Origin of the sequence: Cellulomonas uda (assembly GCF_006538705.1) — a bacterium.
Lineage (GTDB): Bacteria > Actinomycetota > Actinomycetes > Actinomycetales > Cellulomonadaceae > Cellulomonas > Cellulomonas uda.
In genome coordinates this window covers 1-56198 of sequence record NZ_BJLP01000024.1, presented here as the reverse complement: position 1 = coordinate 56198, position 56198 = coordinate 1, and the positions used below count along the sequence as shown (strand labels likewise).

Genomic DNA, 56198 nt, shown 5'->3' with positions numbered 1-56198 from the left:
CCCGCGACCGCTTCCCGTGACGCGGGGTCGATGTCGTTGTGGTCGTTCGCATCCCCACGCGTGACATACCCCGCCACCGCACCGTCCGGGGCCCGCACGAGCTCCACGACCCGGTGGATGAACCCCTCGTCGTCGTCCGTGCGGTCTGCGTCAACACGGATAACGTCCCCGACTGCGACCTCACCGGTCCCGCGCTGGGTCAGCACCACCGAGCCCGGGTCGTATGTGCCCGCCATCGAGCCGGTTTCGACGCGGTGCACCCCGAACCCGGCCGGTCCCGCCAGGAGCGGGGCGGCCAGGCACACACCCAGCAACCCCGCCCCCGCGTACCGCAGCGTCCGCATCATCAGCTGCCGTACCCGATGAGCGCGGCCTCATCGTCGGGGTTGCCCTTGACCTGCGTGGCGACCGCATCGAGGTCCATCGATGCTCCCTGCTGTGCGGCGGCAGCCCACGCGTCCGCATCGGGGCTCTCGTCGAACGTGACGGTCACGGTGTAGGTCCTCCGCTGGCCACCGGTGTACTGACCAACCTTGTAAGCCCGCCCGTCCCACAGGGGTGCTTCGGCGGCCGGCTCGAGCGGGCGTTCGTTCTCCTTGATGGTCAGGGTGCCGAACTCAAGCAGCTCGGGGTTGACGATGTCCCTGCCGATAAGCGCGATGTACGCGTCCGACGTGCCGGCGTTTTCGACCGTCAGGGTCGCGGTGTACGTGTCACCGGGCATGACGGCCTCGTAGGGGCTGAACCACGTGCCGGCGTCTTCGGTCCACGCGACAACGTCGACCGTGCCAGCGTTGGCGATGTGGATGAAGTCGTCGATAGTGAACGTCTTCGTGAGGAGCGCGCCGATGCCCGCAGTGCCCCCCAAGGACACCTGCGAGGACGCCCGCGATGACGGCTCATCACAGATGAGGGTGTAGGAGTGTCGACGATGTCGTGAGACGTCGGGCGTGGTGGCGGGCGTGTCGAGGTGGGGGAAGGCGTCGAGGTCTTCCGAAGATGGGGGTTCTCACACCAACCCATCCGAAAGACCTCGACGTTGGACGACGCTATCTTCTGGCCGCCTGACCTGACCACGTTCGCCCGTCTGGACGATCTCGGCTTGGTCGTCGTCGGCCAGCACGTCACCGACCGCCGCACGGTGCTCGAGTGCCGGGTCGTCCCGGTGCCGGGCGACGAGTTCTGCCGCCAGTGCGGTGCGGAGGGCCTCGTGCGGGACACGGTCACGCGCCGACTGGCGCACGAGCCGTTCGGGTGGCGGCCCACCACGCTGCACGTGCGGGTGCGCCGTTACCGGTGTCCCACCTGTGAGCGGGTGTGGCGGCAGGACACCACCCGGGCGGCGGAGACGCGTGCGAAGCTCTCCCGTGCCGCGCTGGCGTGGGCGCTGAACGGGCTGGTGGTCCAGCACCTGACCGTCGCCCGGCTGCGCGACGCGCTCGCCGTGGCCTGGAACACGGTCAACGACGCCGTCCTCGCCGAAGGCCACCGCGTGCTGATCGCCGATTCGGCCCGGTTCGACGGGGTCACCGTCATCGGCGTGGACGAGCACGTGTGGCGGCACACCCGCCGTGGCGACAAGTACGTCACCGTCATCATCGACCTGACCCCCGTGAAGGACGGCACGGGGCCGTCCCGACTGCTCGACATGATCGAGGGCCGCTCCAAGGCGGTGTTCAAGGACTGGCTCGCCGGGCGGCCCAAGGCGTGGCAGCAGGGCGTCCAGGTCGTCGCGATGGACGGGTTCACCGGGTTCAAGACCGCCGCCGCCGAAGAGCTCCCCGACGCGGTCGCGGTCATGGACCCGTTCCACGTCGTGCGCCTCGCCGGTGACGCCCTCGACAAGTGCCGGCGCCGGGTCCAGCAGGAGCTCCACGGGCACCGCGGCCTCGCGACCGATCCGCTCTACCGGGCCCGGCGGACCCTGCACACCGGTGCTGACCTGCTCACCGACCGGCAAGCCGCCCGCCTCGAGGCCCTGTTCGCCGACGAGGAGCACGTGCCCGTCGAGGCGACCTGGGGCATCTACCAGCGGATGATCGGCGCCTACCGGCACCCGGACCGGACCACCGGCAAGAAGATCATGACCGCGCTGATCGACTGCGTCGCTACCGGAGTACCGACGTCGCTGGTCGAGATCATCACCCTCGGCCGGACCCTGAAGAAGCGTGCCGCGGACGTCCTCGCGTTCTTCGACCGCCCCGGCACCAGCAACGGCCCCACCGAGGCCATCAACGGGCGGCTCGAACACCTGCGCGGCTCCGCCCTCGGCTTCCGGAACCTGACGAACTACATCACCCGCAGCCTCCTCGAGACCGGCGGCTTCGGACCCCGACTACACCCTGCATTGTGAAGAGCCCGATTACCTCGATCTGCACCGGGATCACGGTCTGGCTGGTTGTGACTATAGGAACTGAGACGGGCAGAGGTTCTACCTCGACGGGCTCATTGGCAAGTCCGTCGCGCCAGGTGAAGTCACACTCCTGTCGTTTTCCTCCCTCTGTTGGCGGATCGCAGATTGGAGCGAGGTATGTGAAGTCTTGACTGGCGGTGAAGCGCCAGTTCATCGTTTCGGTGGGTGCGTTCTGCAGCAGGATCGTGCGCTTGATGCGCAGGACTGCCTTCGGGCGTTTGCCGAGAAAGTTCCTAATCCCCAGCCTGTCGCTCTCGATGGTTGCGTAGGTCGGACTCGCTATGCCCCTGTGTATTCGGCCTGGCTGACTGGTTCGAAGGAGATTGTAGTTGCATCGTGTCGCACGGGTTGAAGATTCTCGGTGCTGAGTCGAGCTGCGATCACCCATACGAGTCCGATGACAAAGAGGGCCATCGCGACGCGTCGAAAAAACGGACCCACGGCGCGGCGGCTTGGTGCCGAGCGCGCACGTGCGCGCCTTGCATCACGCGCAGCGGTTCCCATCCTGCCTCGCAGTTCCAGTGCGATGTCGTCGAGTCCGATGACGGCCGCAGCCGGCCCGCCTAATGCGGTACGCATTACTCGCATTCCGCACTGGGGGATGCCACCATCGTCGTGGACTCGTGATGAGATCGATGCCAACATGGCGTTGACCGCCGGAAGATGTGGCGCTCGCGGAAGGCGTCTGCGGGCGGACTCGGCGGGCTCACGACGAAAATCGGGCCCAACGTATGGTCGGCACAACCGACGCTAGGCGTCGGCGTCCGTCGGCTGCCCGTTCTTCGCGTCAGCGCCGGCGTCGGTGGCCTTGGCCTGCTCCTGGTCGAAGAGCACGCGCGCGGCCATCATGCTCGCGAGGTCGATGTTCGTCACGGCCTGCCACACGCCGATGAGCAGCGTGACGAGGCCGATGAGCCCGATGATCGCGCCGAGCACCATCGTCGGCACCCCCGCGCTGGTGTCGTAGCCGTCGAGCACGATCGACCGCAGGTTCTGCTGCTGGCCGGCCAGGTAGATGACGACCCCGAAGATCAGGATGACGACGCCCCACAGGACGGTCCCCGCGGACGGCTTCCACTGGCTCGACCTCATCATGACCTCCGTGACCGCCGGCGGCACGTCCGCCTGCGCCGACCGTAGTGCGCGGCGGAACCTCGTGGGCCCGTAACCCGGGCTCGACCGGGTGAGATGACGAAGGCCGCCCCGGGGAGGAACCGGGGCGGCCTTCGTCCGCGTGGTCAGACCCGCCGACGCCGCGAGGCGAGCGCCACGACGAGGCCGCCCACCAGGAGCAGGCCCGCGCCGAGCGTCAGGACCCGTCCGGCCGAGGTGCCCGTGACGGCGAGCGCCGGGGTCGGGGTGGTGGTCGGGACCGGCGAGGGGGCGGCGGCTGCGTCCTCGAGCGCCACGAGCACGCCCGCCGCGACGCTCACGTGGCTGTCTCATTTCGAGGAGTGGACGCGCGGGACATGACGGAGGGCCGGGACGACGCCCGTCCCGGCCCTCCTGCCTGCCCCTCGAGCGGGACTACCGCACGTCGTCGTCGACCCAGTCGAAGGTCCGCGTCACGGCCTTCTTCCACAGCCGGTACTGCCGGTCGCGCTCGGCGGTGTCCATCTGCGGGGTCCAGCGCTTGTCCTCGGCCCAGTTGTCGATGACGTCCTGCTCGCCGCTCCAGTAGCCGACCGCGATGCCCGCCGCGTACGCGGCGCCCAGCGCGGTCGTCTCGGCGATCTTCGGCCGCACCACGTCCACGCCGAGGATGTCGGCCTGGAACTGCATGAGCGCCTCGTTGGCGATCATGCCGCCGTCGACCTTGAGCTCGGTGAGGTCCACGCCCGAGTCGGCGTTCATGGCGTCCAGGACCTCGCGCGTCTGGAACGCCGTGGCCTCGAGGGCCGCGCGCGCGATGTGCCCCTTGTTGACGAACCGCGTGAGCCCGACGAGCGCACCGCGAGCGTCGGACCGCCAGTACGGCGCGAACAGCCCTGAGAACGCGGGCACGAAGTACGCGCCGCCGTTGTCCTCGACGCTCGCCGCGAGCTGCTCGATCTCGGGCGCCGACGAGATGATCCCGAGGTTGTCGCGCAGCCACTGGACCAGGGACCCGGTGACGGCGATCGAGCCCTCGAGCGCGTACACCGCGTCCGCGCCGCCGATCTTGTAGCAGACCGTGGTGAGCAGGCCGTTCTTGCTCGGCACGATCTCGGTCCCGGTGTTGATGAGTATGAAGTTGCCGGTGCCGTACGTGTTCTTCGCGTGCCCGACCTCGAAGCACGCCTGCCCGAACGTCGCGGCCTGCTGGTCACCGAGGATGCCGGCGATCGGCACGCCCGCGAGCAGGCCCTTCGCGCGGCCCTCGCCGTAGACCTCGGACGACGAGCGGATCTCGGGCAGCATGGACATCGGGATGCCCATCTCGCCCGCGATCTCCTCGTTCCAGGTGAGCGAGTCGAGGTTCATGAGCATGGTCCGCGACGCGTTCGTCACGTCGGTGACGTGCACGCCGCCGTCCGGCCCGCCCGTCATGTTCCACAGCACCCACGAGTCGGTGTTGCCGAACGCCAGGTGGCCCGCCTCGGCCTTCTCGCGCGCACCCTCGACGTTGTCGAGGATCCAGCGGATCTTCGGGCCCGAGAAGTAGGTCGCCAGCGGCAGCCCCACCCGGTCCTTGTACCGCTCCGCGCCGCCCCCCAGAGCGCCGAGCTCGTCGCAGATCTTCTGCGTGCGCGTGTCCTGCCAGACGATCGCGTGGTGGACCGGCTCACCCGTGCGCTTGTCCCAGACGACCGCGGTCTCGCGCTGGTTGGTGATGCCGACGGCCTCGATGTCGGAGTTCTGCAGGCTCGCCCGGCCGAGCGCCTGCCCGACGACCTCGCGGGTGTTGACCCAGATCTCGGTCGCGTCGTGCTCGACCCAGCCCGCCCTCGGGAAGATCTGCTCGTGCTCCTTCTGCCCGGTCGCGATGATCCGCGCCTTGTGGTCGAAGATGATCGCGCGCGTGCTCGTCGTGCCCTGGTCGATCGCCATGACGTACTTCGTGTCAGACATCAGCTTCCTTCACCTCGTCGTGAGTGGGGGATGGGTGACGTGCGCGGTCAGCCCAGGTAGTCGAGCGTCCACTGCGCGAGCAGGCCGGCGATCGCACCGCCGACGATCGGGCCGAGGACCGGGACCCACGCGTACCCCCAGTCGCTCGAGCCCTTGCCCTTGATGGGCAGCAGCGCGTGCGCGATGCGCGGGCCGAGGTCACGGTTCGGGTTGATCGCGTAGCCCGTGGGGCCACCGAGGCTCGCACCGATCCCGACGACGAGCAGCGCGACCGGGAGCGGGCCGAGGTTCGCCGGGTTCTTGGCGAACATGAGGATGACGTAGACGAGCACGAACGTGCCGATCGCCTCGGTCACGAAGTTCCAGCCGTAGCTGCGCACGGCCGGGCCCGTGGAGAACACCGCGAGCTTGGTGCCCGGGTCCGCCTCCTCGTCGAAGTGCTTCTTGTACGCGAGGAACGCGAGCACGGCACCGAGGAACGCGCCGAGCATCTCCGCCGCGAGGTACACGAACGTGGACGCCGCCGTGACGGCGACCCCGGGCGCGTACTCGTCGGCGCCGTTGGCCAGCAGACCGATCGTCACCGCGAAGTTCAGGTGCGCGCCGGACAGGTACGCCGCGTACACACCGGCGAAGACGGCGAGGCCCCATCCGAAGTTGATGAGCAGCCAGCCGCCCCCGAAGCCTTTGGTGCCCGGGAGGATCACGTTGGCGACGACCCCCGCACCGAGCAGGAGCAGCAGGGTCGTGCCGGCGACCTCGGAGACGAACACTTGCATGAGCGAGACGTCCATGGGTCCTCACTTCTCGGAGACGGGACTTCGTTGTCACGTGCTCCCGCGCCGGGGGGCGCGGGCGTTCGGGGGGTGGGGCTCAGGACTCCAGCGGTCGCATCGGGGCCAGGTCCAGCGCGCGCAGGCGCACCTTCTCCGCCGACGCGTCGTCGGGCTCCTGCGCCGCGGCGTCCTCGGCCTCGGCGCGCGCGCGGTACGCCTCGACCTCGCGGCGCGTCGTCGCGTCGTCCCAGCCGAGCACCGGCGCGACGAGCGCGGCGATCTCCTCGAGCGCGCTCACCCCCTTGTCCGCCTGCTCGTAGTTGAGGCGCGTGCGGTGCATGAGTACGTCGTCGAGGTGCAGCGCGCCCTCGTGGCTCGCGGCGTACACGACCTCCGCGCCGATGTACGCGGGTGCGTGCGTGAGCGGCTGGGCGAGCTCGGGGCGCTCGTCGCACAGGTCCGTCAGCTCGCCCAGCAGCGAGCCGTACCGGTGCAGCAGGTGGTCCATGCGCGGGCGGTCCCAGCCGTACCGCCGGGCGATCGCACGCGACTGGCGCTGGACGACCGGCAGGCCCTCCGCGCCCACGAGCGGCAGGTCGTGCGTGAGCGACGGCAAGGTCGTCGCGCGCGAGCCGATCGCGAAGTCCACGGCGTCCTTCGCCATGACGCGGTACGTCGTGAGCTTGCCGCCCGCGATGACCGTCAGGCCCGGCGTGGGGGAGGCCACGGTGTGCTCGCGCGACACCTTGGCCGACGACGTGCCCTCCTTGGTGCCGGGCTGCAGCAGCGGCCGCAGGCCGGCCCACGTGCCGATCACGTCGTCGCGCGTGAGCGGCCGGGCGAGCACGGCGTTCGCGTGCTCGATGACGTAGTCGATGTCGGCGCTCGTCGCGACCGGGTGCGTGAGCTCCTGCTCCCACGGGGTGTCGGTCGTGCCGATCACCCAGTACCGCGACCACGGGATGATGAACAGGACCGACTTCTCGGTCTGCAGGATCAGGCCCGTGTCGCCCGCGATCCGCGAGCGCGGCACGACGATGTGGATGCCCTTCGACGCCAGCACGCGCAGGCCGCCCTCGGAGCCGGCGAGCGACTCCGTCTGCTCGGTCCACACGCCCGTCGCGTTGATGACGTGGCGGGCGCGCACGTCGATGCGCTCGCCCGTCTCGAGGTCCTCGACGACCGCGCCCGTGACCGCGCCGCCCGTCGTCGTCTGCAGGTCGAGGATCTGCGTGCGGCTCGCGGCGTGCGCGCCGTAGCTCACGGCCGTGCGGACCAGCGTCGAGACCAGGCGGGCGTCGTCCACGCTCGCGTCCCAGTACCGGACCGCGCCGATCGCCGCGTCGTGGCGCAGGTCGGGGAACAGGCGCTCCATGCCCTTGCGCGTCAGGTGCCGGTGGATCGGCATCGCGCGGCGCGATCCCGAGACGGTGGCGAGCGTGTCGTACAGCGCGACGCCCGCACCGACGTACGCGCGCTCCCACACCCGGTTCTCCAGCGGGTACAGGAACGAGACCGGCTTGACCAGGTGCGGCGCGATCCGCTGGATCAGCAGGTCGCGCTCGGTGAGCGCCTCGCGCACCAGGTGGAAGTCGAGCATCTGCAGGTAGCGCAGGCCGCCGTGCACCAGCTTGCTCGAGCGGCTCGACGTGCCGCTCGCCCAGTCCTGCGCCTCGACGAGCGCGGTGGACAGCCCGCGGGTCACCGCGTCGAGCGCGATGCCCGCGCCCGTGACGCCGCCGCCGACGACGAGGACGTCGAGCTCGTCGCCCTGCCGCGCGGACTCGCGCAACCTCGTCAGCGCGTCCTGCCGTGCCTGGGCCGTCAGTGCAGCGGTCCTCATCGCACGTCCTCCTGGTGGTGCTCGTCCGTCGTCGTCCCTGTCGCCCGATCCGGCGGCGCTCGCTATGGTCATCACGACCGGAACGAATGCGCAACCGGAGTGCACATACGTGCACCCCGGGCCGCGCCCGCCGTCGTGAGGGGGAGCGATGGAGCTGGACCGCGAGCAGGACGTGCTGCGCGCCGCGTCGATGTACTACCTCCAGGACCTGAAGATGGAGGTCATCGCGCGGCACCTGGGCACCTCCCGGTCCACGGTGTCCCGGCTCATCAAGCGCGCGCGGGAGACCGGCCTCGTCGAGATCACCCTGCGCCCGGCGAGCACACGCGCCCCCGGCCTCGGCCGGTCGCTGTCCGCCGCGTTCGGCATCGACGCCTACGTCGTCCCCGTCCCCGACTCGTCGTCCCACATCGAGCGGCTCGACCAGGTGTCCATGACCGCCGCCAAGCTCCTGACCTCGTGGTTCGACTCCGACATGGTCCTCGGCGTCGCCTGGGGGACCACCCTCGCGTCCGTGTCCCGCTACCTCGTGCCCAAACCCACCCGCGGGTCCGCCGTGGTGCAGCTCAACGGCGCCGCGAACATGCGCACGTCCGGCGTCGACTACGCCAGCGACCTCATCTCGTCGTTCGGCACCGCGTTCGCGGCCGCCGTGCACCATTTCTCGGTCCCCGCGTTCTTCGACTTCTCCGACACCAAGGCCGCCATGTGGCGCGAACGCTCCGTGCGGCGCGTGCTCGACATGCAACGACGTGCGGACATCGCGGTGTTCTCCGTCGGGGCCGTCGCCGGCGCCGTGCCCTCCCACGTGTACTCCGCCGGGTACCTCGACGACGCGGACGTGCGCGTCCTGCACGACGAAGGCGTCGTCGGCGACGTGTGCACCGTCTTCCTGCGCGCCGACGGGTCCTGGGAGGACGTCCCGCTCAACGCCCGCGCCACCGGACCCACCCCCACCGAGCTCCAGCGCCTCCCGCGGCGCGTGTGCATCGTCGCCGGCGACAACAAGGTCGCGCCGCTGCTCGCAGCCCTGCGCGCGGGCGTCGTGACCGACCTCGTCGTCGACGAGACGACCGCCGTCGGCCTGCTCGACGCCGCCGAGCCCGCCCCCGTGCGCCGCACCCGCACGCGCGGCTGACGACGCGCGGAACCGGACACCCGCACCGCACCGGCACGGGCGGCACCTAGGTTGGACCCGTGACCGCAGCGCCCGTGCACGTCCGTCCAGCACTGCCCGCCGACGTGCGCGCGATCCGGGGGCTCGTCCAGCCCTACGCGCAGGAGCGCATCCTGCTGGCCAAGGAGTGGGTCGGCTACTACGAGTCCGTGCAGGAGTTCCTCGTCGCGGAGTCCGACGAGGACGCGACCGCCGGGCAGGTCGTCGGGTGCGGCGCGCTGCACGTCATGTGGGAGCACCTCGCCGAGGTCCGCACGCTCGCGGTCGACCGGTCCTTCCGCGGCCGACGCGTCGGGCACGCGCTGCTCACCGCGCTCATGGACCGCGCCCGCGCGCTCGGGCTGCGGCACCTGTTCTGCCTCACGTTCGAGGTCGAGTTCTTCACCCAGCACGGGTTCCACGCCATCGAGGGCCAGGCGGTCGACGCGGAGGTCTACGCCGAGCTGCTTCGCTCGCACGACGACGGCGTCGCCGAGTTCCTCGACCTCGCGCGGGTCAAGCCCAACACCCTGGGGAACACGCGCATGCTCGTCGAGCTCTGACCCCCACGCGTCAGCCCGGCAGCGCGTACGCCGGCGCCTCGTCCGCGCCCGCCGCCACCTCCACGACGAGGCCGTCCGCCAGCAGCCCCGCGAGCGCACGGGCCCGCTGCGGCGTCGCCGGCCACGCCTCGTCGAGCACGTGCCGCGGCACCGGCACGGGGGACCCGCGCAGCAGCGCCATCACCCGGCCGCGGACCTGACGGTCCGTGCCGTGCCACGCCTGCGTGCGCCGCCGGTGCGCGTGCACGTCGCCCGGCCGCCCCGCCGCCACCCACGCGCACGACGAGACGAGCGGGCACTGCCCGCAGCGCGGCGAGCGCGCCGTGCACACCAGCGCCCCGAGCTCCATGCTCGCCGCCGCCCACCGCGCCGCGGTCGCGTCCTGCGCCGGGACCAGCGCCCGCGCCCGCTCCACCTCCGCGCGCGTCTGCGTCGGCGCCGGCAGCGCCTCACCGTCCACCGCCCGCGCCAGGACCCGTCGCACGTTCGTGTCGAGCACCACCGCGCGCCGCCCGAACGCGAACGCGCGCACCGCCGCCGCCGTGTACGCACCGACCCCCGGCAGCGCCAGCAGCGCGTCCTCGTCGTCCGGGACCCGCCCGCCGTGCCGCTCCACGAGCACCCGCGCGCACTCCTGCAGGCGCAGCGCCCGGCGCGGGTACCCGAGCCGGTCCCACGCACGCAGCACGTCCGCCGTCGGCGCCGCCGCCAGGTCCGCGGGCGTCGGCCACCGCCCCAGCCACGCGCGCCACGCCGGCTCCACCCGCACCACGGGCGTCTGCTGCAGCATGACCTCGCTGACCAGCACACCCCACGGCGTGCGGTCCGGCGCGCGCCACGGCAGGTCCCGCGCGTGCTCGTCGAACCAGTCCACGACCGGCCCGACGAGGTCGACCGGTGCCGGCGCCGGTGCGGGTGCCGGTGCGGGCCCGGAGGCGGGCGGGACGAGGCTCACCCCCGCATCCTGCCAACGATCGGCGGCGCGCCGGACCGCGCAGCGCGCGTGCACCCCGGCGCGGCTCGTACCGTGGGCGCCGACGTCGTCGGACACCGACGACGGGGATGTCGACGGACAGGTCGACGGACAGGTCGACGGGCAGTCCGACGGGCAGTCCGACGGGCAGTGCGACGGGCAGGACGACGGGAAGGGGCGCACGTGGCGGAGCCGAGAGCGGGACGCCCACGGGCCGGAGGGCCGCGGCCCGTGCTGCCCCGCCGGGTGTACGTCGTGCGGCGGCTGGTCGCGCTCGCGGTCGTCGCCGTGCTCGTCGTCGCCGCCGTGCTCGTCGTGCGGGCCGTGACGCGCCCCGACGACGGCACGCCCGCCGCGCCGACCACGCGCACCCCGAAGGCCGCCGCGACCACCCCCGACGCCGCGCCCACGCTCTCGCCCGTCGAGGCCGCCGCGCGCGCCGCCGGCGTCCCGGTCTGCCGCGTCGCCGACCTCGACGTCGGGTTCGACGCCACCAAGACCGCCTACGAGGGCACGGAGCGGCCGTCGTTCCGCATCACCTACACCAACACCGGCGACGAGCCGTGCCTCGTCGACGCGGGTGACGGCATGCGTCGCGTGAGCGTCGTCTCGGGCGACGACACGGTGTGGGCGTCCTGGCACTGCGGGCGCGACGCCGAGAGCCGTCCGCTGCTGCTCGGGCCCGACGAGCCGAGCAAGGAGACCTACCGCTGGCCGCGCGTGCGGTCCGTCAAGGGCTGCACCGCCGGCCAGCCCGCCCCGCGCCCCGGCACGTACACCGCACGCCTGCTGATCGACGACGAGGTCGTCGCCAAGGCGGTCTTCGACCTGCGGTGATGCCGTCGGGTCCGAGCCCCGCGTCGGGTGCCCGGGGTCCGGTACGGTACGGCTCGCCCGGATCGCCCAGGGGGTCCGAAGCGTCCGACGGACCGGATCGTGACAGGGAGTGCGCATGACGTGGCGTCAGTGGGGCTGGACCCTCGTGGTCCTCGGCGTGCTCGGGTTCCTGCTGCTCACGCCGCCCGGCTTCCGCACGGAGGGCGGCGAGCGGGTGGACTGCCGGTCGATCGGGTTCGAGCTCGCCGACACCGTGCACGTCGACGGCAGCCCGGTGTCCGACCGGGACGCCGCGTGCCAGGACGCCCGCCAGGACCGCCAGACGTTCGTCGTGATCGTGCTGTCCGTCGTCCTCGGCGTGCTCGTCGTCCGGCGTGGGCGGCTCGGCTACGACGAGCCGACGGCACCCGCCGTGCGCCGCGACGACGAGGCCGCCGCGCAGGAGCGTCCTGCGACGTAGTGCTCCCGCAGACGTCTGCGCTGAAGGATGTCGCTCGCCGTCGCTCGCAGGGGCGGTGGGACGGAGCTCGAGCGTCAGACGTAGCGTTCGAGGATGCTCGACTCGGCGAGCCGGGACAGGCCCTCGCGCACCGCGCGAGCCCGCTGCTCGCCCACGCCGTCGACGGCCATGAGGTCGTCGATGCCCGCCGCGAGCAGCTTCTGCAGGCCGCCGAAGTGCGACACCAGCCGGTCGACGATCGTGTTCGGCAGCCGCGGGACGCGCGACAGCAGGCGGTACCCGCGCGGGCCGACCGCCGCGTCGAGCGCGTCGCCGCCGCCGGGCAGGCCCAGCACGCGGGCGATCCGCGCGATGTCGAGCAGCTCCGTCGAGTCGAGCACCGCGAGCGACTGCAGCACGGTGTCCAGGTCGTTGCGCGACGCGTCGAGGTAGTCGCGGATCACGAGCTCGCGGTCCGAGCCGATCGTCCCGACGAGCTCGTCGTGCTGCAGCGCGAGCAGCCGGCCGTCGGTGCCGAGCTCGACCACGTAGCTCTCGATCTCGTCGGAGATGCGGCGCACCATCTCCAGGCGCTGCACCACCGCCGAGACGTCGCGGACCGTCACCAGGTCCTCGATCTCGAGCGCCGAGAGCGTGCCCGACACCTCGTCGAGGCGGGTCTTGTACCGCTCGAGCGTGGCGAGCGCCTGGTTCGCGCGGGACAGGATCGTGGTCGAGTCCTCGAGCACGTACCGCTGGTTGCCCACGTAGAGCGCGATGATCCGCATCGACGCGGACACCGAGATCACGGGCAGGCCGGTCTGCTTCGCGACGCGCTCCGCGGTGCGGTGACGGGTGCCCGACTCGGACGTCTCGATCGTCACGTCCGGCAGCAGCTGGACCGCGGCGCGCAGGATCTTGCTGATGTCCCGGTCGACCACCACCGCGCCGTCCATCTTGCACAGCTCGCGCAGCCGGGTCGCCGAGAACTCCACGTCCAGCACGAACCCGCCCGAGCAGATGCTCTCGACCGTGCGGTCGAAGCCGCAGACGATCAGCGCGCCCGTGCGGCCCCGCAGGATCCGCTCGAGACCGTCGCGCAGGGCGCTGCCCGGCGCGACCGCTGCGAGGGTCGAGCGCAGCAGGTCGTCGGGGGAGTGCGTGGCAGCCACGCGACTGATGGTAACGATGCCTCCCGGGACGCTCAGGCAACCGGCGCCGGCTGGGCGGGTGAAGCGGCCGTCATGACGAGCTGGACGGCGTGCGCCAGGTCCGTCGCGCCGAGCACGTGCACCCCCTCGGGCGGCACCAGGTCGTCCACCGACGACGCGGGCACGAGCGCGCGCCGGAAGCCCAGCCGGGCCGCCTCGGCGAGGCGTCGGCCGATCCCCGGGACGGCCCGGATCTCGCCCGCGAGCCCCACCTCGCCGAGCGCGACGAGCCCGCGCGGCAGCGCCACGTCCTCCCGCGAGCCGATCGCGGCGAGCGCGAGCGCGAGGTCGCCCGCGGGCTCGACCACCCGCGCGCCGCCGACCGTCGAGACGTAGACGTCCTGGTCCGCGAGGCGCGCACCGAGCCGGCGCTGCAGCACCGCGAGCACCATCGCGAGCCGCGCCGAGTCGACCCCGCTGGTCGTGCGCCGCGGGTTCGGGGCGGCAGAGGGAGCGACGAGCGCCTGCACCTCGACCGCGAGCGGGCGGCGGCCCTCGAGCGTCACCGTCAGGCACGTGCCCGGCACCGCGTGCAGCGCCTGCGACACGAACAGCCCCGACGGGTCCGGCAGCCCGACGATGCCCGACTCCGACAGGTCGAAGCAGCCGACCTCGTCCGTCGGCCCGTACCGGTTCTTCGTGGCGCGCAGCAGGCGCAGCCGCGAGTGCCGGTCACCCTCGAACTGGCACACCACGTCGACGAGGTGCTCGAGCGTGCGCGGCCCCGCCACCGACCCGTCCTTGGTCACGTGCCCGACGAGCACCACCGGCATGTCCCGCGACTTCGCGGCCTGGATCAGCGCCGAGCTCACCTCACGCACCTGTGCGACCCCGCCGGCCGAGCCCTCGACCTGCGCCGACGCGATGGTCTGCACCGAGTCCAGGACCAGCAGGTCCGGGTCGGACTGCTCGACGTGACCGAGCACGCTCGCCAGGTCCGTCTCGTCGGCCAGCAACAGGGCCGGGTCGAGCGCGCGGATCCGGCCCGCGCGCAGCCGCACCTGCGCGGTGGACTCCTCGCCCGTCACGTACAGCACGCGCCGGCCGCCCCGCGCGGCGCGCGCCGCGACGTCCAGCAGCAGCGTCGACTTGCCCACCCCCGGCTCGCCCGCCAGCAGCACCACCGCACCGGGCACGAGCCCGCCGCCGAGCACGCGGTCCAGCTCGTCGACGCCCGTCGGGCGCGCCTGCGCGGTCTCGGCCGGGATCTCGTCGATCGGCCGCGCGGGACCGCGCGACGGGGGAGCGGCCGCGGTGCGCGGCGCACCGCCGCCCGGGCCCGCCTCCTCGACCACCGAGCCCCACGACTGGCACTCGCCGCACCGGCCGACCCACTTCGTCGTCGTCCACCCGCACTCGGTGCACCGGAACCCCGGGGTCCGGGAAGCCGAGGACCGTCCGCTCTTCGTCGCCACGGCGCGCACGCTAGCCGCCGCCTCCGACATCCCCCGCACCCCGTGCGGCAGCGGTGCGACACGAGCGTGTCCGCGCCGCGCGGGCTCGCGGACCCCCACCCGCGACGCTGGGTAGGCTGCGCAGGTCCGCACGGAGCCAACGAGGGGGACCCATGAGCGACAGCGGCGCACCGCAGGACCCGACGACCCCCGCGGGCCCGACGACGCCCGGCGGCACGCCGTACCAGCCGCGCGTGCTGCCCACCCGCGGCACCACGCCCCCACCCGCCGAGCCGACGGTCACGCCGCGGGTCGGCGGCGGCGCGCACGCCGCGTTCGCCACCGGTCAGAGCGGTGCCGCGACCCCCGGGGCCGGGTCAGGCGCGTCGCACCCCCCGCAGCACGCCGCGCCCCGCACCCCGGCGCACGCGTCGCAGCCGGCACCCGCCGGCACCGCGGCCGGTGAGCCGCCCACGGGCGACGCCACGGCCGCGGGTGGTCGGCGTCCGCGGTGGCTGCTGCCCGTCGCGATCGGTGCGGGCGTGCTCGTCGTCGGCGGTGTCGTCACGGGCATCGTCCTGGCGAACCGGTCGGGCGACTCCGCCACCCCCGTGGCGGCCACGACGATCCGCCTGCCCTCCCCGACGCCCGCGGTCGACCCCGTCGCGCGGGAGGCGGACACGCCGTTCGCCCAGGTGCTCCCCGCGTCCGTGCTGCAGTACGCGCTCGCGTCGTCGGGCGTCGACGACACGTGGACCGACGCCGGTGCGCTCGAGGCATGGTCGGAGCAGTTCACCGACGGCGCGAGCGGCACGTTCACCGTGCAGTCCGGCCAGTGGGCGAGCAACGCGGAGGCCAAGGCGTTCGCCGAGTCGCTCACCGCCGAGCTGCCGACCGACACCGCGCAGGGCGACCAGGCGGGCACCGTGCCGAACGGCACCGAGCAGAGCGGCACCGAGCAGAGCGACGGCGCGCAGTCCGGTGACGACGCGTCGCTGCCCGCCAAGCCCGCCCCCGCGCAGTCGTCCGACGACACGCTTCCGCAGTCGGACGCGGTCCGGGTGGGGGACGACGCGATCGTCGGCACCTACACCGCGGTCGACCTCGGCGACGGCACGGGGGTCGTGGTCTGGTACAACCGCACGGCGGTGTTCCGTGCGGAGGGTCCCGTCGCCGACGTCCTCGACTTCTACCGGGCGTTCCCGGTCTGACGCGCGGCGGGGGTCGACCTCGCCGCGGCGACGGTCACCCGCGCCAGGTCACAGGGGCGGGCGCAGCACGTAGCCGATGCCGCGCTGCGTGTGCAGCATCGGCGCGCGCCCGCGGTCGATCTTGCGCCGCAGGTAGCTGACGTACAGCTCGACGACCCCGTCGGCACCGCCGCGGTCGTCGCGCCACACGCGGTCCAGGATCATCCGCTTGGACAGCACGCGGCGCGGGTTGCGCATGAAGTAGGTGAGCAGGGCGCGCTCGGTGGGCGTGAGGTGGATGGGGTCGCCGGCGCGCGTGACCTCGCCGCTGACCTCGTCGAGCTCGAGGTCGCCGACGACGAGGGTGCGCTGGTCCGTCGTGGTCGCTGTCATGCGCCCACGGTGCCCACCGGCCCTGGACCACGCCTGAGCCCTCCCTGTGAGATCCCTGAGAACGGGCCTCCTCCGTCCCGCGAGGTCGTGCGTTCCTCGGTGAGTCGTGCGGAAGAACGCACGACCTGACGAGGGATGCACGACCCGGCGAGCGATGCTCGACCTCGCGGCGCGGGTCGGCCGTCGTCAGCCCAGGTGGGGGATGTCCGCCGACGGGCAGGCAGCCCGCAGGACCGCCTCGATGCCGACGCGCGTGGCCTCCGCGAGGTCGACCGCGTCCTCGTCGAGCAGCCATTGCACCTGCAGGCCGTCCATCAGCGCGATGACCGTGCTCGCGGCGCGCCGCGCGTCGTCGTCGGACACGTCCGGCCCGCCGACCTCGCGCACCGCGGCCGCGACGTCGCCGCGCAGCGTGGTGAACCGCTCGGTCACCCAGGCGCGCGCGGGGTGGTCCTCGGTCACGGACTCGCCGGTCAGCACGGTGTAGCCCTGCACGATGCCGCGGCGCTCGGCGTTGGCGCGCGCGGTGCGCACCAGGTGGTGGAACAGCTCGATCCCGCCGGGGATGTGCTGCCCCTCGAGGTCGGCGACACCCTGCTCGTCGCGCATCTGCAGCACCTCGACGAGCAGCTGCTCCTTGGTGCCGAAGTGGTGCAGCACGCCGGCGTGCGTGATGCCGACCTGCTCGGCGACGTCCGCGAGCGAGCCGGTGCGGTACCCCTTGGTGCCGAACGTCCGGGCGGCCGCGCGGACGATCTGCGCACGCCGCGCCTCGGTCGCCGCGCGCCGCAGGCGCCTGGCACCCGGCGTCGGGGCCGCCGCCTCGTCGTCCATGGCGGCCACCCTAGGCGGTCGCGTGCGCGGTCCGTGCGCACGCGGTGGTCACGTCGTGGAGGGCTCGTCGCCCGCACGGCGCGGTGGCCTAGCGTGGACGTCGTGACGACCACGGCCACCCCGACGACGCCTGCGCGCACCCGCCGCAGCGCGGTCGTCGCGGCGTGCCTCGCGGTGAGCGTCGCGAGCCTCGCGGGCGTCCTGGGGCTGTGGGCGGTGTTCGTCGACACCGAGCAGGGGCAGCTGGTCGACGCCGCCGCGGTCGAGGGCGCGGTGTACGGGCAGACGGAGCTGTGGCGGATGGCCGAGCGGGTGCTCGACGTCGTGTCCGTCTCGGCGATCGCGGTCGTGCTGGTCGTGGCGGTGGGGATCGCGGTGGTGCGGCGGCGCTGGGAGCTCGCGGTGCAGGTCGCGCTCGTCATGGGCGGTGCGAACCTCACGACGCAGGTGCTCAAGTACCTGGTGCTGCCGCGCCCCGACCACGGCGTGAACACGGGCAGCGCGGAGAACACCCTGCCCAGCGGGCACACCACGGCCGCGACGAGCATCGCGGTCGTCCTGCTGCTCGTCGTGCCGGCGCGGATGCGCCCGCTCGTCGCGGCGGTCGGTGCGGCGTACGCCGCGGCGACCGGGGTCTCGACGCTCGTCGGGCAGTGGCACCGGCCGTCGGACGTGCTGGCGGCGGTGCTCGTCGTGCTCGCGTGGACGGCGGCGACGTGCGCGCTCACGGCGTCGTGGCCGCCGCGGCCCGGGCCGGACGTCGACGGCCCGCCGCCGACCCCGCGGCTGCAGGGCGGCACGCTCGGCGCGCTGTGGACCGTGGCGCTCCTGGCCGGGGCGGGTGCGGTGGCCGCGCTCGCACGGACGTGGCAGGCGGTCCCGGGTGCGGGCACGCGCTCGGAGCTGCTGTGGGCGTACGGCGGCGGTGTGCTCGGCACGGTCGCGGCGTGCGCCGCGACGTTCGCGACCGCGCTCGCGCTGCGCCATGCCGCGGGACGCCGGTTGCGAAGCGCTTGACGGGTCGTCGTAGAGTCCCCAGACGTACGGGCCACGCGCGGCACTCAGCCGGTGCGGGCCGTCAGACAGGAAGAGGCACGCATGTCGGCAGGGCGCAAGCTCGTCATCGTCGAGTCGCCCGCCAAGGCCCGCACGATCGCGGGGTACCTGGGCGACGACTTCGACGTCGAGGCGAGCGTCGGGCACATCCGTGACCTGCCGCAGCCCTCGGAGCTGCCGGCCGAGATGAAGAAGGGCCCCTTCGGGAAGTTCGCGGTCGACGTCGAGAACGGCTTCCAGCCCTACTACGTGGTCGACTCCGACAAGAAGAAGAAGGTCGCGGAGCTGAAGAAGCTCCTCAAGGAGTCCGACGAGCTCTACCTCGCGACCGATGAGGACCGCGAGGGCGAGGCCATCGCGTGGCACCTGCTGGCCGAGCTCAAGCCCAAGGTGCCGGTCAAGCGCATGGTGTTCCACGAGATCACGCGCGAGGCGATCACGCGGGCGCTGGAGAACACGCGCGAGCTCGACGACCGCCTCGTCGACGCGCAGGAGACCCGCCGCATCCTCGACCGCCTGTACGGCTACGAGGTCAGCCCGGTGCTGTGGCGCAAGGTCCGTCAGGGCCTGTCCGCGGGCCGCGTGCAGTCGGTCGCGACGCGGCTCGTCGTCGAGCGCGAGCGCGAGCGCATGGCGTTCGTCCCGGCGGACTACTGGGACCTCACGGGCACGTTCGCGGTGGCCGACGACGACGAGCCCGCCTTCCAGGCGCGGCTCACGGCTCTCGACGGCTCGCGTGTGGCCTCGGGCCGTGACTTCACCGACCGCGGCGTGCTCAAGACGGACGCGGTGCAGCTCGACGAGGCCGCCGCGACGTCGCTCGTCGCCGCGCTCGACGGTGCGGCGTTCGAGGTCCGCAGCCTCGAGACGAAGCCGTACACGCGCCGGCCGGCGGCGCCGTTCACCACGTCCACGCTGCAGCAGGAGGCGTCGCGCAAGCTGCGGATGTCCTCGCGGCAGACCATGCGCACCGCGCAGACGCTGTACGAGAACGGCTACATCACGTACATGCGTACCGACTCGCCCGTGCTGTCGACGCAGGCGATCTCCGCCGCGCGGCGCCAGGCGGCCGAGCTGTACGGCGCGGAGTACGTCCCCGACGCGCCGCGCGTGTACGCCTCCAAGGCGAAGGGCGCGCAGGAGGCGCACGAGGCGATCCGCCCCGCGGGCGACCACTTCCGCACGCCGGCGCAGGTCGCGCGCGAGCTCTCGGGCGACCAGTTCAAGCTGTACGAGCTGATCTGGAAGCGCACGGTCGCCTCGCAGATGGCGGACGCGCGCGGGCAGACCGCGTCCGTGCGCCTCGGCGCCGTCGCGGCCGACGGGCGGGACGCCGTGTTCTCCGCGTCCGGCACCGTGATCACGTTCCGCGGCTTCCTCGCGGCGTACGAGGAGGGCCGCGACGTCTCGCGGTACGACGACGACGCGGCGCCGGCCGACGAGAAGGACGCGCGCCTGCCGAAGATGGCGCAGGGCGACCCGCTCACGGGCCGTGACCTCACCGCGGACGGGCACCGCACGTCACCGCCGCCCCGCTTCACCGAGGCGTCGCTCGTCAAGGCGCTCGAGGAGCGCGGGATCGGCCGCCCCTCGACGTACGCCGCGACGATCTCGACGATCCTCGACCGCGGGTACGTCACGAGCCGCGGCCAGGCGCTCGTGCCGTCGTGGCTGGCGTTCGCGGTGACGCGCCTGCTCGAGGAGAACTTCGACCGGCTCGTCGACTACGACTTCACCGCCTCGATGGAGGAGGACCTCGACGCGATCGCGTCGGGCGAGAAGGACCGCGTCGCGTGGCTCACGCACTTCTACTTCGGCGACTCCGACGAGGGTGAGGGCCTGCGCGACCTCGTCGCGAACCTCGGCGACATCGACGCGCGCGAGGTCAACTCGATCGACATCGGCGAGGGCATCACGCTGCGCGTGGGCCGCTACGGTCCGTACCTCGAGGACCCGTCGGTGCTCGGTGAGGACGGCAACCCCCGCCGTGCGTCGGTGCCCGAGGACCTCGCGCCCGACGAGCTCACGGTCGAGCGGGCGCGTGCGCTGCTCGACAGCGAGCCCGAGGGGGACCAGGTGCTCGGTACCGACCCGACGACGGGCACGACGATCGTCGCGAAGAACGGCCGCTACGGCCCGTACGTCACCGAGCTGCTGCCCGAGCCCGAGCTCGACCCGGGCCTGTCCGCCGCGGCACGCAAGAAGGCCCTGGCCGCCGCGCCGAAGCCGCGCACCGCGTCGCTGTTCAAGTCGATGTCGCTCGACACCGTGACGATCGACGACGCGCTCAAGCTCCTCTCGCTCCCGCGCGTCGTCGGCGTGGACCCCGAGTCGGGCGCGGAGATCACCGCGCAGAACGGCCGCTACGGCCCGTACCTGAAGAAGGGCACGGACTCGCGCACGCTCGCGTCGGAGGAGGCGCTGTTCACGACGACGCTCGAGGAGGCGCTCGCGATCTACGCGCAGCCCAAGCGCGGGCGCGGCGCGACCGCGACGCCGCCGCTGCGCGAGCTGGGCGACGACCCGACGTCGGGCAAGCCGATCGTCGTGAAGGACGGCCGGTTCGGGCTGTACGTGACCGACGGCGTGACCAACCGGACGCTGCCCAAGGACGTGACCGCGGAGTCGATCACGCCCGAGCAGGCGGTCCAGCTGCTCGCCGACAAGCGCGCGTCCGCCCCGGCCAAGAAGAAGGCCCCGGCTCGCCGCGCCAAGCCGAGGGCGAGCGCCAAGTCGTCGTCGTGACACACCAGAGATTCCGCTCCGTCGCCGCCCTCGCCGTCGGGTCCCTCGGCCGTCGGCACACTTGCGGGTTGCACGAGCGATGCCACGGCTCTGCCGTCCACGGCTGACTTCGTCACCCTTCGGATCTCGGGCGACGAGGTCGAGCCGTACGTGGGATTCGACGACGTGCTGACGTCGGCGGATCTGGCGGCGTCGGGTGTGGTCGGGGGGCCCGGTCCGGTCCGGTCCGTGGGCGAGCGCGGCTCGGAGGCCTACGTGCTGCCGTTCGAGTTCACGGTGAGCGACGTCGCCAGCGACGAAGGGCCGCCTGTGGTCGACGTGGAGCCGTCACTCGGCGCGACCGACCCCGAGCAGGCGCACGCGGCGAGGGCGGCGCTCACCGCACCGCTCGCCGCCGACGACCCTCACGGGAAGCCGCTGTGGGCATCGGATCTGAAGGACGTCCGCTCGGTGCGTTCACTCGCTGCGGACCAGTCCGGCACGACGTGACCGCGTGCCGCCCGCGCCAAGCCGAGGACGAGCGCCACGTCGTCGTCGTGACGCGGCACTCCCGGACATGACGACGCCCCGCCGGCAGCCCATCCGGCGGGGCGTCGTCGTCCGTGGGGTCAGCGCACGCGCAGCGTGGCGACCGCGGAGGTCACCGAGCCCTGGCTGTTGGAGACCACGACCCGGTACCGGGTGCCCGAGTCCTTCGTCGTGCGGGGCTTGACCGTCAGGCTCGACGAGGTCGCGCCCGTCACCTTGACCCACGCCGCGCTGCCGGGCGCCTTGCGGAACCACTGGTAGGCGGGGGCGGGGTAGCCGGTGGCGGTGACGCGGAACGTCGCGGCGCGGTAGCGGGCGACGGTGAGGGACCGCGGCTGGGCCGTGATGCGCGGCTTCGTCCTCGTCACGGTGATGGTGGCGCCGGCCGAGGCCGCCGTGCCCGCCACGTTGGTGAACACCGCGCGCACCTGCCCGCCGTCGTGGGCCTTCGCGAGCCGCAGCGTGAGGGTCGTCGACGTCGCGCCGGTGATCGGCCGCCACGACGCGGCGCCCTTGCTGCGGAACTGCCACTGGACGGTCGGCGCCGGGAGGCCCGACGCCTGGGCCGTGAGCGTGACGGTCGTGCCGATCTTCCCCGTCACGGCCGTGGGCTGCGTCGTCACGGCGGGTGCGACCTCGGTGGGCTCGGCGGGGAAGTCGCCGACCTCGAGGTCGTCGAGGTAGAACGTGCCGGTGGCGGGCAGCGCGGGGTCGGCCTGCGTGGCCATGAGGATGACCTCGTTGACCTTCGCGAGCTGTGCGCGTGTCGGCCGCGTCGCCGGGTCGATCCCGGCCGGCCACGTCGCGACCGCGTCGGCGAACGCCGCACGCACGGTGCGCGCGGAGCCCGTGAGCGGCACCGGGAGGTCCCAGTACCAGTCGTCGCCCGTGCCCGACGCGGACACCGTGCGGAACCGCAGCGAGAGCGACTGGCCCGAGCCGTTGGGGTCGACCCACGCGGAGATGCCGTCGAGCCCGGCCCACGAGTGTCCGCCCAGCCAGCGCGACTCCTGCAGGTAGGTGGTCGTCGAGAAGTCGTAGGCGAACGCGGCGGCCGCCGAGCCGCCCGCGCCCTTGCCGGGTGCCAGCGCGAGCTGCCAGCCGTCGCCCCACTCCTGCTCGGCGATGTTGTTCCACGCGGCGCGCAGGTCCGTGGTGGCGCCGTACTGGTCGAACCGGTCCAGCACCTCGGGCGTGCCGTCCGGCACCTCCGGCTCGGCGTCACCGCCCACGACGCGGATCTCGTCCACCCCGAACGTGCCCGACCCGCTCTGCGAGCTCGACGCGAGCACGAGCTCGTTCACCACGCCCAGTGCCTCGTCGGAGATCGGTGTGGTGAGGTCCTGCGGCCAGGACGGTGCGAACGACGAGAACGGGATCTCGACGACGTGCCACGACGTGTCGGTCAGCGGGACCTGCGCGAGGTAGTACGTCCCGCCGCCCAGGCCGAGCTGGACGGCGAGCTGGTTGCCCGTGCCGTCGCCCTTGACCCGCAGTGACAGCGCGTCCCGGCCGGACCAGTCCTGCCCGCCGAGCCAGCGCGCGACGTCCTGCCACGCGCCGTCCGCGTGGTCGTAGGTGAACGCGAGCGCCTGCTCGCCCTCGCCGGCGTCCGTCGACAGGCTGACGAGGTCGGTCTTGGCGCGGTTGCCCCACGCGGCGTCGAACGCGGCCTCGTCGGCGTAGGACTCGAAGTCGTCCACGAGGATCGGATCGGCCGACGGCTCGGGGTCGACGTACTCGCCCTCGCCCGTCGCGTGGATGTCGTCGAGCAGGACCGAGCCCGTGAGCGGTGCGTCGCCCCCGGCGTCGTTCAGGTAGACGAAGAACTGGGAGACCTTCGCGAGCCGCTCCCAGGTGAGCGTCTGCCCGAGGTTCGCGGTGTCCCACGGCGCGACGGTGAACTCGGTCCACGGGATCGAGGCGACGTACGGCTCGTCGCCCGCGAGCGACGGGTACGCCTCGAACGTGACGCCGCCCGCCTGGACCTGGACGACGAGCTTGTGACCGGACGCGTCCGGGTCGACCCACAGGTCGAGCTGCCCGAAGCCGGACCAGTTCTGCGTCGGCGCGTACGACTTCCCGAAGCCCAGGTAGCCCGTGCGCGAGGCGGGGAAGTCGTACGACAGGCGCACCGCCTGGCCGTCGCCGTGGTCGGCGAGCGCGATGGCCGACGAGGTCGCGTTGGCGGTCGTGTACGCAGCGCGCAGCGCGACGTCGTCGCCGTACCCCTCGAAGTCGTCGACCGTGCCGACCGGCAGCACGGGCGCCGAGCCGAGGATGAGCGACACGTCGGCCGACAGGTCGTGACCGCCGCCCGTCGCGGTGACCGCCGCCGGGACGGTGCGGTTCGTCAGGGCGTCCTCGCCGACCTCCCAGGTGCCCGACCAGTAGCCGTCGTCGTCGGGCGCCAGCTCGAGCGGCTCGTACCCCGCGGCCGTGAACGTCACGGTGTCGACCCCGGGCGCGGCGGTCACCTTGGCGCGCACGGTCGTCGTCGCGGTGGTGACGCGCGTACCGTCGGCCGGTGTGACGACCCGCAGCGCGGGCTCCTGCGCCCCGGCGGTGGCCGTGAGCGTGTACGGGTCGCCCGTCTGGCTCGCGAACACCGACGCGTCGTCGTCGTACAGCGCCTGGAAGTCCGCCGCCATCTCGTGGCCTGCGTACGGGACGTAGATCTGGCCCGAGCCGAAGTTCGCCCACGTGAGCATCCACGCGACCCGGCTCGCCGTGGGGCTGGCGCTCAGGCCGTCGAGCAGCTCGGTGAAGTAGTGCAGCGACTTGTTGCCGCTGGGCTTGATGGTGCGGTCGCCGTTGCGGCCGAACTCGGTGAACGCGGGGACCTTGCCGCGCTCGGCCGCCAGGTCGACCACCATCTCGAGGTCGTCGACGACGGCCGCGACCCACGCGGTCGAGTCGTCGGCGGCGTCGGAGTTCTCGTAGTTGTCGTACCCGAGCACGTCGACCCACTGGTCGCCGGGGTACGTCTCCAGGTAGCGCGCGGCGTCTCCGTCGAACGTGCCGTTGGGGGAGAACGCGTAGAGCAGGTTGTGCACGCCCAAGACGTCGCGCAGGTACTCGACCGTGTACCGGAAGATCTCCTTGTACTCGCCGACGCTCGCGTGCGCGGCGCCCCACCAGAACCACGAGCCGGTGTTCTCGTGGAACGGTCGGAAGACGATCGGCACGAGCGAGCCGTCCGTGCGCTGCGCGCTCTGCGCGGCCAGCGCCACCAGGTCGAGGTACGCGCGATACTCCGCGTTGGTGTCGCCGCCCGGCAGGATGTGGCTGACGACGCGGCCCTCGGTGTCGTAGAACGAGCCGCCCGTGACGAAGTTCGGCATGTGGGCGGAGAGCGTGACGAGCGCGCCGAGGCCGTCGGCGCGGACCATCTCCGCGGCGAGCGCGAGCGCGTTCTCCTCGTCGGTGCGGGTGTGCGAGCCGGGCTTCTCGTCGCCCTTGAGGGCGAGCGTGTCGAAGCCGAAGATCCCCGGCAGGTCGCCCGTGACGTCGTGCACGTCCGACTTCAGCGGCTTGCCGTCGGGACCCGTGACGGACGACGAGACGGCCTCGTCGGTCGCGTGCTGCTGGCCGAACAGGATGCCGCCGGACTCCTGGTCGCGCAGGTAGCGCATCAGGGAGCGGGTCTGCGCGGTGGCGTCGGTGTCCGCGATCGCGACGGTGCCGCCCGAGCCGGGCGCGGGGTCGTCGGCGGCGTGCGCGCTGCCGGCCGCCGCCGTCAGGCCGGTGAGGGTCAGGGCCGCGGCGGCGACGAGCGCGACCGCTCGGCGGGCGGGGCGGGTGGCTGCTGAGGTGGTCATCGCGTTCTCCGTCGAACGACCCGGCGGGCGCGCCGGGGACCGCACGGCCCACCGTCGGGCCGATGGCGACCGAGGCTAACTAAGTCAAGCGAGCAAAGAAAGTGCACGAGCCCGACCAAAACGGTCCACACGCTAGGTTGACGCCATGGCTCGCACTCCCGACCCCCGCACCGCCCCGCCCGTCCGCTGGGGGATCCTCGGCGCCGGCCGCATCGCCGGCACGTTCGCCGACGCCGTCGGCAGCCAGACGCGCGCGCAGGTCGTCGCGGTCGGCTCGCGGCACCGGGACCGCGCCGAGCGGTTCGCCACCGCGCACGGCATCCCCACCACGCACCTCGGGTACGAGGCGCTCGTCGAGGACCCGCAGGTCGACGTCGTCTACGTCGCCACGCCCCACTCCGAGCACCTCGAGCACGCGCTGCTCGCGATCCGCGCGGGCAAGCATGTCCTCGTCGAGAAGGCGTTCACGCGCAACGCCGACGAGGCGCAGCAGGTCTTCGACGCCGCACGCGATGCGGGCGTGTTCGTCATGGAGGCCATGTGGACCCGGTTCCTGCCGCACGTCGCGGCGCTGCACCAGGTCATCGATGCCGGTGAGATCGGCGACGTGGTCAACGTGACCGCCGACCACGGCCAGCACATGGCGTTCGACCCGGCCTCGCGCCTGTACGCCCCCGAGCTCGCCGGCGGCGCGCTGCTCGACCTGGGCGTCTACCCGGTCTCGTTCGCGCACGACCTGCTGGGCGTCCCCGACTCCGTGCACGCCGTCGGCCAGCTCACCTCGACCGGCGTCGACGGGCACGTCTCGGTGGTCCTCGCGTACGGCGAGCGCACGCAGGCGACGCTCTCGACGACCCTGTGGGCCCGCACGCCCACCGTCGCGCTCGTCTCCGGCACCGAGGGGTACATCGAGGTCGCCGGGCCGTTCTACGGACCCTCGTCGTTCCGCGTCACGCGCAACGACGGGCGTGTGTGGACGTTCGAGCAGCCCGGCACCAAGGGCCTGCAGTACGAGGCCGCCGAGGTCGCCCGGCGCATCGCCGACGGCGAGACGCAGAGCCCGCGCATGACCTGGCAGGGCACGGTCGAGGTGCTGCGCACGCTCGACGAGGTGCGCCGGCAGATCGGCCTCGCGTACCCCGGGGAGTGACCCACGGCCCCGCACCCGCGGGGGCGGTGATGTGGGCGCGGGCGGCTAGCCTGGCGCCGTGACATCGCCCGCCGGTCCGACGAGCCTGCCCGCGCCTCCCCCCGGGCCGGACGCGCCGCTGCCCGGCGTGTTCGTGTCCCTCGAGGGCGGCGACGGTGCGGGCAAGTCCACCCAGGCGCGCCTGCTCGGGGACTGGGCGCGCGGCCTCGGCCGCGAGGTCGTGCTCACGCGCGAGCCCGGCGGCACCGAGCTCGGCCGGCTCCTGCGGGACGCGGTGCTGCACGGCGACCACGTCGACGCGCGCACCGAGGCCCTGCTGTACGCGACCGACCGTGCGCACCACGTCGCCTCGCTCGTGCGGCCCGCGCTCGCGCGCGGCGCGCTCGTCGTCACCGACCGGTACCTCGACTCGTCGGTTGCCTACCAGGGGCACGGCCGGGACCTGGGTGCCGACGAGGTCGAGCGGCTCTCGCTGTGGGCGACGGGCGGGCTGCTACCCGCCGTGACGGTGCTCCTCGACGTCGACCCGGTGCTCGGCCGCTCGCGCCTCACCGGCAGCCCCGACCGGCTCGAGAGCGCGGGCGACGAGTTCCACCGACGCACCCGCCAGGCGTTCCTCGAGCGTGCCGCGGCCGACCCCGCCCGGTTCCTCGTCCTCGACGCGACCACCGCACCCGACGAGCTGGCCCGCGCGGTGCGCGAGCGCGTCGCGCCGCTGCTGGGCGTGCCCGCCGAGCCCGTGGCGGGGGGTGCCGCGTGAGCGTCTGGGAGGGTCTCGTCGGGCAGGAGCCCGCGATCACGGAGCTGCAGCGCGCCGTCGTCGACCCGCAGGCCATGACGCACGCCTGGCTGTTCACCGGCCCGCCCGGCTCGGGCCGCTCCAACCTGGCCCGCGCGTTCGCCGCCGCGCTGCAGTGCACCGAGGGCGGGTGCGGGCGGTGCCACGCGTGCACCACCGTCCTGGCGGGCACGCACCCCGACGTGAAGGTCGTCGCGACCGAGGGCGTCAACATCCTCATCGACGCCGTGCGCCCGCTCGTCGAGCTCGCGCAGCGGTCGCCCGCCGAGGGACGCTGGCGGGTGATCCTCGTCGAGGACGCCGACCGGCTGGTCGAGAAGACGTCGAACGTCCTGCTCAAGGCGCTCGAGGAGCCCGCGCCGCGCACCGTCTGGATGCTGTGCGCCCCCAGCCCGCAGGACGTGCTCGTCACGCTGCGCTCGCGGTCGCGGGCCGTCGCGCTGCGCGTGCCGCCCGTGGCGGCCGTGGTGGACCTGCTGGTCCGCCGCGACGGCATCGACCCGCAGGTGGCCGAGGTCGCCGCGCGCGCGGCGCAGAGCCACGTGGGCATCGCGCGCCGGCTCGCGCGCGACCCCGAGGCCCGGCGGCGGCGCACCGAGGTGCTGCAGATCGCCGCGCGTATCCGGGGCGTCGGGGACGCGGTCCTGGCCGCGGGAGACCTGGTCGCGACCGCGCAGGCCGACGCGAAGGCCGCGACCGAGGAGCGCGACGCCGCCGAGCGTGCCGCGCTGCTGCGCACGCTCGGCGCCGAGGGCGCGGCGACGCTCCCGCCCGCCGTGCGCGGTCAGGTCCGCCAGCTCGAGGAGGACCAGAAGCGCCGGGCCACGCGCGCGCAGCGCGACGTCCTCGACCGGGCGATGCTCGACCTGCTGTCGCTCTACCGGGACGTGCTCGTCGTGCAGCTCGGCGCCGACGTGTCGCTGGTCAACCTCGACCACGCCGAGACCGTGCGCGAGCTCGCCGCGGCCGCCACGCCCGAGCAGACGCTGCGCCGCATGGACGCGATCGGGACGGCCCGCACGCGGCTCGAGGGCAACGTCGCCCCGCTCCTGGCCGTCGAGGCCATGGCGATCGCGCTGCGCCCCCAGGCCTGAGCCGCACGAGAGCGACGCGCACGCGCTCGTCGCGTCGACGGGCCGGGCCGTCCACATCCGGGGGTGGGGCGCCGCTCGGGCGGGGGTGGTGCGGTTACCGTGTGCGGGTGCTTCGTCCCGCTCGCGCCGGCTCCCGCTCCTCGACCTCCCGCTCGTCGACCTCCCGCTCCTCGACCTCCCGCCGATCCTCGGCCCTGGCCCCGGTCTCGGCCGTCGGCTCGCGCCGCGGCGTCCTGACGGGGGTGCTCGTCGTCGTGGCGCTCGTCGTCGCGGGCTGCTCGCCGACGACGAAGCACCAGTCGTCCGTCCAGACCACCGCCGGCTCCGCGGCGACCTCCGCCCCCGACGCGTCGAGCGCGCCGGACGCGGACCTCGAGCGGTTCTACTCCCAGCGGCTCGAGTGGGAGGACTGCGACGCAGGCGAGTGCGCGACCGCCGTCGTGCCGGTGGACTACGCGGACCCGGGTGGCGAGACCACGAGCCTCGCGCTCGCGCGCAGCCGCGCCTCGGGCGACCGCATCGGCTCGCTGCTGCTCAACCCGGGCGGCCCCGGCGGGTCCGGCCTGGACTTCCTGGCGAGCGCGCGGGACACGGTGAGCGACGACGTGCAGGAGCGGTACGACCTGGTGGGCTTCGACCCGCGCGGCGTGCAGCACTCCGAGCCCGCGATCGCCTGCTACGACGGCCCGCAGATGGACGAGCTGACCGCGTTCGACGCGGACTACTCGACGCCCGAGGGCGTGCAGGCCGCGATCGACCGCTACGCGGACTTCTCGCAGGCGTGCCTCGAGCGCACGGGCCCGCTGCTCGGGCACGTGGACACCGTGAGCGCGGCGCGTGACCTGGACGTGCTGCGTGCCGCATTGGGTGACGACCGCCTGCACTACCTGGGCTACTCGTACGGCACGCAGCTCGGCGCGACGTACGCGGCGCTGTTCCCCGGCAACGTCGGGCGCCTCGTCCTCGACGGTGCGATCGACCCGACGCTCACGCCCGAGCAGTCGGCGCTCGAGCAGGCCGTGGGCTTCGAGAACGCGCTGCGCGCGTACGTGACGGACTGCCAGGCGGGCGCGTCGTGCCCGCTCGGCGGCGGCGTCGACGACGGCATGCAGCAGGTCCGGCGCCTGCTCGACCGGGCGCGCTCCGCACCCCTCGACACGGGCGACGACGACCGCCCCCTCACGCAGGCGCTCGCGTTCACCGGCATCGCGGTGACGCTGTACTCCGAGTCGTACTGGAGCTACCTGACGTCCGGCCTGCGCGCCGCGATCCAGGACGACGACGGCTCGGTCCTGCTCACGCTGTCCGACGCGTACTACAACCGCTCGTCGGACGGCACCTACTCCGCCAACCAGACCGAGGCGTTCTGGTCGATCGGCTGCGCCGACGGACGCCCCACGGCCGACCCGGACGAGATGGCGGCTGAGGCGGAGCGCATCGTCGCCGCCGCGCCGACCGTCGGCTCGCTGTTCACGTACGGCGGCGTGCTGTGCGCGCAGTGGGCCGTGCCCGAGGTCGGCGGGCTCGACAACTACTCCGCGACCGGCGCCGCGCCGATCCTCGTCGTCGGCACGACGAACGACCCCGCGACCCCGTACGAGCAGGCCGTGGCCCTCACGTCGATCCTCGACTCGGGCGTGCTGCTCACCTACGAGGGCGAGGGACACACCGCGTACGGGCGCTCGAACGACTGCGTCACCGAGAACGTCGACGCCTACCTGCTGGACGGCGAGGTCCCTGCGGAGGGCACCCGCTGCTGACGCGCCGACGGCCGGTGGTGGGCCCCGGGCGGACCGACGACGGCTCGCTTTGGAGACCCGGCACCCCTACGGGTACAGTGGGCGCGCTCGCCGGACCGGCTGGTCCTGACCAGTCCCGGCAGCGCCGCCTTAGCTCAGTCGGCAGAGCGTCTCACTCGTAATGAGAAGGTCTGGGGTTCGATTCCCCAAGGCGGCTCCACCAGGAACCCGCGTCTGACCAGCCATCTCAGGCTGGAACGGCGCGGGTTTCGTGTCTCGCGGTCGGGCGGGGCGGTCGACCGTTGCCGGCACCTCGAGACGTTCGACCGTCGATTCGATGTCGGTCGATGTGACACGATCGCGGTGTGACCACGACGCATCCCCTGGCGACCGACCTCGCCGACGCATGCCTGTGCGAGGCCCCCGTGGGTGCGATCGACCCCACGCGTGCGGCGGAGGTGGCGAAGACCTTCAAGGCGCTGGCCGATCCTGCGCGCGTGCGCCTGCTCTCCATCATCGCCTCGGCGCCGGGTGGTGACGCCTGCGTGTGTGACCTGACCGAGCCTGTCGGGCTGTCGCAGCCGACGGTCTCGCACCACATGAAGATCCTCGCGGATGCGGGGCTTGTCACGCGACGCCAGCAGGGGAGGTGGGCGCACTTCGCGGTGGCGCCCGGCGCGCGTGAGCTTCTCGGTGCGTCAGCAGACGCGGTCCTCGGCCGGCGCTGAGAGCCGCCGGCGGCGACGGCGGGACCTTGGTCGCTTCGACGTTTGTCGATGCGTCGATACGTTCGAGGGTCACGTCACTCTCGTCGAAGGATCTGGTCATGCCGTCCATCCGCGTCTTCGAACCTGCCCTGTGCTGCAACACCGGCGTCTGCGGTCCTGACCCGAGCGAGTCCCTCCTCGCGTTCACGGCTGACCTCGACCACGTGGTCACGCGGGGCGCCGATGCCGCTCGCCACAACCTCGCCAACGACCCGGCGGCGTTCTCCCAGGTGGAGCCGGTCCGTGAGTTCCTGCGCGTGTCCGGTTCCGACGGCCTGCCCGTCGTCGTGGTCGACGGCGCGATCGTGCTGACGGGGCGCTACCCGACGCGAGCCGAGCTCGTGCGGTACGCGGGCCTCGAGCCGGGCGGCGTGCTCCCGCTGACCGCCGTGACCTCCGCCGGCGGTGGCACCTGCTGCGGCGGCTCGTCGTCCTCCTGCTGCTGAGGGGGCGTGATGCGCTACCTCGACGACCCTGCCCGCGTCCTGCTGCTCACCGGCAAGGGTGGCGTCGGCAAGACGTCGCTGGCGTGCGCCTCTGCTGTCCGGCTTGCTGACCGTGGGCGGCGGGTCCTGCTGGTCTCGACCGACCCCGCGTCCAACGTCGGACAGGTCTTCGGCATCACGATCGGCAACCGCATCACGCCGGTCCCCGCCGTGCGCGGCCTCGATGCGCTGGAGATCGACCCGGCTCAGGCGGCGGAGGCCTACCGCGAGCGCATCATCGGCCCGGTGCGGGATCTCCTGCCGGCCAAGGAGATCGCCGAGATCACCGAGCAGCTGTCCGGCTCGTGCACGACGGAGGTCGCCTCGTTCAACGAGTTCACGTCGCTGCTCGCAGACCCCGAGACGACGGCCGCCTACGACCACGTCATCTTCGACACCGCGCCCACCGGTCACACCTTGCGGCTGCTGCAGCTGCCCGGTGACTGGACGACGTTCCTCGACGGTGGCAAGGGCGACGCCTCGTGCCTCGGTCCGCTGTCCGGCCTGGACCAGGCGCGCGCGGTGTACGCGGGCGCGGTGGAGGCGCTGACGGACCCGACGCGGACCGCACTGGTGCTCGTGGCTCGCCCGCAGCCGTCGAGCCTGGCCGAGGTCGCCCGCGCGGCAGAGGAGCTCGCCGCGATCGGCATCGCGCCCGCGGCGCTGGTGATCAACGCCGTCCTTCCCGTCGATGCGGCCGACGACGCGCTCGGTGCGGCGATCCGCGAGCGCGAGCAGGCGGCACTGGCCGAGATGCCCACCGGTCTCAGGTCGATCCGGCGCGACGAGGTGAGCCTCAAGCCCGTGAACGCGGCGGGGCTCGAGGCGCTGCGCGCGCTGCTGGACGACGCACCCCAGGGGTCGGCGGACGAGACGTCCGACCTGGAGGACGTCGCGGCGCCGGGTCTCGACAGGCTGGTCGACGAGCTCGCCGCCACCGGCACGGGGCTCGTCATGACGATGGGGAAGGGCGGGGTCGGCAAGACCACCGTCGCCGCCGCGATCGCCGTGGCCCTCGCGGACCGAGGTCTGGACGTCCATCTCACGACGACGGACCCGGCGGGGCGCATCGACCCCGCGCTCGCCGAGGTCCCGGGCCTGCGCGTCTCACGGATCGACCCTGTGCAGGCCGTGGCGGACTACCGCGCTCGCGTGATGTCCACCAAGGGCAAGCGGCTCGACGACGCCGGGCGCGCTGTGCTCGCCGAGGACCTCATGAGCCCGTGCACCGAGGAGATCGCGGTGTTCGAGGCGTTCTCCCGGGTGGTGCACGAGTCGAGCAGACGCATCGTCGTGATGGATACCGCGCCCACCGGCCACACCCTGCTCCTGATGGACGCGACCGGGTCCTACCACCGAGAGATCGCACGTCACATGGCCGAGGGCGTCTCCTACACCACACCCCTGATGCGGTTGCAGAACCGGGACCACACCCGGGTCATCGTCGCGACCCTTCCGGAGATGACCCCGGTGCTGGAGGCCGAGGAGCTGGCCGCGGACCTCGAGCGGGCCGGGATCCATCCGTGGGCGTGGGTGGTCGACCAGTCGCTGGCTGCGGCCCGGCCGAGGAGCGCGCTGCTCCGCCGGCGCGCCCAGGCCGAGCGCCCTTACCTCGACCGGGTCGAGATGCTCGCGCCTCGCCATGCGGTGATCGCGCTCCAGGCGGCCGAGCCGGTCGATGTCGAGGGCCTCAGGGCGTTGGCGACGAGCTCATCGGTGCTCGGCTCGACCGCGACCGGCTGAGCCGCCGGCCTGCCCGATCCGACGATGACGAGGTCGCGCACGCTCGTCATGCGCTGACCGGCTGGACGCCGAGCTGGTCCAGCAGGCCCAGGACCCGCGTGCGGATCTCGTCACGGATGGGGCGGACGGCCTCGATGCCCTGGCCGGCCGGGTCGTCGAGCTTCCAGTCCTCGTAGCGGACGCCGGGGAAGTAGGGGCAGGCGTCGCCGCAGCCCATGGTGACCACGACGTCGGAGGACTGCACGGCGTCGGCGGTGAGGATCTTGGGCTGCTCGGCAGCGATGTCGATGCCGACCTCCGCCATCGCAGCGACGGCGACGGGGTTGACCTGGTCGGCGGGCATCGAGCCGGCCGAGCGGACCTCGACGGCACCGCCGGACAGTGCCGTGAGGAAGCCCGCGGCCATCTGGGAGCGGCCGGCGTTGTGCACGCAGACGAACAGGACGCTGGGGGAGTCGGTCGTGGTCACGGGTGTGCTCCTTCAGGGTGTGGTGGGTGTCGAGCTCGACGCCAGGGACTCGATGCGCTCGCGCAGGTGCTCGCGCAGGGGGCGGATGCCGTCGAGGTCCCAGCCTGCGGGGTCGGGCAGCGGCCAGGTCTCGTAGCGGACGCCGTCGACCTGCGGCAGGACGAGGGAGGGCTTGAGTGCGACGACGACGTCGGCGGCCTCGACGGCCTGGCGTGTCAGGCGCGTCGGGGTGCGGCCGGTCCAGTCGACGCCGACCTCGGCGAGCGAACCGATGACGACGTCGCTCACGTGGTCCTCGGGCTCCGTGCCGGCCGAGGCGACGCTCAGGCGACCGCCGCCGATGGCCTCGGCGAGCCCGGCGGCGAGCTGGGAGCGGCCGGCGTTGTGCACGCACACGAACAGCACGTTGATCATCGCGCCAGGACCGCCTTCGGCGGTGAGGCGTCGGCCGAGCGAGGGTGGGGCCGACGGCCGTTCGGAAGAGGTCACGCCGACATGTTGACCGGCGGCATGCCGCTCAGTCAAGATTGACTCAATGAACACTGAGTGGATGCGTCAGGTCGAGCGCCGAGCGGCCCTGCACGGGGCCCTGTCCGACCCCGGACGTCTCGCCGTCGTCGACCTGCTCTCCCGCGGCGACGCCTCTCCGTCGGAGCTCGCCGCCGAGCTGTCCATGCCCTCGAACCTGCTCGCGCACCACGTCAACGTCCTCGTCGAGCACGGCCTCGTCGAGCGCACCCGCTCCGAGGGCGACCGGCGCCGCACCTACCTGCGGCTCCTGCCGACCGAGCTCGGACCGTTCACCACCGCGCTCCCCAAGCCGCCGCGCGTGCTGTTCATCTGCACCGCGAACTCCGCCCGCTCCCACCTCGCCGTCGCCCTCTGGCGTCGCGCGAGCACCATCCCCGCCGTCTCCGCCGGCACGCACCCGGCCTCCGCCATCGCCCCTGGCGCGGTCGCGGCCGCCGGTCGTCACGACCTCGACCTGCGCGACCAGCACCCCCAGCACCTCGACTCCGTGCGACGCGAGGACGACCTCGTCATCACCGTGTGCGACCGCGCCCACGAAGAGGTCGGCCTGACCGCGGACGTCCACTGGTCCATCCCCGACCCGGTGCCCGCCGGCACCGACGACGCGTTCGACCTCGCCGTCGCCGAGCTCGGTCGCAGGGTCGGCGACCTCGCACCGCGCCTCGTCATGTCCTGACCCTCAGGAGGTGCGGCGACGTCCAGCACGCGCCCCGCCCTGACCGTCGACCAGCAGGACGCACTGCTGGCCGCACCCGTGCGCCGCCAGCGGGAGCAGGCGGCTTCGTCGTGCGCCCGGGCGGGGAGAATGGCGGCATGTCCTCGAAGCCTCGGTCCGTCCTCGGTCGCGTCCTGCGGGACCGGCAGGTGCTGTCCGCGCTCGCCGCGGGTCTGGTCATCGGTGTCGCCGCCGTGTTCTCGGCGCCTCGCTACCCGTGGCCGTTCGCGCTGATCGGCGTCGTGTGGCTCGTCGCGACCGTCGTGCGCGTGCGCGCGGCGGCCGTGGCGGCGCGAGTCGAACCGCCGGCCGCGCCGCCCGCCGAGTCGCCCGCTGAGCCGCCCGCCCAGCCGGAGGCGACGGCGGACGAGGGGCGCGCGCCGCAGGCGTGAGACTTCGCCCGCTGCGGGGGTGGTGAGCCCACCCGCGCGGTGGTGCCATGGAGGGGTGAGCGTGCCCACGGGTCCGCCGGCGACGCCCGACCAGGTCGTGGCGCAGGTCGAGGCGCTGCGCGCGCAGGTCCGGGCGGCGGTCCCGCCCCGCACGGACGACAACCTGCTGATCGGCACGTGGAACCTGCGCGCGTTCGGTGACGTGAGCCCCACGTGGGCCGCCGGACCGCGCACGTCCCCCAAGCGGGACTGGACGGCGGTCGCGCTGGTCGCGGCGGTCGTCGAGCAGCTGGACGTCGTGGCGCTGCAGGAGGTGCGTCGCTCGACCGGGGCGCTGCGGGTCCTGCGCTCACGGCTCGGGCCGACGTGGCGCGTGCTCGCGTCCGACGTCACGGAGGGCAGCGCCGGCAACGGGGAGCGGCTCGCGTTCCTGTACGACTCGTCGCGCGTCGAGCCCTCGGGGCTCGTGGGGGAGATCGTGCTCCCGCCGGTCGCGGGGCGGGCCGCCGACCAGTTCGCGCGCACCCCGTACGCGGTGGGGTTCGAGCGGGTGCGGGCCGCGGGGGACGCGCGGGAGCCGGTGTCGTTCGTCCTGACGACCGTGCACGTGCTGTGGGGGACGCCCGCTGCGCGCGTGGTGGAGATCGAGCAGTTCGCGCAGTGGATGCGCCGGTGGGCGGACCGTGAGGACGACTGGAGCTCGAACCTGCTGGTGCTCGGGGACTTCAACCTCGACCGCCTGGGCAACCCGCTGTACGAGGCGTTCGTCTCGACGGGTCTGTGGGCGCCGAGCGAGCTGGACCAGGTGCCGCGCACCATCTTCGACGACGACAACGACCGGCACTTCTACGACCAGGTCGCGTGGTTCTCGGAGCCGACGGGCGCGTCGCTGCTCGAGGGGCTGACGTACACGCGCCGCGCGGGCGGGTTCGACTTCCTCCCGCACGTGTTCCCTGGCCTGTCGCGCACCGAGGTGTCGTGGCGCGTGAGCGACCACTACCCGCTGTGGGTCGAGTTCGCGGTCGCCTGACGCGGGGCCGGCGGCCGCTCGCTACAGGACCGTCGGGCAGGGGCCGACGACGACGGGCTCGCCGATCGGGCAGCCCGCCGCGCCCGTGCGCGCGCCGCTGGAGAAGCGGTGGGCCACGACCATGCCGGGCATGCGCGAGTCGGACGCGAGCACGACGACCGCGTGGTCGGCGCCGAGCGACGCCGCGGTGTCGTCCGGCGGGACGGCGCCGAGCCCGGGCAGGTGCGCCGCGGCGTCGTCGTCGAGCGGGACGACCCAGCCGATCGCGGCGCGCAGCCCGATGCCGTCCGCGACCCACCGCTCCGCGAGGCCGAGGGCCTCGTCGTTGTCGGCGTGGAACCACTTGACGTGCACGTTGGTGCCGTCGTCGCGCAGCGCGAACGGCGCGGGCCCGTCGGAGATCGCGTGCGTGAGGCCGCGGTCGAGCGCGCGCAGCGCGAGGTTCTGGGCGTCGACGGACGGCACGTACGGCAGCTCGCCGGGCGTGCGGTAGCGCACGACGGGCTCGTCGGGGAGCTCGGCCGCGCCGCGGGCGTGGGTCGCGCGGCGTCCGCGCGGGGCGGTGTCGGGCGCCGGCTCGACGGGGTGGTCCGGGGCGGCGTACGCGTGCTCGGGCTCCCATGCGTGCTCGTCGGGGACGGGCGGGCGCGGCGCGGGGACGTGGTCTCGCACGTGGTCCTGCACGTCGACGGCGGGCTCGTGCGGCTCGGGGGCGGCGGGCGCGGCCTCGGCCGCGGCGAGGTGCGAGGCGGCGGCGCTCACGTAGCGCTCGAGCCACGCGGCGTCGCCCTCGACCTCGGTCGGGTCGGGCTGGGCCTGGTCGGTGGGCCCGTGACCGCCCGCCGCGCGCTCGTCGGCGCGCGCGGCGCCGTCGGCCCAGCGGCGCCGGACGTCGGCGAACGGGACCACCGCGGCCGACCCGTCGGTGGACAGCAGCGCGGGCGAGGCCGACGGCCCGTCGACGTGCAGGACCCACCGCGCGGCGGGCGCGGACGCACGGATGAGGTCGCCCACGCCGACCGCGATGGACGTGATCATCGGGCTCGGGTCGGGCCGCTGCCCCGCAGGCGTCGTGACCCACGCCGCGTGCGCGGCCTGCAGCAGGTCACCGAGGCCCGCGACCGTCGCGACGGGCGCACCGCTCGCGGCGAGGTGGCCACGCAGCCGGTCGAGGTGTCCGCGCTCGTCGGCGGTGAGCTCCCGCATCCCGGCGGCGGCGAGCGCGGCAGCACCCGCCGCGGGGATGGCGGAGGCTTCGGTCATGCCGATGCCATCGGCGTGCGACCTGTGCCGCTTGAGCGGACCGGGGCCGATGTGCGCGAGTTGCACCCGGACGGGTCGCACGGGCCGGGTGGTCCGTGCGTTGCGTCCGGTTCCTCCACCCGGCACACTCGCCCGATGGCCTCCGGGACCTCACGCCGCACGGCCCACCGCACGGCCCGACGCACGGCCCGACGCACAGCCCGCCGGGTGGCGGTGGCGGGCGCCGTCGTGCTGTGCGTCCTCGCCGGTGCCGCCGTCGGGGTCGGCGTGCTGGACGGGCGCCGGGACGCGGCCGCGGCGGACGTGCAGGCGAGCGCGTCCGCGAGCGTCGCGGCGCGGGCGCTCGCCGACGACGCGGCCGCGCGCGAGGTGGCGGCCGCACGCGCGTCGGCCTCGCTCGCGGCGACGACCCGGCAGGAGGCCCGGTCCGCGCTGCTCGCCGCGGTCGAGGACGGCGGTGCGACGCTCGACGCGACCGACGGCGAGGTGGCCGACGACGCGGTGCGCGACGCGCTCGCGCAGGTGCTGCAGCGCGCCAAGCACGCGCTCGAGTCCACGCCGCAGGACGCGGAGGCGGGCGAGGGCGGCTCGGCGGGCGGGGGCGGGCCGGCGGGAGAGGGCGGGTCGGTCGCCGCGCTGCGCGCGCTCGCGGCCGAGGTCGTCGCAGCCCGCGCCGCGGTCGCCGCGTCCCACGAGGAGTGGGTGGCCGAGCGCGAGGCGCGGGCCCGCGAGGCCGCCCGCACGCCCGCGCCACCACCGGCCGGCCGCGACCCCGGCGGGTCCGACGACGACCGGTGCCGCACCACGTACGACGGCCCGCCGTTCTACACGTCGCCGCCGACGAAGGGCGGCGACGGCTCCAACGGCAGGCTACCGGGGTCGATGCTCGCGGCCACGTCCTGGGGCGTGGACCCGAAGGGCACGCGGTACTACCTGCGCACCGAGGCGACCGCGGCCCTCGAGCGGCTCAACGTCGCGTTCCGCGCGGAGTTCGGGCACGACCTCGACCTGGACCTCACGTACCGGGACTACGCGACGCAGGTCGCGATGCGCGAGGCGCTCGGCTCGATCGCGGCCCGGCCCGGGACGTCGAAGCACGGCACGGGGTACGCGCTCGACGTACCCGAGCTGCCGTGCGAGTACGGGTACGGCACACCGCAGCACACGTGGCTCGTGGGCACGGGGCCGTCGTTCGGGTGGGTGCAGCCCTCGTGGGCGCGCCAGGGCGGGAGCAACCCCGAGTACTGGCACTTCGAGTACGTGGGCTGAGCCTCAGCCCTCGTCGTCGGCCTCGCTCGCCGGCTTGCGCGCGCGGGACGGCTGCACGCGCGGCGGCTCGCCGGGCATCTTCGGGTACTCCGGCGGGTACGGCAGGTCCCCGTGCCCCTCGTCGTGCTCCTGGCGCTGCGCGAGCTCGAGCAGCGAGTCGATCGAGAACCGCCCGGGGGCGTGCGCCGCGAGCGGTGCGAACAGGTCGCCCACGGCGGCGAACCGCGCGGGCATCGTCGTCACGTCGAAGTCGTCGGGGTGCACGTCCGCGACCTCGTCCCAGGTGAGCGGCGCCGAGACCGTGGCGCGCGCGTTCGTGCGCACCGAGTACGCCGACGCGATCGTGCGGTCGCGGGCCATCTGGTTGTAGTCGACGAAGATCTTGGCGCCGCGCTCCTCCTTCCACCACTTCATCGTGACCTCGCCGGGCAGGCGGCGTTCCAGCTCGCGGCCGAACGCGATCGTCGCGCGGCGGGCCTCGACGAACGTCCAGCGCGGCTCGATCGGCACGAACACGTGGATGCCGCGCCCGCCGGACGTCTTGGGCCAGCCCTCGAGGCCGTGCTCGGCGAGCAGCTCGCGCACGTGCGGGGCGACGCGCGCCGCGTCGGAGAAGTCGGTGCCGGGCTGCGGGTCGAGGTCGATGCGCAGCTGGTCGGGACGCTCGACGTCCCGCGACGTGACGGGCCACGGGTGGAACGTGAGCGTGCCGAGGTTCGCGGCCCACGCGACGACGGCGAGCTCGCCGGGCGCCACCTCGTCGGCCGTGCGGCCCGACGGGAACGCGATCCGGGCGGTGCGCACGTAGTCGGGCGCGCCCGCCGGGACGCGCTTCTGGTAGAACGCGTCGCCCGACGAGTCCGCGCGCGTCGCGAGCCTCGCACCCTCGAACACGCCCTTGGGCCAGCGCTCGAGCGTCGTCGGACGGTCGAGCAGCGCGCCGAGGATCCCGTCCCCGACCTGGACGAAGTACTGCACGACGTCGAGCTTCGTCAGCCCGCGCGCCGGGAAGTAGACCCGGTCCGGGCTCGACACGCGCACGGTCCGGCCACGGACGTCGATCTCGGTCGCGGGAGTCTTGGACGGCATGTCCACAACCTAGGTGTCCGAGGTGACGCGCGTCACTCGGTGATGGCACGATGCCCGCGTGCCCACCACGCAGACCCCCGCGTCCGGGATCCCGCGTGTCCACGAACGGGACGCTCGACCAGCGGAACCGCGGATCGTCGTGCACCCTGTTGGCGTGGGCGAGGTGAGGGACATCCGGAGCGCGGCGAGCGTGCGTCTGCGCGCGCCGGAGGTACACGACGAGCTCGTGCTCACGGCGACCCCCTCGGCGCCCCGGACCGCGCGGCACTGGGTCATGCAGATCGCGGCGGCCGCGGGCATCGGCGGCGCCGCGAACCAGGTCGCGGAGCTGCTGACGGGAGAGGTCGTCGCGAACACCGTGGTGCACGGTCCGCACGACAGCGACGTGGTGGTGCGCGTGACCGTGACCGCCGGCGTCCTGCACGTCGAGGTCACGGACCACGGCGGCGGCACACCCCACCTGCGCCGCACCGAGCCGACCGCGCCCAACGGACGTGGCCTGGCGATCGTCGACGCGCTGTCGTCCGCGTGGGGCACCACGCACGAGCCCGGCCGGACCGTCGTCTGGTTCGAGGTCGACGACTCCTGACCCTCGGGCGGTGTGCCGCGGCGGGTCGGGTCGACGGCCGCCGATCGGTGCCCGAGGCATCCTCATGGGAGGATCGGGGCCATCCCCCGCAGGTCGCGCGAGGTTTTCGCCTGCTCCGGCGCGCGCGCGGAACCGGACATTCGCGTAGTTTCGCCACCGGGGGGCCGACGAGGAGGGACCACCGATGAGCGACACCGACAGCACCACCCGGATCGCGCGGCTGCCGCAGGTCACCGCGGAGGTGCGGGACGACGGCACCGGGCAGATCTCGGTCGACGGGGTGATCGAGCGCATCCGCATGGCCAACCTCCAGGAGGCGGGCGCGGCGATCACCGAGCGGATCGCCGCGATCGCCGGTGAGGTGGGTGCGCCCGTCCCCGTCCAGGTCCGCGACCCCGACGGCATGTGGTCGCTGCTGATCCACCCGGACGGCCTGGTGGACGAGGCTCCGGCGAACGACTCGGCGGGTGCCGCGGCCGCCGAGGCCGCCACGGTCGCCGAGGCCGCGCTCGCGGCCGCCGACGGAGTCGAGGTGCCCGCGCCGGGTGCGGTGCCGGGATCCGGTACGAGCGCCCTCGACGCCGAGCTCGCCGGGCCCGCCGCGGCCGCGTCCCTCCCGGGTGCCGCCCCGACCACCGCCGGTGCGCCGTCGCCGAGCGCAGGGTCCTCGACGAGCGCAGCCTCCCCGACGAGCGCAGCCTCCCCGACGAGCACCGGGTTCCCGACGAGCACCGGGTCCCCGACGGGCGCAGGGTCCCCGACGGGCGCAGGGTCCTCGACGAGCGCAGGCTCGACGAGCGCGGACCCGACGAGCCCGGCAGCCCCCGCCGCGAGCGCTGCGGGCGTCGACGCGCCGCCGCGCGAGGCCGAGCGCACCTCCGCGACGCTGCCCACGCTCGACGACCTGCTCGCCAAGCGGCACCAGGCCTCGACGGGTCCCGCGGAGCAGGGCTGGCGCGCCGGCCTGCGGCGCGCGACGTTCGGTGGCGTCAAGCTCGGTCCGGGACGCGCGGAGCAGCAGCGCCGCGTGCAGACCGCCGCGGTGCGGCGCACGTTCGACGGCCCGCGCACGGTCGTCGTGCTCAACCCCAAGGGCGGCGCCCACAAGACGACCGCGACCATGCTGCTCGCCGCGACGTTCGGCCTGCAGCGCGGCGGCTACACGCTCGCGTGGGACAACAACGAGACCCGCGGCACGCTCGGCTGGCGCTCGGCGCACACCGACCACCAGCACACCGCGGTCGACCTGCTGCAGGCGCTGCCGTCCCTCGGTGGTGCGGCGACGGTCCGGGTGGGCGACCTCGACGGGTACGTGCGCACGCAGACGGACGAGCAGTTCGACGTGCTCGCGTCCGACGAGAGCGCCGGGTCGGCGTCGTCGATGGACGCCGCGTCGTTCGCCGCGCTCCACCGGGTCCTGTCGCGGTTCTACCGCGTGCTGGTGATCGACACGGGCAACAACATGCGGGCGTCGAACTGGCAGGCGGCGATCGACGCGGCCGACCAGGTGGTCGTCGTCTCGACGATCCGCGAGGACACCGCGCAGTCCGCCGCCTGGGCGCTCGACGCGCTGCGTGCGACGGGCAACGACGACGCGGTGCGCCGCGCGGTGACGATCCTGTCCGCGCCGGACCGCAAGATCGACAAGGACCTGCGCAAGCGGCTGCGCAGCCACTTCGGGGCGCTGACGCGCGCGGTCGTGGAGGTCCCGTACGACCCGTCGCTCGTGTCCGGCGGGCCGATCGCGTACGAGTCGCTGCGTCCCGCGACGCGTGACGCGTGGCTGCGCGCGACCGCGATCGTCGCCGACGGTCTCTGACCGGCGGCCGTGCGCGTCGTGCGTGCGGCCGGACGAGGAGTCTGCGACGAGGTGTGCAAGATGCCTCGGTCTCGCGACATGGAGGGGTGCAGGGTGTGCCGTCGCGCGCCCCGCACTGCCGGTCGAGGACTGACGAGACGAGGTGCCCGTGTCACGCGACGAGCTGGCCGCCCTGGCCGACGCGCCCGAGAGGACGAGCCCCGTCGCGCTGCGCCTGCTGCCGCGCGACGAGGCCTGCGACGACGCGCCCGACGACGAGCGTGACGACGTGACCGACGACGACCACGACGAGCGGGACAAGGCGGCCGACGACGCGCACGCCGACGACGCGCATGCCGACGAGCTCTCGACCGACGCGCCCGACGACGCGACGCGCCCGGACCGCGGCGCCGACTGGTACACCGCGCTCGTGCGTGCGCACCAGCGCGACGTGTTCCGGTTCCTCGTGCGCCGCGCGGGCCAGGATGCCGACGACCTCACGGCCGACGTGCTGACGATCGCGTGGCGCCGCCGCGCCGACGTCCCCGAGGGTGCCGAGCTGCCCTGGCTCTACCGGACCGCGGGGTACGTGCTGGCCAACCACCGGCGCAAGGGCCGGCCCGTGCCGGTCGAGCACCTGCCGGAGACGGTCGACGACGACGACCCCGCGCTGCGCGCCGTGCACGACGAGCAGGTGCGCACCGCGCTCGCGGCGCTCAGCCCGCGCGACCGCAAGATCGTCCTGCTCAACGCGTGGGAGGGCCTGACGGGTCAGGCGCTCGCGGACGTGCTCGGGATCGGCCGGGGCGGTGCGGACGCCGCACTCAGCCGTGCTCGCTCGCGGCTCGCCGCGGCGTGGGCGGCCTCGTCGGACGACCAGGACTGAGCCGAGGACCGAGGCGAGGACGAGCTGGGGACGGTGCGCCGCGCTCGTCGTGCAAGACGCGACGCGCCCCGCACACAGAGGGGGCAGGACGCGCGTCCGGCACGACGCGCAGGACCCTTTGGAGGAGCCGTGAGCACGCACGACGACGACCGTCCGGTCGACCCCGCGCTCGTCGACGACGCGCTGCGCCGCGTCACGGCGGCGGACCCCGCGGCGGGCGCGACGCTCGACACGGGACGCCTGCACGCGGCGCTCGCCGCGAGCACGGGCGTGCGGATGCCGCTGCCCGACGATCAGCACGCCGATCAGCACGCCGAGCAGCCCGACGAGCAGCCCGACGAGCTCGCCGCGGCGCGCGCCCGACGCCTGCGCCGCACCCGCTGGGTGGGGGCCGCGGCGGCGGTCGCCGCGTTCGCGGCCGTCGGTGGCGGCGGCTACGCGATCGGTGCGCAGGGCGGCTCGCCGCAGGTCGCGGCGGCGATCTCGCTGGACTCGTCGGCGGCGGGCGCGAGCGAGGAGGTCGACGGGGCCATGGATCCGGCGCACCGTGCGGAGGGGCCCTCGAGCGTCGGTTCGCTGCAGGCGCCCGCCGAGCTCCAGGGCGGGGCCGACCGGATGATGCCCGCGTGGGGCTACGGCGGGCGGCAGGTGTTCCACGGCGAGGGCCTGTCGGACGCGACCGGCGAGCACGCCGCGTGGGCGTTCGACGCCGCGTCCGTGTACTCGGAGGCGACGCTGCGCGCGGCCGCGAAGGTGTTCGGCGTCTCCGGTGAGCTGAGCGACGAGTACGGCCTCACGATCGGCGCGCTCGACGGCTCGGCGCCCACCGTGAGCCTGAGCGCCGACGGCCTGGCGAGCATCGCCTACTACGACCCGACGCGTGACCCGTGGGGCTGCGAGCAGATCTCGATGCCCGACAAGCCGAACGGCGACGTCCCGGAGGGTGCGGCCGAGCCCGGGTCCACGGGCGGCGCGGACTGCGCGCAGGACGGCCCGTCGGCGAAGGACGCGACCGCGGCCGCCGAGGCCACGCTCGACGATCTCGGCCTCGACGCGGACGACTTCACGTTCGACGTGACGACCGACCAGGGTGCGGGCACCAACGTGCTCGCGACGCTCGTCGTCGACGGCCAGGCGACCCAGGCCGTGTGGAACTTCACGGTCATGGCGGACGGCGTGCAGTCGGCGTACGGCCCGCTCGCGCCGGTCGTCGAGCTCGGCGACTACGACGTGGTCAGCGCGGCCGACGCGGTCGAGCGGCTCAACGACCCGCGCTTCGCGGGCGGCTGGGGTGGGGTGTGGCCGCTCGCGGCCTCGGCCCGCGGGGGCGCGGTGCTCGAGAACAAGCTCGACACCGAGGCGGCGAAGGCCGACGAGCCGACCGTGCCGGCGACGCCGCGCGCGGGCGACCCGATCGCGTGGCCCGTCACGCAGGTCGCGATCACGGACGCGCGGCTCGGTGTGGCGCTGCAGGTGCTCGAGGACGGCGCCTCGGTGCTCGTCCCGGCGTACGAGCTGTCCGACGGTTCGGGCGCCACGTGGAGCGTGATCGCCGTCGCGGACGACCAGCTCGACCTCACGCGCTAGGGGTCCGCGGGACGCGTGCTCGTCGTCCGGACCGGGTGGGTACGTCCCCGGGACGGGCAGGGACGTGAGGCCGGTCGGTGCGCACCAGCACCGGCCGGCCTTCCGTCGTGCCGGGTGTGACCTGCGGGTCTAGCGTGGGCGAGGTGACCACGGCCCTGGTGGTGCTGCTCGTCGGCGTCCTGCTGTGCTTCTACGGCGTGCGCTCGGTCAACCTCGCGCTGATCGCGGCGGGGTTCGCGATCGGGTACCTGGTCGCGGACGCGTTCGACGCGGACCCGTGGACCGCGCTGTGGGTGGGGCTGGGCTCCGCGGTTCTCGTGTGGCTCACGGTGTCGCTGGTCTTCCGGTTCGCGACGTTCGTCGTCGGGCTCGTCGCGGGGGCCGTGATCGGCGCGAAGCTGTGGTCCGCGTTGGCGGACCCGGGCACGAGCGCGCTGCTCGGCATCGTGCTCGTCGTCGTCACGGCGTTCGCGTGCGCGCTGCTCGCGGAGAAGTACGCGCGCCGCGCGCTGCTGTGGTGCACCGCGCTGGGCGGCGCGAGCGTCATCCTGTCCGGTGTCGCGGCGCTGTGGCCCGAGGGGCTCGGGTTCCTCGCGCACCCGGACGAGGGCTGGGAGCAGACCGTGATGCTCGTCGTGTGGCTCGCGGTCGCCGGCACCGGCTGGTACGTGCAGCGCCGGCTGTTCCGCGAGCGGCTCGGCCTGCCGCCGCAGCAGACGGCCGCCGCACCCCCGGCACCCGCCGCGTGACGCGGGGTCTGCTCCCGTGGGGGTGGTCTCCTCTACGGTGGCCCGGGTGAGGACCACGAACCGATGACGGACCGTCGACCGCTGCTGCTGCTGGACACCGCGTCGCTGTACTTCCGGGCGTACTTCGGCGTGCCCGAGTCCGTGGGGCGCGCGCCCGACGGCTCGCCGACGAACGCCGTGCGCGGCCTGCTCGACATGATCGCGCGGCTCGTCGTCGACCGGCGGCCCACGCGCCTCGTCGCGTGCTGGGACGACGACTGGCGTCCCGAGTTCCGGGTCGAGGCCATCAGCTCGTACAAGGCGCACCGCGTCGCGGCGCAGGTCCCGGCGCCGGGCGGCGGCACGACGAGCGTCGAGGAGGTCCCGGACACGCTCGCGCCCCAGGTGCCCGTGATCGCCGAGGTGCTCGCGGCGCTCGGGATCGCGCGGCTCGGCGCGCCGGGGTTCGAGGCCGACGACGTGATCGGCACGCTCGTCGCGCGCGAACGCGCCCGCCCCGCCGACGAGCGGGACCCCGTGGACGTCGTGACGGGCGACCGTGACCTGTTCCAGCTCGTCGACGACGAGACGCGCGTGCGCGTGCTCTACACCGTCAAGGGCATCAAGGACCTCGAGGTCGTCGACCTGGCGCGGCTGCGCGAGCGGTACGACGTGGACTCCGGCGCCGCGTACGCGGACATGGCGGCGCTGCGCGGCGACCCGTCGGACGGGCTGCCCGGTGTGCCGGGCATCGGGGAGAAGACCGCGGCCGCGCTCGTGCGGCGGTACGGCTCGCTCGACGGCGTGCTCGCGGCGCGCGACGCGGGCGACCGCGGCCTGACCGCGACGCAGCTGCGCCGGCTCACCGAGGCCGCCGACTACCTCGCGGTCGCGCCGCGCGTGGTGCGGGTCGCGCACGACGCACCCGTGCCGGACGTCGACGACCACCTGCCCCCGACGCCCGCGGACCCCGACGCGCTCGTCGCGCTCGCGGAGCGGTGGGGGATCGCGTCGTCGATCACGCGCGTCGTGACGGCGCTCGCCGGCTGACCCGGCGCACGCGTCGGCGTCGCGTCAGTCGCGCACCCAGAGGTTCGGGGCGAGCTGCGCCCAGCCCGCGTCGGTCGGCCCCGCACCCTGCGCGGCGAGCCACACCACGTCGCGGCCGTCCACGTCCGCCGTGGTGAGCACGAGGTGCGTCGTCGGGCGTGCGCAGGACTGCCCGGGCACGTCGCCCTCGACGACCGTCAGCAGGCACACCGCACCGCCCGCCGTCAGGCCCACGTAGTGCTCGCCCCACGCGGACGTGCCCAGCCGGCGCGTCGTCGTGGTGACGACGTCGATCAGGTCGAGGTCCGCGTCGGCGATCCGGTCCGCGGCCGTCTGCTCAGCGGCGAGCGCGGGCACGAGGTCCGACGGTGCGGCGCTCACGTCGACGGGCGAACGCCGGGCGGCGTCGAGCCAGACGACACCCACCACCAGCAGGGCGATCGCGAGCAGGAACGCGGCGGCTCCCCAGGCGCGCGAGCGTCGGCGGGGCGCAGCGGCCGCGTCACCGAAGTCGCCGAACGCCTCGCCGAGGTCGAGGTCCTCGAACGTGGTCATGCCCCGTCATCGGCACGGCCGGGACGTGACATGAGACACATGCACCGAGTTGCTCCGCGCGGCTGCCAGGCTCCGGCGGACACACGGACGGGGTGCCGCAGCGGGCCGGAGCCCGCCGCGACACCCCGTCGCGGTCCACGTCGTCGACTCAGGCCGACGCGCGGGTGAGGGTCAGCGCGTGACCGTGAGCGTCGCCGTCTTCCACGAGCTGCCGGTGTAGCCGGAGCCCGCGTAGGACGCCGTGAGCGAGTGCTTGCCCACCGCCAGCGTCTTCGGCAGCGTGATCGTGACCTTGCCGGTCGTGCCGGAGACCTTGAGCGTCCCCGACGCGATCACCTTGCCGTTCTCCTTGATGACCACCTTGCCGGTCGGCGGCTTCGACGTGCTCTTGACCGTGACGACCGCCTTCGCGGAGGTGCCCTTCTTCACGGTCGTCGGCGACAGCGTCAGCGAGGTCGTGGTCGCGGACTTCGTGACCTTGACCGCCGCCGAGCCGGACGAGCCGTACGCCGTCGGGCTCGTCGGCGTGAAGACCGCCTTGTAGGAGTGCGACCCGAGGGTCACCGCGACCTGCTTGGTGGCCTTGCCGCTCGAGACCGTCACCTTGCCCAGCGACGTGCGGCCGTCGAAGAACTCGACCTTGCCCGCCGCCGCGGGGGAGACCGTCGCGGTGAGCGTGGCCTTGTCCGCGTGCGTCTTGCCCGGCGTGAACGCCAGCTTCGTCGCCGTGCGGACCGGGACGCTGACGTCCACGACCTGCGCGCGCGCCGAGCCCGCGTTGTGGTGCTGCAGGACGAGCAGCTTGCCGGACTTCGCGGTCGCCGAGCGGTGTACCGGGATCGAGACGCCGTCGTCGCCGACGGACAGGACGAAGTCCTGCGTCTCGAACCAGAACGGCGCGTCGAACGGCGACACCGTGAACGGCGCGACCGAGTCGACGACCTCGTCGCGGGCGTACGGCGAGTACGTCCACACCTGGACGGTCGGCGTCGCACCGGACTCGATGCCCGCGTACTCCAGACCGATCGGCGCGACGACCACGTTGCTGTCGAACAGCCCGGTGTCGGCACCGGTCACGCCGTTGGCGTACTGCACGTCGACCGGTCCGTCGGACGGGTCCGCGTGCAGGTCGTACGTGAGCACGACCGTGACGTCGACCTCCGGGTCGTACTTCGTGACGATCGACTGCAGGTCCGCCTCGCCGTCACCGTCGATGTCCGTGTCGATCACCGGGATCATCGTGGTGCCGATCGAGGCCCAGTCGCCGTCCGTCGCGATGCCGATGTTGAGCGTCGCGTAGTCGCTCGGGATGCCGAGCGACTCGAAGTACTGCGCGTTCGACGACCAGCCGACGTACCGCAGGTCGCCCGACGCGATCGCCGACGCCGAGGTCGTCAGCGACGCGTCCCGCTCGAGGCGGGGGCTCGTGCGCGCCAGGATCAGCGGCGACGTGAGCGACGTCCAGCCGCCCGCGTCGACGCCGCGGCCCGAGAGCCCCAGCTCCGCGGCCGACGAGCCGTCGGTGAACGTGACCTTCGACGCCGACAGGTCGGCGACGAGGCGCGGCGCGGCCTGGACGGGCACGCGCAGCTCCTGGTCGTCGTCCGTGGAGGTCAGGACGACACGGCCCGAGAGGGTCGTGACGTACTCGCGCTCCTCGCCGAACTGGGTGGTCTCCTGCGTCGGGTCGATCTCGCGCTCGAGCGTGCTCGGGTCGGCCGTGAGGGTCAGCGTGACCGTCGCCGCCTTGCCGCCCGCAGGCACCGTGACCTGCGCGGGCGAGACGGTGACCGACGCGCCGCCCGCCGTGGACGCCGCGACGAACGCGGTGTCGTACGTGCGTGCCGTGGTGCCGTAGTTGGCGACCTTGAGCGTGGCCTTGCGGGTCACGACCTCGTCCGCCACGTCGACGACGCCGAACGACACCGACACGAGGTTCGCGTCGTCGGAGTTGTACGCGATGACGTCCGTGCTGACCGCGGCCAGCGCGTCCACGCGGCCGGAGCCGACGCGCTCGGGGCCGTAGGCGATCCCGCCGCCGTCGGCCTCGGTCGTCACGTCGTGCGTCGCGGTGTTCATGACCGCCGCCTTGACCTGCGCGGCGGTCCAGCCCGGGTGCTCCGCGCGGACCAGTGCCGCGATGCCCGCGACGTGCGGGGTCGCCATCGACGTGCCCGAGAGCACGTGACCGGCGGCGCCGCCGCCGGACGCGGCCGACAGGATGCCCGTGCCGGGCGCCGCGACGTCCGGCTTCACGATGCCGAGCGAGCCGTGCACACCGCGCGACGAGCTCGAGTTGAGCAGGTCGGCAGCACCGTCCTGCGCGCCGCGCATCGCGAGGCCCGGACCGATGGTGAGCGTGAGCGTGCCCGCCTCGATCTCGGGCAGGAGCGCCTCCGTCGTCGTCCGCGTCATCTGGAAGCCGGGGATCGCCGCGTTGCCCGAGATGCCCGCGGAGAAGACCGCGACGTCCGTGGGCAGCACGACGCCCACGGCACCCGCGGCCGTCGCGTTGTTGAAGCGGGCGACCGAGCCGCACACACGCGCCGGCGTCTCGTCCCACCACAGGTACGCGATCTTGCCCGCGACCGCGGCGGCCTGCTCGGTCGTGAACGCCGAGCACCCGTCGAACGTCTCACCCAGCGACACGACCGGCGCGGTGACGTCCGCACCCGCGTACGCGACCGAGTTCTGGCCCGCGAACGTCCGGCCCTCCAGCGCGGCGTCCGACGCGTCCTCGACGCGCGCGGCGTCCAGGACCGGCGCGGCCACCGAGTTGGCGACCGTCAGCGCGCTCGCAGCGTTGCCCGGCGCACCGCCGACGTCGGTGATGTCGCCCGCGTTGCCCGACGCGACCGCGACGACCACGCCGAGGTTCGTCAGACGGTCGACGAGCACGTTGTCCGGGTCGTCCGCCGGGGAGCCGTCCGAGCCGAGCGACATGTTGACCACGTCGACGTGGTCGGACAGGTCACCGTCGCCGTTCGGGTCCGCCGCGCGGTCGAGCGCGAGGGCCGTGACGTCCGTCGAGCCGCCGATGTCGCCGAACACCTTGAACGCCCAGATCGAGGCATGCGGCGCCGAGCCCGGGCCGACCTTCCAGTCCGAGAGGTCCGTGAGCTCGGAGTAGTCACCCTCGAACGTCTCACCGGCCGCGTCGACGCCGTAGCCCGCGGCCGTGCCGGCGACGTGCGTGCCGTGGCCCGAGTTCGGGGAGGTCGACAGCGAGTCGATCGGGTTCTCGTCGGGCGCCGGGACGTCCGTCGAGCCCGGCTCCTCGAGGCTCGCGTCGTAGTCCGGGCCGACGAAGTCGTACCCGCCCGCGTACTTGGCCGCGTCGAACCACGACGGGTCGACCGGCTGCGTGCCGTCCTCGCCGTACGCCTCGTCGTACGCGTCCTGCGTGCCCGCACCGCCGAACGCGGCATGCGTGTAGTCCAGGCCCGTGTCGATGACGGCGATCGAGACGCCCTCACCCGTGTTGCCCGTGTCCTGCCAGGTCTGCAGCGCGCGCGTGAACGTGTCGCTGCCCGCGTTCATCGGCTTCTTCGTCGCGACGCGGTAGATCGCCGTGACCTTGTCCGACGAGGCGAGGGCCGCGATCTTCTCCGCGTCGCCCGTGACGAGCGTGCCCGCCATGAGGTTGGTGACCGTGCCGAGCCGCTTGGGGGTGGCCGAGTCCGCGTTCTTCGCGGTGAGCTCGGCGGGGACGACGTCCTGCGCGAGCGCCTCGGTCGTCTCGGCGGCGTCGAGGACCGCGTCGGCACCCTGCGCCGCGACCTCGACGCCCGTGGCCGTGTCGAGCTCGACGAGCGCCGTGATCCGGCCGTCGTCGGTGGAGAACCCGATGGTCTTGCGCGCCTCGGCGAGGGTCGTCGAGACCCGGGACGCGTCCGGGCGGTCGGAGAGGTCCGGACCGGACGGCGTGGCCGTGGCGGACGTGGCGAGCAGCGCGCTCGTGAGCGCGACGGACACCGCTGTGGCTGAGGCGAGGACTGGTCGCCGGACTGGTCGTGACATGCGTGCCCCTTCGTGGATCTCTCGGGACGTCGGCGGTGCCGTGCCGGCCGTCATGGGCGGCAAGGAGCAGACGTGCGGGGCACGTTACTGATCGGTAGAGCTCTCCGGGCGTTTGTAACCAGATCGAAACACTTGTGTCGCGCCTGGGGGACATGCCCGGTACGCGGCGACCCGCGCGCGGGGCCGCCCGCCGGACGCCCACGGGCCGTCCGACCACGCGCCGGCCGTCGGTGCTCGCCGTGGACGCGCGGCGCGCGGGCCGGGCGCCGTGCCGGACAATGGCGCCGATGATCACCGTGAGCACCGACGGCTCCTGCCTGCGCAACCCCGGCGGCGCGATCGGCTGGGCGTGGGCCAACCACGACGGCACGAGCGCGAGCGGCGGCGCACCCTCCGGCACCAACCAGGTCGCCGAGCTCACGGCCGTGCTCGAGGCGGTCCTCGCGCACCCCGGCCCCGAGCCGCTGCGCATCGAGGCGGACTCGCAGTACGCGATCAAGTGCTCGTCGGAGTGGGTGCACGGCTGGCGCCGGCGCGGCTGGCGCACCGCGAGCGGCGGCCCGGTCCAGAACCTCGCGCTGGTCCAGGCGATCGACCAGGCGATCCGCGAGCGCACCGGTCCCGTCACGTTCTCGTGGGTGCGCGGCCACCGCGGCGACCGCTTCAACGAGCGCGCCGACGAGCTCGCGGGCATCGCCGCCCGCGCCGCCCGCGCCGGCACCCTCCCCCCACCCCCCACGTCCGCGCCCCCCACCCCCACCGTCGACTCCGGAGCCACCGCCCCCGCCGTCGACTCCGAGGCCACCGCCCCCACCGTCGTCGACCCCGTGGTTGCTCCGGCTTCGAGCGCGGATACCCGGAGCAACCCCGGTCTCGTCGGGGAGGCACCTGCCGAGCCCGTGCTTGTTCCGGCTTCGGCGGCCGGGACCCGGAGCAACCCCGGTCTCGTCGGGATGGACCCGCTCTTCTGATCCCGACCCCACCCCGACCCCACGGTCGCCGCCACTGAGGTCACCCACCCCACCGTCGTCGACCCCACCGTCGTCGACCCCACCGTCGTCGACCCCGTGGTTGCTCCGGGTTCGAGCGTGGATACCCGGAGGAACCCCGGTCTCGTCGGGGACGCGCCTGCCGAGGCCGTGCTTGTTCCGGCTTCGGCGGCTGGGACCCGGAGCAACCCCGGTCTCGTCGGGATGGACCCGCTCTTGTGGTCCGGGGGGCCAGGTGCGCTCGGGTGCGGCGGCGTCCGGTCAGCGCAGCGGGACGAACGCGTACGAGCCGTGCGTCGAGACGCTGACCTGCCCGTCCGCCCGCACGACGAGGTGCATGGTCGACCGCACGGGCAGCACCAGCCGCCCGGGGTCAGCGAGCATCCCGACGAGCACGTCGGGGACGGTCCGCGCCGCCGCCGACACCAGCACCCGGTCCCACCCGCCCGCGCGCGGGCGCCCGACCGTGCGCGGCTCGGCCCGCTCGAGCCGCGCGCGACCCACCTCGGCGCGGTGCTGCGCGACGAACCGCTCGAGGTTCTGCGCGCCCCACTGCGCGATCTGCGGCTCCAGCTCCAGACCCAGCACCTCGCCCTGCGGCCCGACGAGCCACGCGAGCAGCGCCGTCGTCCAGCCCGAGCCCGCGCCCACGTCGAGCACCCTCGCGCCGCGCGGCACGTCCAGCAGGCGCAGCATCGCCGCGACCGTGCTCGGCTGCGAGCACGTCGACCCCTGCCACAGCGGCAGCGCCTGGTCCTGCGTGGCGTTGCCGCGCTGCGCCGGCGGCAGGAAGTCCGCGCGCGGCACCGCCCGCATCGCGTCCGCGACCCGCGGGCTCGCGGCGGGTGCCTCGTGCGTGCCGTCGCGCTCGTCGCCTCGTCCGTGCTCGTCACCTGGGCCGTGCCCGTCAACTCGGCCGTGCCCGTCAGCTCGGCCGTGCTCGTCGCCAGGTCCGTCACCGCGCATTCGCCGCCTCCGTCGCCTCGGGCGAGGTGGTACGTCCGCTTCCGTCCGGGACGGCGCGCGCCGCACGTGGCGGTGGCGGCGCACGCCGCGCTCACCACCGACACTAGGCGGGTGAGCGCCCCCCGGACCACGACGACGTCGTCGCACCCGCCCGCGCACCCCGCCGCGCCCCGGGCGCCGGGCGTCGTCGCCGACGACGAGCGTGCCGACGACCAGGCCGACGATCGTGCCGACGAGCACGCCGACGAGCACGCCGACGAGCGTGCCGACGACCCGCTCGACGCCGACGTGGTCGTCGTCGGATCCGGCTTCGGCGGGAGCGTCGCGGCGCTGCGCCTCGTCGAGAAGGGCTACCGCGTGCTCGTCGTCGAGGCAGGCCGGCGCTTCACCGACGACACGCTGCCGCGCACGTCCTGGGACGTGCGGCGGTTCCTGTGGGCGCCGCGGCTCGGGTGCACGGGCATCCAGCGGATCCACGTGCTGCCCGACGTGGTCGTGCTCGCCGGCGCGGGCGTCGGCGGCGGCTCGCTGGTCTACGCGAACACGCTGTACGAGCCCGAGCGTGACGAGTTCTGGGACGACCCGCAGTGGGCGGGCATCACCGACTGGCGCGCCGAGCTCGCGCCCCACTACGACCAGGCGCGGCGCATGCTCGGCGTCGTCGAGAACCCCAGCACCACACCGGCCGACGAGGTGGTCCGCGGCGCCGCGCAGGACCTCGGGGTCGGGGCGTCCTTCCGCCTCGCGCCGGTCGGCGTGGTGTTCGGGCGGGACGGACGGCTCGAGCCCGGCCAGGCGGTGCCCGACCCGTTCTTCGGCGGGGTCGGGCCGCAGCGTCGCGGGTGCACGCAGTGCGGCGCGTGCATGACGGGCTGCCGGTTCGGCGCGAAGAACACGCTGACGACGAACTACCTCGCGCTCGCCGAGCGTGCGGGCGCGCGCGTCCGTGCGCTCACCACCGTGGCGTCCGTGCGCCCCGCCGCCGACGGGACGTGGGAGGTCGACGTCGCCGCGACCGGGCACCCACGCCGGGGCCGCAGGACCCTGCGCGCCGGGCAGGTCGTGCTCGCCGCCGGTGCGTGGGGGACGCAGGCGCTCCTGCACCGCCTCAAGGCCGACGGCGTGCTGCCCGAGCTGTCCGACCGGCTCGGCCACCTCACGCGGACGAACTCCGAGGCGCTCGGCGGGGCGGTCGCCCGGTGGCGGGACCGGCGCTCGGCGCCCGACCTGACCCGCGGCGTCGCCATCACGTCGTCCGTGTGGCTCGACGAGCGCACCCACCTCGAGCCCGTGCGGTACGGACGCGGGTCGAACCTCATGGGGTTGCTCTCCACGGCCCTCACCGCGGGTCGCACTCGCACGGGCGGCGGCGCGGGCGCACCGGTCGACGGGCGGCCCGGTGGGGCGCGGGCCGAGCGGGCGCTGCGGTGGCTCGGGACGGTCGCGCGGCACCCCGGGCAGGTCGCGTCGCTGGTGCTGGGCATCGGGTCCTGGTCGCAACGGACCGTGATCGGGCTCGTCATGCAGACGGGCGGGGCGTCGATCGTCGTGCGCCCCCGCCGCACGTGGCGCGGCCGGGTGCGGCTGACGTCGACGCCGGGGGAGGGCGAGCCGAACCCCACCTGGATCCCGCAGGCGCACGCCGCGTACCGGGCGATGGCGCGGCGGCTCGGCGGGTTCCCGGCCTCGAGCCTCGCGGAGGTCGTCGACGTGCCCATGACGGCGCACTTCATCGGTGGGTGCACGATCGGGCGGACCCGCGACGAGGGCGTGGTGGACCCGTACCACCGCGTCCACGGCCACCCCGGGCTGCACGTGGTCGACGGCTCGACGATCTCGGCGAACCTCGGCGTGAACCCGTCGCTCACCATCACCGCGCAGGCCGAGCGCGCGTGCGCACTGTGGCCCAACCGCGGCGAGGTCGACCCGCGTCCCGCACCGGGCGAGCCCTACCTGCGCCTGGCCCCGGTCGCCCCGGCCCGCCCGGTGGTCCCGGCCGGTGCGCCGGGCGCGCTGCGACCGACGCGGGGCGTCGCGCACCCGGACCGCTGACCCCCACCGACGCGGGGCGTCGCGCACCCGGACCGCTGACCCCCACCGACGCGGGGCGTCGCGCACCCGCATCGCTGACCCCATCGCCGCGGCCGATCCACCCGCTCCGCAGCATCGACTCCGCCATCCGGTCCGCAGCATCGGCTCCGCGCCATCCGCTCCGCGCTACCTGACTCGCCGCCACCCACCTCGGGAGGGGCTAGCCGCACCTGGCGGAGATGTGACGGCGCGCACGCCGTTGCCGTGCGTCCCGTGCCGCGGATGCGGCGGCGGCGTCGAGCGGGACGCCATGTCCGGTTCGCGCAGAGGTGGGGCGTTTGTGCAGGTCGCGGCGCTCCGCGACCGGGTGAAGGTCCCACTGTGACCCGCGCGACACGCCGCCCCGAGCGGGTGAAAAATGTGGCGGAAGTGTGATGGTGAGCGATGTCCGGCGCGTCGCGAGCGGCTGCCCGATTCATGTAGAACGCTCTTCACGGCCTCGTCGGGACATCCGCCGACTGACCTGGGCCGACACCCCCGAGGCGCCGCGCGACCCGTCCACGGCCCGACGCGCCCTCCGGCAGCGGGCGTGTCCGACATGTGCGAAGCGCCCTCGAAAGCCTTCGCAGAACCTTGACCTCACGTCACGCCGTCCCCCGTCCGAACGTTCTTAACGTGGACGCGATGAATGACGAGCCGCAGCGCCGGCGCACGTCCGGCAGCGGCCGCCACGCGGCTGTCCCGGCCCGCCCGCGCCCCTTCCGTGTGACCCCCCGCCGACTGGCCCAGGGGTTCGTCGTCGTCGCCCTCACCGGTTCGCTCGGTGCGTTCGTCGCGCAGAGCACCGCGGCGGCGAGCTCCGACCGCACCGCCATGCGCGAGGCGCGCACGGCCGTCGCGGGGGCCGCGTTCGAGGCGATGCAGACCGCGCACGAGGCCAGCCTCGCCGCGGAGGACGTCACGCTCGACGACGAGTCCCTCGCCGCCCTCGAGGCCGCGACCGCCGAGCTCGAGGACCTCCTCGACGACGCCGGTGTCGCCGACCTCGGGATCGCCGAGCTGCGCGGCGCGGACACCGCGTCCCGCAGCGGGTCGCGCACCTCGACCGAGCGCACCTCGATCGAGCGCACCACGACCGAGCGCACGACGAGCGCGCGCTCGGGTGGACGAGGTTCGGGTGCCGCCCGCGGCGCGACCGACGAGCCGCCCGGTGCCGCTGCCGACGCTCCTGCCGCCGGCGA

47 protein-coding genes, 1 tRNA gene and 2 pseudogenes are annotated in these 56198 nt (G+C 74.0%); 30 read left to right on the top strand and 20 right to left on the bottom strand.

Annotated elements, in window-relative coordinates; translation table 11 throughout:
- Together CUD01_RS17065 and CUD01_RS08520 are read right to left on the bottom strand one after the other, a co-directional pair.
- Positions 1-209, bottom strand: a pseudogene (locus CUD01_RS17065) (hypothetical protein); the annotation flags it as partial.
- 137 nt (positions 210-346) lie between these two features.
- Entirely contained in the window at positions 347-868 is a 522-nt protein-coding gene (locus CUD01_RS08520; protein WP_141320267.1) for a hypothetical protein, read from the bottom strand.
- 171 nt (positions 869-1039) lie between these two features.
- Between CUD01_RS08520 and CUD01_RS08515 the strand changes: the two genes are divergently transcribed.
- The gene (locus CUD01_RS08515; RefSeq protein ID WP_141320265.1) at positions 1040-2353 is read left to right on the top strand and encodes an ISL3 family transposase; all 1314 of its coding nucleotides are present in this window, start codon (positions 1040-1042) and stop codon (positions 2351-2353) included.
- 810 nt (positions 2354-3163) lie between these two features.
- Here CUD01_RS08515 and CUD01_RS08510 read toward each other — a convergent pair.
- From CUD01_RS08510 to CUD01_RS08490, 5 genes are all read right to left on the bottom strand, one after another.
- Entirely contained in the window at positions 3164-3505 is a 342-nt protein-coding gene (locus tag CUD01_RS08510; RefSeq protein WP_141320263.1) for a hypothetical protein, read from the bottom strand.
- Between the two features lie 146 nt (positions 3506-3651).
- Complete coding sequence (locus tag CUD01_RS08505; protein ID WP_141320261.1) at positions 3652-3846, bottom strand: hypothetical protein; 195 nt, start codon at positions 3844-3846, stop codon at positions 3652-3654.
- A gap of 94 nt (positions 3847-3940) precedes the next feature.
- Positions 3941-5464: a glycerol kinase GlpK gene (glpK, locus tag CUD01_RS08500; RefSeq protein ID WP_141320259.1), complete on the bottom strand. Its 1524-nt coding sequence runs from the start codon at positions 5462-5464 to the stop codon at positions 3941-3943.
- A gap of 47 nt (positions 5465-5511) precedes the next feature.
- Positions 5512-6258, bottom strand: a complete 747-nt coding sequence (locus CUD01_RS08495; RefSeq protein ID WP_141320257.1) for an MIP/aquaporin family protein — start codon at positions 6256-6258, stop codon at positions 5512-5514.
- A gap of 79 nt (positions 6259-6337) precedes the next feature.
- Complete coding sequence (locus CUD01_RS08490) at positions 6338-8083, bottom strand: glycerol-3-phosphate dehydrogenase/oxidase (RefSeq protein ID WP_141320255.1); 1746 nt, start codon at positions 8081-8083, stop codon at positions 6338-6340.
- A gap of 148 nt (positions 8084-8231) precedes the next feature.
- Between CUD01_RS08490 and CUD01_RS08485 the strand changes: the two genes are divergently transcribed.
- Together CUD01_RS08485 and CUD01_RS08480 are read left to right on the top strand one after the other, a co-directional pair.
- Positions 8232-9221: a sugar-binding transcriptional regulator gene (locus CUD01_RS08485; protein ID WP_141320253.1), complete on the top strand. Its 990-nt coding sequence runs from the start codon at positions 8232-8234 to the stop codon at positions 9219-9221.
- A 59-nt stretch (positions 9222-9280) separates the two neighbouring features.
- The gene (locus tag CUD01_RS08480) at positions 9281-9802 is read left to right on the top strand and encodes an amino-acid N-acetyltransferase (RefSeq protein WP_094181711.1); all 522 of its coding nucleotides are present in this window, start codon (positions 9281-9283) and stop codon (positions 9800-9802) included.
- 10 nt (positions 9803-9812) lie between these two features.
- Here CUD01_RS08480 and CUD01_RS08475 read toward each other — a convergent pair whose 3' ends face one another.
- Positions 9813-10757, bottom strand: coding sequence for an iron-sulfur binding domain-containing protein (locus CUD01_RS08475; RefSeq protein ID WP_141320251.1), 945 nt, complete (start codon positions 10755-10757; stop codon positions 9813-9815).
- A gap of 249 nt (positions 10758-11006) precedes the next feature.
- On the opposite strand from CUD01_RS08475, the gene CUD01_RS08470 reads away from it, so the two are divergent.
- Both CUD01_RS08470 and CUD01_RS08465 read left to right on the top strand, forming a co-directional pair.
- Positions 11007-11612, top strand: coding sequence for a hypothetical protein (locus CUD01_RS08470; protein ID WP_141320250.1), 606 nt, complete (start codon positions 11007-11009; stop codon positions 11610-11612).
- Between the two features lie 115 nt (positions 11613-11727).
- Complete coding sequence (locus CUD01_RS08465; protein WP_141320248.1) at positions 11728-12072, top strand: hypothetical protein; 345 nt, start codon at positions 11728-11730, stop codon at positions 12070-12072.
- Positions 12073-12146: 74 nt separating this feature from the next.
- Here CUD01_RS08465 and disA read toward each other — a convergent pair whose 3' ends face one another.
- Both disA and radA read right to left on the bottom strand, forming a co-directional pair.
- The gene (disA, locus tag CUD01_RS08460) at positions 12147-13223 is read right to left on the bottom strand and encodes a DNA integrity scanning diadenylate cyclase DisA (protein ID WP_094181714.1); all 1077 of its coding nucleotides are present in this window, start codon (positions 13221-13223) and stop codon (positions 12147-12149) included.
- Between the two features lie 32 nt (positions 13224-13255).
- Positions 13256-14707: a DNA repair protein RadA gene (gene radA, locus CUD01_RS08455; RefSeq protein WP_141320246.1), complete on the bottom strand. Its 1452-nt coding sequence runs from the start codon at positions 14705-14707 to the stop codon at positions 13256-13258.
- Positions 14708-14829: 122 nt separating this feature from the next.
- On the opposite strand from radA, the gene CUD01_RS08450 reads away from it, so the two are divergent.
- A complete protein-coding gene (locus CUD01_RS08450; protein WP_141320243.1) occupies positions 14830-15867 on the top strand; it encodes a hypothetical protein in 1038 nt (345 codons plus the stop codon).
- Between the two features lie 48 nt (positions 15868-15915).
- Here the strand turns inward: CUD01_RS08450 and CUD01_RS08445 are convergent.
- Together CUD01_RS08445 and CUD01_RS08440 are read right to left on the bottom strand one after the other, a co-directional pair.
- Positions 15916-16212: pseudogene (locus CUD01_RS08445) on the bottom strand (winged helix-turn-helix domain-containing protein); the annotation flags it as partial.
- A gap of 213 nt (positions 16213-16425) precedes the next feature.
- The gene (locus CUD01_RS08440) at positions 16426-17073 is read right to left on the bottom strand and encodes a TetR/AcrR family transcriptional regulator (RefSeq protein WP_141320241.1); all 648 of its coding nucleotides are present in this window, start codon (positions 17071-17073) and stop codon (positions 16426-16428) included.
- A 102-nt stretch (positions 17074-17175) separates the two neighbouring features.
- On the opposite strand from CUD01_RS08440, the gene CUD01_RS08435 reads away from it, so the two are divergent.
- The 3 genes from CUD01_RS08435 (at position 17176) to CUD01_RS08425 (ending at position 21363) form a co-directional block, all read left to right on the top strand.
- A complete protein-coding gene (locus CUD01_RS08435; protein WP_244937720.1) occupies positions 17176-18090 on the top strand; it encodes a phosphatase PAP2 family protein in 915 nt (304 codons plus the stop codon).
- Between the two features lie 81 nt (positions 18091-18171).
- Positions 18172-20874, top strand: coding sequence for a type I DNA topoisomerase (gene topA / locus CUD01_RS08430; protein WP_094181720.1), 2703 nt, complete (start codon positions 18172-18174; stop codon positions 20872-20874).
- Between the two features lie 228 nt (positions 20875-21102).
- Complete coding sequence (locus tag CUD01_RS08425) at positions 21103-21363, top strand: hypothetical protein (protein ID WP_141320237.1); 261 nt, start codon at positions 21103-21105, stop codon at positions 21361-21363.
- Between the two features lie 119 nt (positions 21364-21482).
- Here CUD01_RS08425 and CUD01_RS08420 read toward each other — a convergent pair whose 3' ends face one another.
- Complete coding sequence (locus tag CUD01_RS08420; protein WP_141320235.1) at positions 21483-25223, bottom strand: glycosyl hydrolase; 3741 nt, start codon at positions 25221-25223, stop codon at positions 21483-21485.
- A gap of 145 nt (positions 25224-25368) precedes the next feature.
- Here CUD01_RS08420 and CUD01_RS08415 point away from each other — a divergent pair, with 145 nt between their 5' ends.
- The 8 genes from CUD01_RS08415 (at position 25369) to arsA (ending at position 33000) form a co-directional block, all read left to right on the top strand.
- Positions 25369-26373 carry a Gfo/Idh/MocA family protein gene (locus CUD01_RS08415; RefSeq protein ID WP_141320233.1) on the top strand — a complete coding sequence of 335 codons (1005 nt, stop codon included), beginning with the start codon at positions 25369-25371 and terminating at the stop codon, positions 26371-26373.
- A gap of 85 nt (positions 26374-26458) precedes the next feature.
- On the top strand, positions 26459-27133 hold the full coding sequence (gene tmk, locus CUD01_RS08410) for a dTMP kinase (RefSeq protein ID WP_141320283.1): 675 nt from the start codon (positions 26459-26461) through the stop codon (positions 27131-27133).
- On the top strand, positions 27130-28266 hold the full coding sequence (locus tag CUD01_RS08405; protein WP_141320231.1) for a DNA polymerase III subunit delta': 1137 nt from the start codon (positions 27130-27132) through the stop codon (positions 28264-28266). Before tmk ends, CUD01_RS08405 begins: the two co-directional genes overlap by 4 nt.
- A 107-nt stretch (positions 28267-28373) precedes the next feature.
- Positions 28374-30026: an alpha/beta hydrolase gene (locus CUD01_RS08400; protein ID WP_244937719.1), complete on the top strand. Its 1653-nt coding sequence runs from the start codon at positions 28374-28376 to the stop codon at positions 30024-30026.
- A 123-nt stretch (positions 30027-30149) separates the two neighbouring features.
- Positions 30150-30225: transfer RNA gene (locus CUD01_RS08395), tRNA-Thr, on the top strand.
- Between the two features lie 205 nt (positions 30226-30430).
- Positions 30431-30733, top strand: coding sequence for an ArsR/SmtB family transcription factor (locus CUD01_RS08390; RefSeq protein WP_307722673.1), 303 nt, complete (start codon positions 30431-30433; stop codon positions 30731-30733).
- Positions 30734-30831: 98 nt separating this feature from the next.
- On the top strand, positions 30832-31218 hold the full coding sequence (gene arsD / locus CUD01_RS08385) for an arsenite efflux transporter metallochaperone ArsD (protein ID WP_094181727.1): 387 nt from the start codon (positions 30832-30834) through the stop codon (positions 31216-31218).
- A 9-nt stretch (positions 31219-31227) separates the two neighbouring features.
- On the top strand, positions 31228-33000 hold the full coding sequence (gene arsA / locus CUD01_RS08380) for an arsenical pump-driving ATPase (RefSeq protein ID WP_141320227.1): 1773 nt from the start codon (positions 31228-31230) through the stop codon (positions 32998-33000).
- A gap of 46 nt (positions 33001-33046) precedes the next feature.
- Here the strand turns inward: arsA and CUD01_RS08375 are convergent, their stop codons facing one another.
- Positions 33047-33469 carry an arsenate reductase ArsC gene (locus CUD01_RS08375; protein WP_094181728.1) on the bottom strand — a complete coding sequence of 141 codons (423 nt, stop codon included), beginning with the start codon at positions 33467-33469 and terminating at the stop codon, positions 33047-33049.
- A 12-nt stretch (positions 33470-33481) separates the two neighbouring features.
- Positions 33482-33958, bottom strand: a complete 477-nt coding sequence (locus tag CUD01_RS08370; protein WP_244937718.1) for an arsenate-mycothiol transferase ArsC — start codon at positions 33956-33958, stop codon at positions 33482-33484.
- A 46-nt stretch (positions 33959-34004) separates the two neighbouring features.
- On the opposite strand from CUD01_RS08370, the gene CUD01_RS08365 reads away from it, so the two are divergent.
- The 3 genes from CUD01_RS08365 to CUD01_RS08355 all read left to right on the top strand — a co-directional run bounded on the left by CUD01_RS08365 (position 34005) and on the right by CUD01_RS08355 (position 36137).
- Positions 34005-34676 carry an arsenate reductase/protein-tyrosine-phosphatase family protein gene (locus tag CUD01_RS08365; protein WP_141320225.1) on the top strand — a complete coding sequence of 224 codons (672 nt, stop codon included), beginning with the start codon at positions 34005-34007 and terminating at the stop codon, positions 34674-34676.
- A gap of 137 nt (positions 34677-34813) precedes the next feature.
- Positions 34814-35107 (top strand): hypothetical protein, encoded by a 294-nt coding sequence (locus tag CUD01_RS08360; RefSeq protein WP_141320223.1) that lies wholly within the window; start codon positions 34814-34816, stop codon positions 35105-35107.
- 55 nt (positions 35108-35162) lie between these two features.
- Complete coding sequence (locus CUD01_RS08355; protein ID WP_244937717.1) at positions 35163-36137, top strand: endonuclease/exonuclease/phosphatase family protein; 975 nt, start codon at positions 35163-35165, stop codon at positions 36135-36137.
- Positions 36138-36158: 21 nt separating this feature from the next.
- Here the strand turns inward: CUD01_RS08355 and CUD01_RS08350 are convergent, their stop codons facing one another.
- Positions 36159-37400, bottom strand: coding sequence for a hypothetical protein (locus CUD01_RS08350; protein ID WP_141320221.1), 1242 nt, complete (start codon positions 37398-37400; stop codon positions 36159-36161).
- A 135-nt stretch (positions 37401-37535) separates the two neighbouring features.
- On the opposite strand from CUD01_RS08350, the gene CUD01_RS08345 reads away from it, so the two are divergent.
- Positions 37536-38669, top strand: coding sequence for a M15 family metallopeptidase (locus CUD01_RS08345; protein WP_141320219.1), 1134 nt, complete (start codon positions 37536-37538; stop codon positions 38667-38669).
- 3 nt (positions 38670-38672) lie between these two features.
- On the opposite strand, the gene ligD is transcribed toward CUD01_RS08345, so the two are convergent.
- Positions 38673-39758 (bottom strand): non-homologous end-joining DNA ligase, encoded by a 1086-nt coding sequence (gene ligD, locus CUD01_RS08340; protein ID WP_141320217.1) that lies wholly within the window; start codon positions 39756-39758, stop codon positions 38673-38675.
- A 154-nt stretch (positions 39759-39912) separates the two neighbouring features.
- Between ligD and CUD01_RS08335 the strand changes: the two genes are divergently transcribed.
- The 6 genes from CUD01_RS08335 to CUD01_RS08310 all read left to right on the top strand — a co-directional run bounded on the left by CUD01_RS08335 (position 39913) and on the right by CUD01_RS08310 (position 46396).
- The gene (locus tag CUD01_RS08335) at positions 39913-40347 is read left to right on the top strand and encodes an ATP-binding protein (RefSeq protein WP_244937716.1); all 435 of its coding nucleotides are present in this window, start codon (positions 39913-39915) and stop codon (positions 40345-40347) included.
- A gap of 184 nt (positions 40348-40531) precedes the next feature.
- Positions 40532-42166, top strand: a complete 1635-nt coding sequence (locus CUD01_RS08330; protein ID WP_243861314.1) for a MinD/ParA family ATP-binding protein — start codon at positions 40532-40534, stop codon at positions 42164-42166.
- Between the two features lie 148 nt (positions 42167-42314).
- Positions 42315-43031 (top strand): RNA polymerase sigma factor, encoded by a 717-nt coding sequence (locus CUD01_RS08325; protein ID WP_244937715.1) that lies wholly within the window; start codon positions 42315-42317, stop codon positions 43029-43031.
- A 129-nt stretch (positions 43032-43160) separates the two neighbouring features.
- Positions 43161-44618 (top strand): hypothetical protein, encoded by a 1458-nt coding sequence (locus CUD01_RS08320; protein ID WP_141320214.1) that lies wholly within the window; start codon positions 43161-43163, stop codon positions 44616-44618.
- 143 nt (positions 44619-44761) lie between these two features.
- On the top strand, positions 44762-45367 hold the full coding sequence (locus tag CUD01_RS08315; RefSeq protein ID WP_141320213.1) for a DUF4203 domain-containing protein: 606 nt from the start codon (positions 44762-44764) through the stop codon (positions 45365-45367).
- A 63-nt stretch (positions 45368-45430) separates the two neighbouring features.
- Positions 45431-46396, top strand: a complete 966-nt coding sequence (locus CUD01_RS08310) for a 5'-3' exonuclease (protein ID WP_141320210.1) — start codon at positions 45431-45433, stop codon at positions 46394-46396.
- A 24-nt stretch (positions 46397-46420) separates the two neighbouring features.
- On the opposite strand, the gene CUD01_RS08305 is transcribed toward CUD01_RS08310, so the two are convergent.
- A complete protein-coding gene (locus CUD01_RS08305; RefSeq protein WP_094181751.1) occupies positions 46421-46951 on the bottom strand; it encodes a hypothetical protein in 531 nt (176 codons plus the stop codon).
- 171 nt (positions 46952-47122) lie between these two features.
- The gene (locus CUD01_RS17240; protein WP_280525811.1) at positions 47123-50926 is read right to left on the bottom strand and encodes a S8 family serine peptidase; all 3804 of its coding nucleotides are present in this window, start codon (positions 50924-50926) and stop codon (positions 47123-47125) included.
- A gap of 332 nt (positions 50927-51258) precedes the next feature.
- Here CUD01_RS17240 and CUD01_RS08295 point away from each other — a divergent pair, with 332 nt between their 5' ends.
- On the top strand, positions 51259-51942 hold the full coding sequence (locus CUD01_RS08295; protein WP_141320206.1) for a ribonuclease H family protein: 684 nt from the start codon (positions 51259-51261) through the stop codon (positions 51940-51942).
- A 279-nt stretch (positions 51943-52221) separates the two neighbouring features.
- On the opposite strand, the gene CUD01_RS08290 is transcribed toward CUD01_RS08295, so the two are convergent.
- Positions 52222-52926, bottom strand: a complete 705-nt coding sequence (locus CUD01_RS08290; RefSeq protein ID WP_141320204.1) for a protein-L-isoaspartate O-methyltransferase family protein — start codon at positions 52924-52926, stop codon at positions 52222-52224.
- Between the two features lie 288 nt (positions 52927-53214).
- On the opposite strand from CUD01_RS08290, the gene CUD01_RS08285 reads away from it, so the two are divergent.
- Together CUD01_RS08285 and CUD01_RS08280 are read left to right on the top strand one after the other, a co-directional pair.
- A complete protein-coding gene (locus tag CUD01_RS08285; RefSeq protein ID WP_141320269.1) occupies positions 53215-54978 on the top strand; it encodes a GMC oxidoreductase in 1764 nt (587 codons plus the stop codon).
- A gap of 663 nt (positions 54979-55641) precedes the next feature.
- The coding region (locus CUD01_RS08280; RefSeq protein ID WP_141320202.1) for a hypothetical protein at positions 55642-56198 on the top strand (557 nt) is incomplete at its 3' end.

What these genes read in the sequence shown, in the direction of transcription:
- CUD01_RS08290 (WP_141320204.1), bottom strand. Translation starts at nt 52,926, where the DNA reads ATGCGCGGTGACGGACCTGGCGACGAGCACGGCCGAGCTGACGGGCAC.
- CUD01_RS08485 (WP_141320253.1), top strand. Translation starts at nt 8,232, where the DNA reads ATGGAGCTGGACCGCGAGCAGGACGTGCTGCGCGCCGCGTCGATGTAC.
- topA (WP_094181720.1), top strand. Translation starts at nt 18,172, where the DNA reads ATGTCGGCAGGGCGCAAGCTCGTCATCGTCGAGTCGCCCGCCAAGGCC.
- CUD01_RS08510 (WP_141320263.1), bottom strand. Translation starts at nt 3,505, where the DNA reads ATGAGGTCGAGCCAGTGGAAGCCGTCCGCGGGGACCGTCCTGTGGGGC.
- CUD01_RS08440 (WP_141320241.1), bottom strand. Translation starts at nt 17,073, where the DNA reads ATGGACGACGAGGCGGCGGCCCCGACGCCGGGTGCCAGGCGCCTGCGG.
- CUD01_RS08350 (WP_141320221.1), bottom strand. Translation starts at nt 37,400, where the DNA reads ATGACCGAAGCCTCCGCCATCCCCGCGGCGGGTGCTGCCGCGCTCGCC.
- ligD (WP_141320217.1), bottom strand. Translation starts at nt 39,758, where the DNA reads ATGCCGTCCAAGACTCCCGCGACCGAGATCGACGTCCGTGGCCGGACC.
- radA (WP_141320246.1), bottom strand. Translation starts at nt 14,707, where the DNA reads ATGTCGGAGGCGGCGGCTAGCGTGCGCGCCGTGGCGACGAAGAGCGGA.
- CUD01_RS08345 (WP_141320219.1), top strand. Translation starts at nt 37,536, where the DNA reads ATGGCCTCCGGGACCTCACGCCGCACGGCCCACCGCACGGCCCGACGC.
- CUD01_RS08365 (WP_141320225.1), top strand. Translation starts at nt 34,005, where the DNA reads ATGAACACTGAGTGGATGCGTCAGGTCGAGCGCCGAGCGGCCCTGCAC.
- CUD01_RS08420 (WP_141320235.1), bottom strand. Translation starts at nt 25,223, where the DNA reads ATGACCACCTCAGCAGCCACCCGCCCCGCCCGCCGAGCGGTCGCGCTC.
- CUD01_RS08415 (WP_141320233.1), top strand. Translation starts at nt 25,369, where the DNA reads ATGGCTCGCACTCCCGACCCCCGCACCGCCCCGCCCGTCCGCTGGGGG.
- CUD01_RS08465 (WP_141320248.1), top strand. Translation starts at nt 11,728, where the DNA reads ATGACGTGGCGTCAGTGGGGCTGGACCCTCGTGGTCCTCGGCGTGCTC.
- CUD01_RS08310 (WP_141320210.1), top strand. Translation starts at nt 45,431, where the DNA reads ATGACGGACCGTCGACCGCTGCTGCTGCTGGACACCGCGTCGCTGTAC.
- CUD01_RS08330 (WP_243861314.1), top strand. Translation starts at nt 40,532, where the DNA reads ATGAGCGACACCGACAGCACCACCCGGATCGCGCGGCTGCCGCAGGTC.
- CUD01_RS08495 (WP_141320257.1), bottom strand. Translation starts at nt 6,258, where the DNA reads ATGGACGTCTCGCTCATGCAAGTGTTCGTCTCCGAGGTCGCCGGCACG.
- CUD01_RS08295 (WP_141320206.1), top strand. Translation starts at nt 51,259, where the DNA reads ATGATCACCGTGAGCACCGACGGCTCCTGCCTGCGCAACCCCGGCGGC.
- CUD01_RS08305 (WP_094181751.1), bottom strand. Translation starts at nt 46,951, where the DNA reads ATGACCACGTTCGAGGACCTCGACCTCGGCGAGGCGTTCGGCGACTTC.
- arsA (WP_141320227.1), top strand. Translation starts at nt 31,228, where the DNA reads ATGCGCTACCTCGACGACCCTGCCCGCGTCCTGCTGCTCACCGGCAAG.
- arsD (WP_094181727.1), top strand. Translation starts at nt 30,832, where the DNA reads ATGCCGTCCATCCGCGTCTTCGAACCTGCCCTGTGCTGCAACACCGGC.
- CUD01_RS08450 (WP_141320243.1), top strand. Translation starts at nt 14,830, where the DNA reads ATGAGCGACAGCGGCGCACCGCAGGACCCGACGACCCCCGCGGGCCCG.
- glpK (WP_141320259.1), bottom strand. Translation starts at nt 5,464, where the DNA reads ATGTCTGACACGAAGTACGTCATGGCGATCGACCAGGGCACGACGAGC.
- CUD01_RS08360 (WP_141320223.1), top strand. Translation starts at nt 34,814, where the DNA reads ATGTCCTCGAAGCCTCGGTCCGTCCTCGGTCGCGTCCTGCGGGACCGG.
- CUD01_RS08490 (WP_141320255.1), bottom strand. Translation starts at nt 8,083, where the DNA reads ATGAGGACCGCTGCACTGACGGCCCAGGCACGGCAGGACGCGCTGACG.